Annotated in this window: 54 protein-coding genes (2 of these 54 running past the window's edge); 11 read left to right on the forward strand and 43 right to left on the reverse strand. The window is 63.3% G+C overall.

Annotation, left to right across the window (positions count from 1 at the left end; genetic code table 11):
* The 6 genes in view from tgt to coaD are tightly spaced (at most 25 nt apart) and all read right to left on the reverse strand, a layout consistent with a single transcriptional unit that may run on beyond the window.
* On the reverse strand, nt 1-968 hold the 5' portion of the coding sequence (gene tgt / locus PCJ21_RS00540; protein WP_269929429.1) for a tRNA guanosine(34) transglycosylase Tgt. The gene continues 172 nt to the left of window position 1, outside the view; only the first 968 of its 1,140 coding nucleotides appear in the window; its start codon is at nt 966-968; its stop codon lies off the left edge, out of view.
* Entirely contained in the window at nt 965-2,041 is a 1,077-nt protein-coding gene (gene queA, locus PCJ21_RS00545; RefSeq protein WP_269929430.1) for a tRNA preQ1(34) S-adenosylmethionine ribosyltransferase-isomerase QueA, read from the reverse strand. Before queA ends, tgt begins: the two co-directional genes overlap by 4 nt.
* Entirely contained in the window at nt 2,041-2,490 is a 450-nt protein-coding gene (locus PCJ21_RS00550) for a DMT family transporter (RefSeq protein ID WP_269929431.1), read from the reverse strand. The genes queA and PCJ21_RS00550 overlap by 1 nt, the downstream gene beginning before the upstream one ends.
* Nucleotides 2,491-2,496: 6 nt before the next feature.
* A complete protein-coding gene (locus PCJ21_RS00555) occupies nt 2,497-3,012 on the reverse strand; it encodes a peptidylprolyl isomerase (RefSeq protein WP_269929432.1) in 516 nt (171 codons plus the stop codon).
* Nucleotides 3,013-3,037: 25 nt separating this feature from the next.
* Nucleotides 3,038-3,625 carry a peptidylprolyl isomerase gene (locus PCJ21_RS00560; protein WP_269929433.1) on the reverse strand — a complete coding sequence of 196 codons (588 nt, stop codon included), beginning with the start codon at nt 3,623-3,625 and terminating at the stop codon, nt 3,038-3,040.
* A gap of 17 nt (nt 3,626-3,642) precedes the next feature.
* The gene (gene coaD, locus PCJ21_RS00565) at nt 3,643-4,143 is read right to left on the reverse strand and encodes a pantetheine-phosphate adenylyltransferase (protein ID WP_269929434.1); all 501 of its coding nucleotides are present in this window, start codon (nt 4,141-4,143) and stop codon (nt 3,643-3,645) included.
* A 198-nt stretch (nt 4,144-4,341) separates the two neighbouring features.
* On the opposite strand from coaD, the gene PCJ21_RS00570 reads away from it, so the two are divergent.
* A complete protein-coding gene (locus PCJ21_RS00570) occupies nt 4,342-4,494 on the forward strand; it encodes a hypothetical protein (RefSeq protein ID WP_269929435.1) in 153 nt (50 codons plus the stop codon).
* Between the two features lie 118 nt (nt 4,495-4,612).
* Here PCJ21_RS00570 and gyrA read toward each other — a convergent pair whose 3' ends face one another.
* Nucleotides 4,613-7,390 (reverse strand): DNA gyrase subunit A, encoded by a 2,778-nt coding sequence (gyrA, locus tag PCJ21_RS00575; protein WP_269929436.1) that lies wholly within the window; start codon nt 7,388-7,390, stop codon nt 4,613-4,615.
* Nucleotides 7,391-7,640: 250 nt separating this feature from the next.
* Between gyrA and PCJ21_RS00580 the strand changes: the two genes are divergently transcribed.
* Nucleotides 7,641-8,270, forward strand: coding sequence for a MarC family protein (locus PCJ21_RS00580; RefSeq protein WP_269929437.1), 630 nt, complete (start codon nt 7,641-7,643; stop codon nt 8,268-8,270).
* 48 nt (nt 8,271-8,318) lie between these two features.
* Here the strand turns inward: PCJ21_RS00580 and PCJ21_RS00585 are convergent, their stop codons facing one another.
* Nucleotides 8,319-8,741 carry an OsmC family protein gene (locus tag PCJ21_RS00585; RefSeq protein ID WP_269929438.1) on the reverse strand — a complete coding sequence of 141 codons (423 nt, stop codon included), beginning with the start codon at nt 8,739-8,741 and terminating at the stop codon, nt 8,319-8,321.
* A gap of 365 nt (nt 8,742-9,106) precedes the next feature.
* Between PCJ21_RS00585 and PCJ21_RS00590 the strand changes: the two genes are divergently transcribed.
* Nucleotides 9,107-9,403, forward strand: a complete 297-nt coding sequence (locus tag PCJ21_RS00590; RefSeq protein WP_269929439.1) for a hypothetical protein — start codon at nt 9,107-9,109, stop codon at nt 9,401-9,403.
* Nucleotides 9,404-9,466: 63 nt separating this feature from the next.
* Here PCJ21_RS00590 and ssb read toward each other — a convergent pair whose 3' ends face one another.
* The 3 genes from ssb to PCJ21_RS00605 form a co-directional block, all read right to left on the reverse strand.
* Nucleotides 9,467-10,051: a single-stranded DNA-binding protein gene (ssb, locus tag PCJ21_RS00595; protein WP_269929440.1), complete on the reverse strand. Its 585-nt coding sequence runs from the start codon at nt 10,049-10,051 to the stop codon at nt 9,467-9,469.
* A 277-nt stretch (nt 10,052-10,328) separates the two neighbouring features.
* Nucleotides 10,329-10,769, reverse strand: coding sequence for a DUF1801 domain-containing protein (locus PCJ21_RS00600; RefSeq protein WP_269929441.1), 441 nt, complete (start codon nt 10,767-10,769; stop codon nt 10,329-10,331).
* 10 nt (nt 10,770-10,779) lie between these two features.
* Nucleotides 10,780-11,508, reverse strand: a complete 729-nt coding sequence (locus PCJ21_RS00605) for an aspartate/glutamate racemase family protein (protein WP_269929442.1) — start codon at nt 11,506-11,508, stop codon at nt 10,780-10,782.
* Between the two features lie 831 nt (nt 11,509-12,339).
* Here PCJ21_RS00605 and uvrA point away from each other — a divergent pair.
* Nucleotides 12,340-15,261, forward strand: coding sequence for an excinuclease ABC subunit UvrA (gene uvrA, locus PCJ21_RS00610; protein ID WP_269929443.1), 2,922 nt, complete (start codon nt 12,340-12,342; stop codon nt 15,259-15,261).
* 222 nt (nt 15,262-15,483) lie between these two features.
* On the forward strand, nt 15,484-16,293 hold the full coding sequence (locus PCJ21_RS00615; protein WP_269929444.1) for a DUF72 domain-containing protein: 810 nt from the start codon (nt 15,484-15,486) through the stop codon (nt 16,291-16,293).
* Here PCJ21_RS00615 and PCJ21_RS00620 read toward each other — a convergent pair.
* Entirely contained in the window at nt 16,280-17,785 is a 1,506-nt protein-coding gene (locus PCJ21_RS00620; protein WP_269929445.1) for an NAD(P)H-hydrate dehydratase, read from the reverse strand. The genes PCJ21_RS00615 and PCJ21_RS00620 overlap by 14 nt on opposite strands.
* 326 nt (nt 17,786-18,111) lie before the next feature.
* Between PCJ21_RS00620 and PCJ21_RS00625 the strand changes: the two genes are divergently transcribed.
* The 3 genes from PCJ21_RS00625 to PCJ21_RS00635 all read left to right on the forward strand — a co-directional run bounded on the left by PCJ21_RS00625 (nt 18,112) and on the right by PCJ21_RS00635 (nt 20,895).
* Nucleotides 18,112-18,450, forward strand: a complete 339-nt coding sequence (locus PCJ21_RS00625) for a P-II family nitrogen regulator (RefSeq protein WP_055976860.1) — start codon at nt 18,112-18,114, stop codon at nt 18,448-18,450.
* 46 nt (nt 18,451-18,496) lie between these two features.
* Nucleotides 18,497-19,906 carry a type I glutamate--ammonia ligase gene (glnA, locus tag PCJ21_RS00630; RefSeq protein ID WP_269929446.1) on the forward strand — a complete coding sequence of 470 codons (1,410 nt, stop codon included), beginning with the start codon at nt 18,497-18,499 and terminating at the stop codon, nt 19,904-19,906.
* Between the two features lie 275 nt (nt 19,907-20,181).
* The gene (locus PCJ21_RS00635; RefSeq protein WP_269929447.1) at nt 20,182-20,895 is read left to right on the forward strand and encodes a methyltransferase domain-containing protein; all 714 of its coding nucleotides are present in this window, start codon (nt 20,182-20,184) and stop codon (nt 20,893-20,895) included.
* A 108-nt stretch (nt 20,896-21,003) separates the two neighbouring features.
* Here the strand turns inward: PCJ21_RS00635 and PCJ21_RS00640 are convergent, their stop codons facing one another.
* From PCJ21_RS00640 to crcB, 5 genes are all read right to left on the reverse strand, one after another.
* Complete coding sequence (locus tag PCJ21_RS00640; RefSeq protein ID WP_269929448.1) at nt 21,004-22,044, reverse strand: glutamine synthetase beta-grasp domain-containing protein; 1,041 nt, start codon at nt 22,042-22,044, stop codon at nt 21,004-21,006.
* A 417-nt stretch (nt 22,045-22,461) separates the two neighbouring features.
* Complete coding sequence (locus PCJ21_RS00645; RefSeq protein WP_269929449.1) at nt 22,462-23,253, reverse strand: ATP12 family chaperone protein; 792 nt, start codon at nt 23,251-23,253, stop codon at nt 22,462-22,464.
* A gap of 12 nt (nt 23,254-23,265) precedes the next feature.
* The gene (locus PCJ21_RS00650) at nt 23,266-23,916 is read right to left on the reverse strand and encodes an HAD-IA family hydrolase (protein WP_269929806.1); all 651 of its coding nucleotides are present in this window, start codon (nt 23,914-23,916) and stop codon (nt 23,266-23,268) included.
* 35 nt (nt 23,917-23,951) lie between these two features.
* Nucleotides 23,952-24,935 (reverse strand): RluA family pseudouridine synthase, encoded by a 984-nt coding sequence (locus PCJ21_RS00655; protein WP_269929450.1) that lies wholly within the window; start codon nt 24,933-24,935, stop codon nt 23,952-23,954.
* A gap of 36 nt (nt 24,936-24,971) precedes the next feature.
* The gene (gene crcB / locus PCJ21_RS00660) at nt 24,972-25,349 is read right to left on the reverse strand and encodes a fluoride efflux transporter CrcB (protein ID WP_269929451.1); all 378 of its coding nucleotides are present in this window, start codon (nt 25,347-25,349) and stop codon (nt 24,972-24,974) included.
* Between the two features lie 151 nt (nt 25,350-25,500).
* Here crcB and mazG point away from each other — a divergent pair, with 151 nt between their 5' ends.
* Complete coding sequence (gene mazG / locus PCJ21_RS00665) at nt 25,501-26,325, forward strand: nucleoside triphosphate pyrophosphohydrolase (protein ID WP_269929452.1); 825 nt, start codon at nt 25,501-25,503, stop codon at nt 26,323-26,325.
* Between the two features lie 6 nt (nt 26,326-26,331).
* Here the strand turns inward: mazG and hflX are convergent, their stop codons facing one another.
* From hflX to dusB, 9 genes are all read right to left on the reverse strand, one after another.
* Complete coding sequence (gene hflX / locus PCJ21_RS00670; protein WP_269929453.1) at nt 26,332-27,723, reverse strand: GTPase HflX; 1,392 nt, start codon at nt 27,721-27,723, stop codon at nt 26,332-26,334.
* Nucleotides 27,724-27,969: an RNA chaperone Hfq gene (gene hfq, locus PCJ21_RS00675; protein WP_018428055.1), complete on the reverse strand. Its 246-nt coding sequence runs from the start codon at nt 27,967-27,969 to the stop codon at nt 27,724-27,726. It lies immediately after the preceding gene.
* Nucleotides 27,970-28,107: 138 nt separating this feature from the next.
* Nucleotides 28,108-28,971, reverse strand: coding sequence for a D-amino-acid transaminase (locus tag PCJ21_RS00680; RefSeq protein ID WP_269929454.1), 864 nt, complete (start codon nt 28,969-28,971; stop codon nt 28,108-28,110).
* 70 nt (nt 28,972-29,041) lie between these two features.
* Nucleotides 29,042-30,418, reverse strand: a complete 1,377-nt coding sequence (gene trkA, locus PCJ21_RS00685; protein ID WP_269929455.1) for a Trk system potassium transporter TrkA — start codon at nt 30,416-30,418, stop codon at nt 29,042-29,044.
* A gap of 31 nt (nt 30,419-30,449) precedes the next feature.
* The gene (ntrX, locus tag PCJ21_RS00690) at nt 30,450-31,811 is read right to left on the reverse strand and encodes a nitrogen assimilation response regulator NtrX (protein WP_269929456.1); all 1,362 of its coding nucleotides are present in this window, start codon (nt 31,809-31,811) and stop codon (nt 30,450-30,452) included.
* Nucleotides 31,801-34,131, reverse strand: a complete 2,331-nt coding sequence (locus tag PCJ21_RS00695) for an ATP-binding protein (protein ID WP_442865935.1) — start codon at nt 34,129-34,131, stop codon at nt 31,801-31,803. Before PCJ21_RS00695 ends, ntrX begins: the two co-directional genes overlap by 11 nt.
* Nucleotides 34,132-34,213: 82 nt before the next feature.
* Nucleotides 34,214-35,671: a nitrogen regulation protein NR(I) gene (ntrC, locus tag PCJ21_RS00700; protein ID WP_269929458.1), complete on the reverse strand. Its 1,458-nt coding sequence runs from the start codon at nt 35,669-35,671 to the stop codon at nt 34,214-34,216.
* Nucleotides 35,668-36,804, reverse strand: a complete 1,137-nt coding sequence (locus tag PCJ21_RS00705; RefSeq protein WP_269929459.1) for a two-component system sensor histidine kinase NtrB — start codon at nt 36,802-36,804, stop codon at nt 35,668-35,670. Before PCJ21_RS00705 ends, ntrC begins: the two co-directional genes overlap by 4 nt.
* Nucleotides 36,801-37,829: a tRNA dihydrouridine synthase DusB gene (gene dusB / locus PCJ21_RS00710; RefSeq protein ID WP_269929460.1), complete on the reverse strand. Its 1,029-nt coding sequence runs from the start codon at nt 37,827-37,829 to the stop codon at nt 36,801-36,803. Before dusB ends, PCJ21_RS00705 begins: the two co-directional genes overlap by 4 nt.
* A 140-nt stretch (nt 37,830-37,969) precedes the next feature.
* Between dusB and PCJ21_RS00715 the strand changes: the two genes are divergently transcribed.
* Nucleotides 37,970-39,190 (forward strand): bifunctional 2-C-methyl-D-erythritol 4-phosphate cytidylyltransferase/2-C-methyl-D-erythritol 2,4-cyclodiphosphate synthase, encoded by a 1,221-nt coding sequence (locus PCJ21_RS00715; protein ID WP_269929461.1) that lies wholly within the window; start codon nt 37,970-37,972, stop codon nt 39,188-39,190.
* Entirely contained in the window at nt 39,187-39,693 is a 507-nt protein-coding gene (locus PCJ21_RS00720; protein ID WP_269929462.1) for a CinA family protein, read from the forward strand. Before PCJ21_RS00715 ends, PCJ21_RS00720 begins: the two co-directional genes overlap by 4 nt.
* Here the strand turns inward: PCJ21_RS00720 and PCJ21_RS00725 are convergent.
* From PCJ21_RS00725 to tpiA, 17 genes are all read right to left on the reverse strand, one after another.
* Nucleotides 39,669-40,130, reverse strand: coding sequence for a type II toxin-antitoxin system RatA family toxin (locus PCJ21_RS00725; RefSeq protein ID WP_269929463.1), 462 nt, complete (start codon nt 40,128-40,130; stop codon nt 39,669-39,671). The genes PCJ21_RS00720 and PCJ21_RS00725 overlap by 25 nt on opposite strands.
* Before the next feature lie 17 nt (nt 40,131-40,147).
* On the reverse strand, nt 40,148-41,110 hold the full coding sequence (lipA, locus tag PCJ21_RS00730; protein ID WP_269929464.1) for a lipoyl synthase: 963 nt from the start codon (nt 41,108-41,110) through the stop codon (nt 40,148-40,150).
* A 202-nt stretch (nt 41,111-41,312) separates the two neighbouring features.
* Nucleotides 41,313-42,758 (reverse strand): dihydrolipoyl dehydrogenase, encoded by a 1,446-nt coding sequence (gene lpdA, locus PCJ21_RS00735; protein ID WP_269929465.1) that lies wholly within the window; start codon nt 42,756-42,758, stop codon nt 41,313-41,315.
* 15 nt (nt 42,759-42,773) lie between these two features.
* Entirely contained in the window at nt 42,774-43,412 is a 639-nt protein-coding gene (locus PCJ21_RS00740; RefSeq protein WP_269929466.1) for an SGNH/GDSL hydrolase family protein, read from the reverse strand.
* 76 nt (nt 43,413-43,488) lie between these two features.
* Nucleotides 43,489-44,847: a pyruvate dehydrogenase complex dihydrolipoamide acetyltransferase gene (locus PCJ21_RS00745; RefSeq protein ID WP_269929467.1), complete on the reverse strand. Its 1,359-nt coding sequence runs from the start codon at nt 44,845-44,847 to the stop codon at nt 43,489-43,491.
* Nucleotides 44,848-44,865: 18 nt separating this feature from the next.
* Complete coding sequence (locus PCJ21_RS00750; protein ID WP_269929468.1) at nt 44,866-46,254, reverse strand: pyruvate dehydrogenase complex E1 component subunit beta; 1,389 nt, start codon at nt 46,252-46,254, stop codon at nt 44,866-44,868.
* A gap of 14 nt (nt 46,255-46,268) precedes the next feature.
* The gene (gene pdhA / locus PCJ21_RS00755) at nt 46,269-47,306 is read right to left on the reverse strand and encodes a pyruvate dehydrogenase (acetyl-transferring) E1 component subunit alpha (protein WP_269929469.1); all 1,038 of its coding nucleotides are present in this window, start codon (nt 47,304-47,306) and stop codon (nt 46,269-46,271) included.
* Nucleotides 47,307-47,484: 178 nt separating this feature from the next.
* Complete coding sequence (locus PCJ21_RS00760) at nt 47,485-47,811, reverse strand: FtsB family cell division protein (RefSeq protein WP_269929470.1); 327 nt, start codon at nt 47,809-47,811, stop codon at nt 47,485-47,487.
* Nucleotides 47,812-47,946: 135 nt separating this feature from the next.
* Complete coding sequence (gene eno, locus PCJ21_RS00765) at nt 47,947-49,221, reverse strand: phosphopyruvate hydratase (protein ID WP_269929471.1); 1,275 nt, start codon at nt 49,219-49,221, stop codon at nt 47,947-47,949.
* Nucleotides 49,222-49,707: 486 nt separating this feature from the next.
* Nucleotides 49,708-49,911 (reverse strand): dodecin family protein, encoded by a 204-nt coding sequence (locus tag PCJ21_RS00770; protein WP_269929472.1) that lies wholly within the window; start codon nt 49,909-49,911, stop codon nt 49,708-49,710.
* A gap of 96 nt (nt 49,912-50,007) precedes the next feature.
* Nucleotides 50,008-50,841, reverse strand: coding sequence for a 3-deoxy-8-phosphooctulonate synthase (kdsA, locus tag PCJ21_RS00775; protein WP_269929473.1), 834 nt, complete (start codon nt 50,839-50,841; stop codon nt 50,008-50,010).
* Nucleotides 50,838-51,704, reverse strand: a complete 867-nt coding sequence (locus PCJ21_RS00780; protein WP_269929474.1) for a VOC family protein — start codon at nt 51,702-51,704, stop codon at nt 50,838-50,840. Before PCJ21_RS00780 ends, kdsA begins: the two co-directional genes overlap by 4 nt.
* Nucleotides 51,705-51,752: 48 nt before the next feature.
* Entirely contained in the window at nt 51,753-52,295 is a 543-nt protein-coding gene (locus PCJ21_RS00785; protein WP_269929475.1) for a DUF1697 domain-containing protein, read from the reverse strand.
* A gap of 62 nt (nt 52,296-52,357) precedes the next feature.
* On the reverse strand, nt 52,358-53,995 hold the full coding sequence (locus tag PCJ21_RS00790) for a CTP synthase (RefSeq protein WP_269929476.1): 1,638 nt from the start codon (nt 53,993-53,995) through the stop codon (nt 52,358-52,360).
* 150 nt (nt 53,996-54,145) lie between these two features.
* Nucleotides 54,146-55,243: a L,D-transpeptidase gene (locus PCJ21_RS00795; RefSeq protein WP_269929477.1), complete on the reverse strand. Its 1,098-nt coding sequence runs from the start codon at nt 55,241-55,243 to the stop codon at nt 54,146-54,148.
* 282 nt (nt 55,244-55,525) lie between these two features.
* Nucleotides 55,526-55,981 carry a preprotein translocase subunit SecG gene (secG, locus tag PCJ21_RS00800; RefSeq protein ID WP_269929478.1) on the reverse strand — a complete coding sequence of 152 codons (456 nt, stop codon included), beginning with the start codon at nt 55,979-55,981 and terminating at the stop codon, nt 55,526-55,528.
* A 156-nt stretch (nt 55,982-56,137) separates the two neighbouring features.
* A protein-coding gene (tpiA, locus tag PCJ21_RS00805) for a triose-phosphate isomerase (protein WP_269929479.1) crosses the window boundary here: on the reverse strand, nt 56,138-56,335 show its 3' portion. 567 nt of this gene lie beyond the right edge of the window; 198 of the gene's 765 nt are visible here — the last part of the coding sequence; its start codon lies off the right edge, out of view — the gene reads right to left on this strand; its stop codon occupies nt 56,138-56,140.

The raw sequence follows: 56,335 nt of genomic DNA on the forward strand, positions 1-56,335 counted from the left end.
TTGACCAGGTGATGCAGATAGGCCCGGCTGTAGTCGCGCGCTGCCGGGCAATCGCTCTCCTCGTCGAGCGGGCGCGGATCGTCGGCGTGGCGCGCGTTGCGCAGGTTGACCTTGCCGCGCCTTGTGTAGGCGAGGCCGTGGCGGCCGGCGCGTGTAGGCATCACGCAGTCGAACATGTCGATGCCGCGCGCCACCGACTTGATGATGTCGTCGGGCGTGCCGACGCCCATCAGGTAGCGCGGCTTTTCCTCGGGCAGTTCCGGACAGGTGATGTCGAGCATGTCGAGCATCACCTCCTGCGGCTCGCCGACGGCCAGGCCGCCCACAGCATAGCCCTTGAGGTCGAGCCCCTTCAGCGCCTGCGCCGAACGCACCCGCATGTCGGGGATGTCGCCGCCCTGGACGATTCCGAACATCGCCTTGCCCGGCTGGTCGCCAAACGCCGTCTTGCAGCGCTCGGCCCAGCGCAGCGACAACTCCATGGCGCGCTGAATCTCCTTCGGCGTCGACGGCAACGCCGTGCATTCGTCGAGCTGCATCTGGATATCGGAATCGAGCAGGCCCTGGATCTCGATCGAACGCTCCGGCGACATTTCGTAGGCAGCGCCATCGATATGCGAGCGGAAGGTCACGCCTTTTTCGCTGAGCTTGCGCAGCTTCGACAGCGACATCACCTGGAAACCGCCTGAGTCGGTCAGGATCGGGTGCGGCCAGCGCGCGAATTCATGCAGGCCGCCGAGCCGCGCCACGCGTTCGGCGCCGGGGCGCAGCATCAGATGATAGGTGTTGCCCAGGATGATGTCGGCGCCGACGCCGCGCACCTGGTCCATATACATCGCCTTGACAGTGCCACCGGTGCCCACGGGCATGAAGGCCGGCGTGCGGATCGTGCCGCGCGGCATGGTGATCTCGCCGCGCCGCGCTTTGCCCTGCGTGGCCAACACCTTGAACTTGAACTCTGTGCTCATTGGTCGTCCCTGAACAGCAGGCTGGCGTCGCCGTATGAATAGAAGCGGTAGCCGCTGGCGATGGCGTGCGCATAGACTTCGTGCATGCGCTCCAGCCCGGCAAAAGCCGAAACCAGCATGAACAGCGTCGAGCGCGGCAGGTGGAAATTGGTCATCAGCGCGTCGACGAACTTGAAGCGATAGCCCGGCGTGATGAAGATGTCGGTAGGGCCTGACCAGGCGGCCAGGGTGCCGTCGGCGCGCGCCGCACTTTCCATCAGCCGCAGCGAGGTCGTGCCGACGGCAACCACCTTGTTGCCGCGCGCCCTTGCAGCGTTCAGCACGGCCGCCGTCTCGGCCGAAACGTGGCCGATCTCCGAGTGCATCTTGTGGTCGGCCGTGTCGTCGGCCTTGACCGGCAGGAACGTGCCGGCGCCGACATGCAGCGTCACGAACTGCTTCTCGACCCCGCGCGCCTCGAGCGCCGCAAACAGCTCCGGCGTGAAATGCAGGCCGGCGGTAGGGGCAGCGACAGCGCCCTCTTCCCGGGCATAGACGGTCTGGTAGTCCTTGCGGTCGCGCTCGTCGTCGGCGCGCTTGGAAGCGATGTAGGGCGGCAGCGGAATGTGGCCGACGGCATGCAGCGCCTCGTCCAGCGCCGGTCCGGCGAGATCGAAGGCCAAAAGCGCCTCGCCGCCCTCGCCCTTCTCCAGCACCGTGGCGTCGAGCTGGCCGAGCATGCAGGCTTCGGCATCGTGGCCGAACTGGATGCGGTCGCCGACCGCCACCCGCTTGCCGGGCCGCATGAAGGCGAGCCAGCGGTCGGGTGCCGTGCGCATATGCAACGTCGCGTCGACATGGGCGACGGCCTCGCCGCGCACCCGGCGACCCTTGAGCTGTGCGGGGATGACACGCGTGTCGTTGAGGACCAGCACATCACCATGGTTCAGCAGCGACGGCAGGTCGCCGACGCTCATATCGGCAAGCGTTTCACCGGACCGCACCACCAGCATGCGCGCGGAATCGCGCGGTTCGGCCGGACGCAGCGCGATGCGTTCCTCAGGCAGTTCGAAATCGAAAAGGTCAACGCGCATCAGTAGATACGGATCATCAGTGCTCCGACGAGCAGCAACATGGCGCCGGCGATGCGGCCCATGGAAATTTCACGAACGGCGACGCCGAGGTAACCAGCCTTGTCGATCAGCATTCCCGCGAGCAACTGCCCCGCCACCAGGAACGCCATCAGCGCTGCGGCGCCGATGCGCGGCGTGAGCAGCACAGAGCTCGTCACATAGACCGCACCAAGCGCACCGCCGGCCATGAACAGCCAGGGCGCCGGCGCTTTCCAGTCGATGACCAGGCCTTGGGTGCGGGTGGTGAGGAAGGTGATCGCGCCAAGCACGATCGCGCCCGACAGGAACGAGATCGCAGCCGCCGCGACGGGCACGCCAAGCCCGCGCGCCAGCTGCGCATTTATGGGAGCCTGTATGGCAATGAAGGCGCCCGCCAGAACGCCGAGCAGCGACCAGAGAACGCCAGCCATTGTCAGTTATTCCGCAACGTCGGCCGCGACCTTGAGCGACACGATCTTGTCGGGATCCTGCACCGGCTCGCCGCGCTTGATCTTGTCGACATTGTCCATGCCTTCGATGACCTGGCCCCAGACGGTGTACTGGCGGTTCAGGAATCCAGCGTCCTCGAAGCAGATGAAGAACTGCGAGTTGGCCGAGTTCGGGTTCTGTGAACGGGCCATCGAGCAGGTGCCGCGGCCGTGGTTCATGTTGGAAAATTCGGCCTTCAGGTCCGGCTTGTCCGAACCGCCCATGCCCGCACGCGACGGGTTGAAGTCCTTGCCGCCCGACTTGCCGAACTTGACGTCGCCGGTCTGGGCCATGAAGCCGTCGATGACGCGGTGGAACACAACGCCGTCATAAGCGCCTTCACGCGCCAGTTCCTTGATCCGGCCGACATGGCCAGGCGCCAGGTCGGGGAACAGTTCGATGACCACGTTGCCCTTGGTGGTTTCCATGATCAGCGCGTTTTCGCGGTCCTTGATCTCGGCCATGGTGAAAATCCTTCCTTGCTTCAGGTTACTTCTTGTCCGCGGCGATGCGGACCTTGATCATGCGGTCGGGGTCGCTGACGACGCCGTTCTGGGCCGCATCGCCCTTCTTGATCGCGTCGACATGTTCCATGCCGCTCTCGACATCGCCAACGATCGTGTACTGGCCGTCGAGCGACGGCGAGGCGTCAAACATGATGAAGAACTGCGAGTTCGCCGAGTTCGGATCCTGCGAGCGGGCCATGCCGACAACGCCGCGCTTGAAGTTCTCCTGCGAGAACTCGGCCGGCAGGTCGTCCAGCTTCGAGCCGCCGGTGCCGGCGCGGGCGGCATTGTAGCCGTCCTTCATGTCGCCGAATTCGACGTCGCCGGTCTGGGCCATGAAGCCGCCGATGACACGGTGGAATGCAACGTTGTCATAGGCGCCTTCGCGCACCAGTTCCTTGATCTGCGCCACATGCTTGGGTGCGAGATCGGGACGCAGCGCGATCGTGACGTCGCCGTCCTTGAGCGTGATGACCATGGTGTCTTCCGGTGCGGCGGCAAATGCTGCAACCGATCCGGCAAGCAGGCCGGTGAGGACGACGAACGACGAGGCGAGCTTCCTGAGCTGCATTTTTCGATACTCCGGGATTATTTCGCGAACTTGGCCTTGAGTGCGCCGGCGACTGCCGCCGGAACAAACGGGCGAATGTCACCGCCCATGGCCGCTATCTGGCGGACAAGTGTGGCGGTAATCGTGCGAACCGAGGGGCTGGCCGGCAGGAAAACAGTCTGCAGTTCCGGCGCCATGGTCTCGTTCATGCCGGCCATCTGCATCTCGTAATCGAGGTCTGTGCCGTCGCGCAGGCCGCGGATCATGATCGAAGCGCCCTGCTTGCGCGCCGCGTCGATCACCAGCCCGTCGAAGGCAACGACCTTGATGCGGCCGCCATCCTTGCCGAACTCGGATCTGCTCGCCTCCTCGATCAGCGCCACGCGCTCCTCAAAGGAAAACAGCGGCTGCTTGCCGGGATGGATGCCAATTGCGGCATAGACGAGGTCGGCCACAGCCAGCGATGCCTTGAGCACGTCGAGATGGCCGTTGGTGAGTGGGTCGAACGACCCGGCGTAAATGGCGATACGATCAGTCATGGCCTGCTTCTAGAACATCGGCGTCGAAGGTGGAAGCGCACTTTGCCGCGAACTTCAGCGGCTTGGCGTGGTTCACGAAATGAATGCGCGATGAACGGCAATCTCAGCATCCGTTCAAGCGGATGTGAATAAACCATCTTTATGGTCTGTGAAACCAAAAGCCCGTTCGACCGTTATTTGCAGCAGGAGAACAGCGCCATGATGATCTACGTGCTCGCCGCGGCCATGACTCTGGCCATGCTCGTTGCAACTGCCTTCAGCCTCCACCACGAGGCTCACCGCGCCCGCACCAAGATGCAGACGGCGCGCATACAGTTGCCGGGCTGGAGCAATCCGCGCGCCCCGCGCTGAACAATTTCTGCCCCTCCAGGCAAAAGCGGCGCCCGAAGGCGCCGCTTATTTTCTTCAACTCTCAGCCACAATCCTAGGAACAAGCACGCTTTTTTCCGAAAGCGATATTCACGGGATGCTAGCCTTCCTCGTTGACTGGCTCGTCCCCGTTCGGCGCTTCGTCGCCTTCGTCCTCGCCCTGCGGCTCGGAGATGCGTTCGACCGAGACGACCTTCTCGCCCTCCGCCGTATTGAAGATCGTCACGCCCTTGGTGGCGCGGCTGGCCACGCGAATGCCATCCACCGGCACGCGAATGACCTGTCCGCCGTCGGACACCAGCATGATCTGGTCTTCGTTGCCGACCGGGAAGGTCGCCACCAGCTTGCCGATTTCCGTCGCCTTTGAGACATCGGTGGCGCGGATGCCCTTGCCGCCGCGATTGGTCAGGCGGAAATCGTAGGACGACGACCGCTTGCCATAGCCATATTCGGTGACCGTCAGCACGAATTGCTCGTGCTGACCCAGGAACTGGTAGCGCTCCTCGGAAATGTCGGCTTCTTCGCCAACGTCCTCATTGGTCAGCGCGATATCCTCGTCCTCGCCGGCGGCAATGCCCGCTGCCAGCCGCCGTTCGGCGACGGAGCGCTTGAGATAGGCGGCCCGCTCGGCCGGGCTTGCCTCGACATGCTCGATGATCGCCATCGAGATGACACGGTCGCCATCGGCCATGCTGATGCCGCGCACGCCGACTGAATTGCGGCTCTGGAACACGCGCACGTCATCGACGCGGAAGCGTATGCACTGGCCGGAATTGGCGGTCAAAAGCACGTCATCGTTGTCGGTGCAGGTTTCCACGCCGAGGATCTCGTCGCCTTCCTCCTCGAGCTTCATCGCGATCTTGCCGTTGCGGTTGACCTGCACGAAGTCGCTGAGCTTGTTGCGGCGCACGGTGCCGCGTGTCGTGGCAAACATCACGTCGAGTTCGCCCCAGCTTGTTTCGTCCTCGGGCAGCGGCATGATCGTGGTGATGCGCTCGCCCTGTTCGAGCGGCAGCAGGTTGATCAGCGCCTTGCCACGCGACTGCGGATTGCCGATCGGCAGGCGCCAGACCTTTTCCTTGTAGACGATGCCACGCGATGAGAAGAACAGAACCGGCGTGTGCGTGTTGACCACGAACAGGCGGGTGACGAAATCCTCGTCCTTCGTCGACATGCCGGAGCGGCCCTTGCCGCCGCGGCGCTGCGCCCGGTACAGCGACAGCGGCACGCGCTTGATGTAGCCGGAATGGCTGACGGTGACGACCATGTCCTCGCGCGGGATCAGGTCCTCGTCTTCCATGTCGGAGCCGGCATCGGTGATCTCGGTCCGGCGCGGAACGCCGAATTCGTCACGCACCGCGACCAGTTCGTCCTTGACGATCTGCTGGATGCGGGCACGTGACGACAGGATCCCGAGATAGTCGGTGATCTCGGCGCCGATCTTGTTGAGTTCGTCGGCGATTTCGTCGCGTCCGAGCGCTGTCAGGCGCTGCAGGCGCAGCTCGAGGATGGCGCGCGCCTGCTCTTCCGACAGGTTGTAGGTGCCATCGTCGTTGATGCGATGGCGCGGGTCATCGATCAACTGGATCAATGACTCGACGTCCGATGCCGGCCAGCGCCGCGTCATCAATTGCTCGCGCGCCGTCTGCGGATCGGGCGCAGTGCGGATCAGCTTGATGACTTCGTCGATGTTGGCGACAGCGATCGCCAGACCGACCAAGACATGCGCGCGGTCGCGCACCTTCCTGAGCAGGAACTTGGTGCGCCGGCTGATCACCTCTTCGCGGAACGCGACGAAGGCCCTCAGCATGTCGAGCAGCGTCAGCACTTCCGGCTTGCCGCCGTTGAGCGCCACCATGTTGGCACCGAACGAGGTCTGCAGCGGCGTGAAGCGATAGAGCTGATTGAGGATCACCTCGGCATTGGCGTCGCGCTTCAGCTCGATGACGACGCGGTAGCCCTGACGGTCGGACTCGTCGCGAATGTCGGAGATGCCCTCGATGCGCTTGTCGCGCACGAGTTCCGCCATCTTCTCGATCATCGAGGCCTTGTTCACCTGGAACGGCACTTCGGTGATGATGATCGCTTCGCGGTCGCCGCGGCTTTGCTCGATATTGACCTTGCCGCGCATGACGACCGAACCGCGCCCGGTCGAATAGGCGTTGTAGATGCCCGAACGTCCGAGGATCAGGCCGCCGGTCGGAAAATCCGGACCGGGAATGATCTCCATCAGGTCGGGCAGTTCGATACCAGGGTTTTCCATGACGGCGATGGCGCCGTTGCAGATTTCGACGAGATTGTGCGGCGGAATGTTGGTCGCCATGCCGACGGCGATGCCGCCGGCGCCGTTGACCAGCAGCGCCGGGAAACGCGCCGGCAGGACGCGCGGTTCCTGGCCGGAAGCATCGTAGGTGTCCTGGAAATCGACGGTGTCCTTGTCGATGTCCTCGAGCAGTTCGTGCGCAACCTTGGTCAGGCGGGCTTCGGTGTAGCGCATCGCCGCGGGCGGATCGCCGTCGATCGAGCCGAAATTGCCCTGCCCGTCGATCAGCGGCACGCTCATCGACCAGTCCTGGGCCATGCGCACCAAGGCATCGTAGATCGAGGCATCGCCGTGCGGGTGATACTTACCCATCACGTCGGCGACTGGGCGGGCCGACTTCACATATTTGCGGTTCCAGTGGTAGCCGCTCTCATGCGAGGCGAACAGAATGCGGCGATGAACCGGCTTCATGCCGTCGCGCACATCGGGCAGCGCACGGCTCACGATCACGCTCATCGCGTAGTCGAGATAGGAGCGCTGCATCTCCTCGATGATGGAAATCGGCTCGATGCCGGAAGGACCGTCAGGTCCGCGCGGTGATTTCTGGTCGGTCAACTCGGATCACGCATGTTGGGAATCATTTACCCTTTATATAGGAACGGTTGCCGAATGACCAATTTTGGACGCGCTTTTCCAGCGTTGTTTTCATACGGAATATCAATTAGATAGCTGGTGCGTCCCGGTCCGCGACAGTCTGTCCGGTCGGTCGCCGGGCCGAGAAACGGCCGCGCGCGGCAATTGCACGCAAGAGCTCTGGCGTCGCAGGGGCTCTCGGGTTAGCCTGCGCGCGACGGAGGGATGCCGCATGCCGCTTTTCGACACTGTGTTCAACGCCTTCGTCACCATTCTCGTTACCATCGACCCCCCCGGCCTGGCGCCATTGTTCCTGGCCGTCACGCGCGGCATGAACCGTCAGCAGCGCCAGCAGGTGTCGGTGCGGGCGAGCATCATCGCCTTCGCCGTCCTTGCGCTTTTCGCCATTGCCGGCGCGGCGATCCTGACCGTGTTCGGCATCACCCTGCCCGCCTTCCGCGTCGCCGGAGGCTTCCTGCTGTTCTTCATCGCCTTCGAAATGGTCTTCGAAAAGCGGCAGGACCGGAAGGAAAAGATTTCGGATGTCGCGATCACCCGCGACCACATCCACAACATCGCCGCCTTCCCGCTCGCCATTCCGCTGATTGCCGGCCCGGGCGCGATCTCGGCGACGGTTCTGCTGTCCGGTTCGTTTCAGGGCTGGGCCGGCCAGGCAGCGCTGGTGCTGATCATCCTGTCGTGCCTGGCGTTGACCTACCTGGTCTTCGTGCTAGCCGAACGCATCGACCGTTTCCTGGGTCAGACCGGACGGTCGATCCTGACGCGACTGCTCGGCGTCATTCTGGCGGCTCTCGCCGTGCAGTTCGTCGCCGACGGCATCAAGGAACTTGCAGCGATGTAGGGCGCCGGGGGCAGACGAGGCGCGGCGCCCACCTACCCCTGACCAAGGTCAGATCGACGTGTCAACGACCTCGAAGTCGTGGGTGATGGTGGCGGTCTTCGCCATCATCGCGGACGCCGAGCAGTACTTCTCGATCGACAGGTCGATGGCGCGCTTGACCTTGTCGTGCGACAGCGCGCGGCCCTTGACCACGAAATGCATGTGGATGCGGGTGAACACCTTGGGCTCGGTGTCGGCACGATCCGCATCGAGCTCGACCGACACATCTTCGACAGCCTCGCGGCCCTTTTCAAGGATGTGGACGACATCGTAGGCCGAGCAGCCGCCGGTGCCGATCAGCATCAGTTCCATCGGGCTCGGCCCGGGCGTCTTGCCTTCGGCGCCGGAAGCAGTGCCCAGAACCAGCTTGTGACCGCTGCCGGATTCACCGACGAAGGTGCGGTCCTCGACCCATTTCACGCGTGCTTTCACGACAAGACTGTCCTTCCAGTTTCAAATCGAACAAACCCGCAGACATCCCGCAGGCGCAGAATGTCAGCTAGCGCGGCTGCACGCCATGTGCAAGGCGCTGGGTCCTCTGGCCACACGCCGACTGTCCGCGCCTGGCTGAGTGCGGGCATGGCTCATTGCAGTGTCTGCTTTGCCACCAAGGGCCGCCGACAACGAAAGTCTCCTCGTTCGCCTCCTGCGGTGGCCGTGAAACCCTTTACGTTTCGACGGCCTGGGGCTCCGCCACACATCTGCCGCGCAGCGTCCGGGGCATGATCCGGTTAGGAAGCAAGTACCAACATCTCAGCCATGGCGCCGGCTGCGCCTGCCACAGCCCCGAACTCCTCATGGCGACGAGACGGCTGGAAAACATCAGCCGCCGCGGCGTGCCCGCCGGACTCGCTGCCACCCTCTTTGCGGCAGCCGCGCCATCGTCGGCGACGGCACGGGTTGTTTGCCGTATCTACCGAGGTAATCGTGTTGCCTTCCACCAGGACCTGCGCACCGGCCTGGAGCGTGTTGGACGTTCCACCGAACAGCCGCGCCTGCCAGAACAGCACGCGATCGCTCTTGCCGCCGCCAAACGGCGCGCCATCGTGATTGATTGCGGCGACCGTACGCTCAGCAAATGCCTCGGACGATAGCGCAAAGAAAAAAGGCACTGCAAAGCAGCGCCTTTTTTCATCGATCCGAAGTTTCGAGACGGCTTAGAACGGGATTTCGTCGTCGAGGTCGCGCGAACCGCCGCCACCCATGCCGCCGCCGCCCTGGCCGCCACGACCACCGCCGCCGTAACCGCCACCGCGATTGCCGCCGCCATAGCTGTCGGTCGGGCTCGACTGGCCAAAATCGGAACGGCCGCCGCCGCCATAACCACCGCCCTGGCCGCCACCATAACCGACCTGGCCACCGCCGCCGCTATAGCCGGCGTCGCCGCCCTGGCCACGCGCGTCGAGCATCTGCAACTCGCCGCGGAACTTCTGCAGCACGATTTCAGTAGTGTAGCGCTCGATGCCGTCCTTTTCCCATTTGCGGGTCTGCAACTGGCCTTCGATATAAACCTTCATGCCCTTCTTGAGGTACTGCTCGGCGACCTTGGCAAGGTTGTCGTTGAAAATGACGACCTGGTGCCACTCGGTCTTTTCCTTGCGTTCGCCCGAATTCTTGTCGCGCCAGCTTTCGGAGGTCGCGATCCTCAGATTGACGACAGGTTCGCCCGAATTGAGACGGCGAATTTCAGGATCCGCACCCAGATTGCCGACCAGAATGACCTTGTTGACGCTACCTGCCATGACACCGCTCCGCGCTCGTCCGAAACCAAATTCCAAGAAATTACAAGGGCGCACACTAGCCCAAAGCACCGTCCGCCCGCGCCCCCTGCCGGCGGAAAACCTCGTGCAGTCCACAAGTCATTTTTGTTCTCATTTTGTTCTATCGTCAATTACGGCGATTTGCAAGAGGTCTTGTACTGGCGCAAACGCCCGCCCTGCCACCAAGGCGGGACTGCGCGTCCATGAGGCGACCGCGTGCCGGAGAGCCGGGGTGAGCGATGTTCGCTTTCGCTGACGTCTAACGCGGCCGGTCTGTGCGCGGGCCGGCGCCCTTCCGCTGGTGATAGGTAAGAGCCGAACGCAGGCAGAACGCCAGGGCAGCCTCGGGAATGGCCGCGTCCGCGGGTAAGATCACTGCCCTGTTGCCTTCGAACTCAAGCTCGCCGCCGAGATGCGAGCGGAAGGTCTCGACCAGCGTGGTGTTGCAGGTGAAGAACACGGCGCACCTGTCGGGAAAGGATCTGGTCGCGCCCAACCTCACCGTCGAGCCGCTGCCGCTCGCTTGCGTCAGGTAGGCCGGTTCGCCCCATTTGAGCGTTTCGGTCAAAGGGCCGACGCCATCGACTTCCGCCGCGACCTCGAAGATCAATCCGCGGATGTCGAGCAGACGCGTCCGTACCTGCTCGGGATGACGCGAAAGCGCGTCCAGGATCGGTCGCGGTACGAGCGGCGTTGCCATCTCCGCGCCCTCAGCCTTGTTGCTCCGCGCCGACGAGCGCCAGTTCGACCGCCGCCTCGGCATGCAGTTTGACCACGTCATAGGCCGATATCGGATAGTCCTCCATGGCCAGAACCAGCGGCAGCTCAGTGCAGGCGAGCATGATCGCTTCCGCTCCGCGTGCCCGCAAGCCGTTCGCCAGGCGCAGCAGCAGCGATTTCGCCTCCGGCCTGACGATGCCGAGCGTCAGTTCATCGATGATGAGGCGATGCAACACGGTGCGGTCATCCTCTGGAGGCACGAGCAGCTCGATGCCGAATTTCCGCTGCAGCCGCTCGGCCAGGAAGCCCAGCTCCATCGTGTAGCGCGTGCCGAGCAGCCCCACCCGCTTGTGCCCGGCCGCCTGCAACACCTTGCCCGTCGGATCGGCGATATGCAGCAGCGGGATGCTGATGGCGGCGGCGACGGTGTCGGCGACGTAATGCGCAGTCACCGCCGTCAGCATGGCGAAGGCAGCACCGCCGGCCTCCAGATGCCGCGCCGCCTTGGTTATCACCTCGGCCACCCGATCCCAATCGCCCTTGGCGGCGAGATCGTTCAGTTCGTCGAAGTCGAGCGAATACATCAGCGAGCGTGCATTGTGGTGCCCGCCCAGCCTGTCATGTGCCGCCTGATTGATGAGGCGATAATAGAGCGCGCTGGATTCCCAGCTCATGCCCCCAAGCAATCCGATCAACTGCGTCTGGCGTCCCGACACCACCGCTCCCCTCGCCTCGTTGCACTGTTATTCTGCACGAACGGCCCGTTCCACCTGCTCCCTGTTTGGCGAAATCCAGGGTCACAAGGCAACTGGCAAAAACCATGTCTGCAAACAATGGCCAACTCGGGACCCGCCAGAAGCGAACCTGCACAACGACAACAGATGGCCCCGCCGCTCCCAGGAGCGCACGGGGCCTTGTGTCGGGTTATACCCTTGACTGCCGGGAGTGGTTTACCGGCTTGCTCTCTCGGATGCTGCGTGGCTTACAGCCAACGATCCGACCAATGGTTTCAAATTGTCGGGGGATCAACAGGTCGGGGTTTGCGAGAGGCTTTTCACAAAGGGAAAGCCGGGCACCTGCGCCTGCTGCGGTTCCGTCCTGTTAGCGGAACCCTTTGGGACTGTCCGGTGGAGTCATGCCTAGCTCCTTCGTCAGTTGCGCCATCTGTCCGCCTGCTGCTCAACTCGCGTGTCTGCGGCGTCTCGCAGACCGACCGTAGCATGGTGAGGAGCCCTCAAGGGAGGCTCGGCCTCAGGCGACACCAGCACTTTGCATCCCTGATTCGGCCACGTCAACCACAACATTGTTAGAGGGAAAAAATGTGATCGAAGGCCGGATTCGAGGCCTCGGAATCATCCAATGCTCCTGCCATGACGTTGTCAGGAGCGCGTTCGGCCTTTGTTCTTTCCACTTGCCCCTGCGCGCCAAAGGCGCTTAAACGCATCTGGTTGTGACGCCTCTCGATCAGGCGTCGAAAGTACCTACATGAGGGGATGGTCGGGCTAGCCCGCCACTCCAAGCAATTCCAGATTTGAGGCGGCGGCGCGGCAATGGCCGATCACAAGTACATTTCCATTCGCGGTGCGCGTGAGCACAATCTCAAGAACGTCGATCTCGACCTGCCGCGCGACAAGCTGATTGTCATGACCGGCCTCTCGGGCTCGGGCAAGTCGTCGCTCGCCTTCGACACCATCTACGCCGAGGGCCAGCGCCGCTACGTCGAGAGCCTGTCGGCCTATGCCCGCCAGTTCCTCGAGATGATGCAGAAGCCCGACGTCGACCAGATCGACGGTCTGTCGCCCGCGATCTCCATCGAGCAGAAGACGACATCGAAGAACCCGCGCTCGACGGTCGGCACCGTCACCGAAATCTACGACTACATGCGCCTTTTGTTCGCCCGCGTCGGCGTGCCCTATTCGCCTGCTACCGGCCTGCCGATCGAGAGCCAGACGGTGTCGCAGATGGTCGACCGCGTGCTGGCGCTGGACGAAGGCACGCGCCTGTTCATCCTGGCGCCCATCGTCCGCGGCCGTAAGGGCGAGTACAAGAAGGAACTGGCCGAACTCCAGAAGAAGGGGTTCCAGCGCGTCAAGATCGACGGCGCCTTCTACGAGATCGGCGAAGCGCCCGTTCTCGACAAGAAGTACAAGCACGACATCGATGTTGTCGTCGACCGCATCGTCGTCCGCCCCGACCTCTCCACGCGTCTCGCCGACTCGATGGAAACCGCGCTCAAGCTGGCCGAGGGCCTGGCCGTCGCCGAGTTCGCAGACAAGCCGCTCGATGCCAGCCAAACCGGCGCGGATTCTGTCAACAAATCCGCGAACGAAACCCACGAACGCATTCTTTTCTCCGAGAAATTCGCCTGTCCGGTGTCGGGTTTCACCATCCCCGAGATCGAACCACGGCTGTTTTCGTTCAACAACCCGTTCGGCGCATGCCCGGCCTGCGATGGCCTCGGCAACCAGCGTGCAATCGACCCCCAACTGATCGTTCCAGAAGACCACGTCTCGCTGCGCGAGGGAGCGGTTGCGCCCTGGGCCAAGTCGACCTCGCCCTACTACACCCAGACGCTGGAAGCGCTCGGCAAGGTCTACGGCTTCAAGATCGGCGACCGCTGGCGCGACCTTTCGACAGAGGCGCAGGACGCCATCCTGCGCGGCACGGGCGCCAAGGAAATCACCTTCAACTATGACGACGGCCTGCGCTCCTACAAGACCACCAAGACCTTCGAGGGTGTGATCCCCAATCTCGAGCGCCGCTGGAAGGAGACCGAATCCGCCTGGATGCGCGAGGAGATCGAGCGCTTCATGTCGGCCACGCCCTGCCCGGCCTGTTCAGGCTACCGCCTCAAGCCCGAGGCGCTGGCGGTCAAGGTCGGCGGCAGGCACATCGGTGAAGTCACCGAGCAGTCGATCCGCAAGGCCAATGCCTGGTTCGAGGAGCTACCGGCGCAGCTCAACGACAAGCAGAACGAGATCGCCGTCCGCGTGCTCAAGGAGATCCGCGAGCGCCTGCGCTTCCTCAACGACGTCGGCCTCGAATATCTGACGCTGTCGCGCAATTCAGGCACGCTATCGGGCGGCGAGAGCCAGCGCATCCGCCTGGCGTCGCAGATCGGATCGGGGCTGACAGGCGTGCTCTACGTGCTCGACGAGCCCTCCATCGGCCTGCACCAGCGCGACAATGCCCGCCTGCTCGACACGTTGCGCCACCTCAGGGACATCGGCAACACCGTCATCGTCGTCGAGCACGACGAGGACGCGGTGCTGACCGCCGACTATGTCGTCGACATGGGCCCTGCCGCCGGCATCCATGGCGGCCAGATCATCGCCGAAGGCACGCCGCAGCAGGTCATGGCAAATCCCAACTCGATCACCGGCAAGTACCTGTCGGGCGAGCTCGAGATCGCGATCCCCGCCCAGCGCCGCGAGCTGAAGAAGAACAAGCGCATCAAGGTTCTGGGCGCCCGCGGCAACAACCTCAAGGACGTCACCGCCGAGATCCCCTTGGGCACCTTCACCGCCGTGACCGGCGTGTCGGGCGGCGGCAAGTCGACCTTCCTGATCGAGACGCTTTTCAAGGCGGCGTCGCGCCGTATCATGGGCTCGCGCGAGCATCCGGCAGATCACGACCGCATCGAGGGCCTCGAGTTCCTCGACAAGGTCATCGACATCGACCAGTCGCCCATCGGCCGTACCCCGCGCTCCAACCCGGCCACCTACACCGGCGCCTTCACGCCGATCCGCGACTGGTTCGCCGGCCTGCCGGAGGCCAAGGCGCGCGGCTACCAGCCGGGCCGCTTCTCCTTCAACGTCAAGGGCGGCCGCTGCGAGGCCTGCCAGGGCGACGGCGTCATCAAGATCGAGATGCACTTCCTGCCCGACGTCTACGTCACCTGCGACGTCTGCCACGGCAAGCGCTACAACCGCGAGACCCTTGACGTGCTGTTCAAGGGCAAGTCGATCGCCGACGTGCTCGACATGACGGTCGAGGAAGGTGTCGAGTTCTTTGCCGCCGTTCCGGTGGTGCGCGACAAGCTGATGACGCTCAACCAGGTCGGCCTGGGCTACATCCATATCGGCCAGCAGGCCAACACGCTCTCCGGCGGCGAAGCCCAGCGCATCAAGCTCGCCAAGGAGCTGTCGCGCAAGGCGACCGGCAAGACGCTCTACATCTTGGACGAGCCGACCACCGGCCTGCATTTCCACGATGTCGCCAAGCTGCTCGAAGTGCTGCACGAGCTCGTCGACCAGGGCAACACGGTGATCGTCATCGAGCACAACCTCGAGGTGATCAAGACCGCCGACTGGGTGCTCGACCTCGGCCCCGAAGGCGGCGACGGCGGCGGCGAACTTGTCGCCTCCGGCCGTCCCGAAGACATCGTCGCCGAAACGCGCAGCTACACCGGCAAGTTTCTCAAGGAGCTTTTGGAACGCCGTCCAGGCGGCAAGCGCGAGGCGGCTGAATAGGTTGCCTCACTCAGTCGGCGTGTCGTGAGTTGCGTCGGCTGGCGCGGGTTTCCGACTGGCCCGGCATCTGCGGGAATGCGGAAACTCACTCGCATCGCCGCAGGCCTCGATGGCTGACCGCAAAAGGACGCGTTCATCCGAGGCTGGTTTTCGGATGGCGGACTTTTCGGCTGGTGGGTAGGCCGGCCAACGCAGCGGAAATAAATCAAAGGGGACGAGCGAATGACCAAGTCGGGAACAATCCGCGCAGGCATGGGCGGCTGGACGTTCGAGCCATGGGACACCTCGTTCTACCCGGACAAGCTGGCCAAGGCCAAGCAGTTGCAATTCGCCAGCCGCCAGGTGCCGACGATCGAGGTCAACGGTACTTATTATTCCGGGTTCAAGGAACCGACGTTTCTGAAGTGGGCAAGCGAAGCCCCGGACGGGTTTGTCTTTTCGCTGAAGGGCAACCGCTTCGTCACCAACCGCCGCGTTCTGGCCGAGGCCGGCGAGTCGGTCACGCGGTTCGTCACGCAGGGCATTATGGCGCTGGGCGAGAAGCTCGGTCCGATCCTTTGGCAATTTGCGCCGACGAAGAGGTTCGACCACGACGATTTCGAGGCGTTTCTCCGGCTGCTGCCCGAAAGGCAGGATGGCGTCATCTTGCGCCACGCCGTCGAAGTCCGTCACGATTCCTTCGTCGTGCCTGAATTCGTGGCCCTTGCGCGCAAGTACAACGCCGCCATCGTTTACGCCGACCACGCCAAATATCCTGCCATCGCCGACATCAGCGGCGATTTCGTCTACGCGCGGCTGCAAACGGGCAGCGACGACAATGCCGACTGCTACACGCCCAAAGGGCTGGATGAATGGGCCGTCCGCGCAACGACATGGGCCGAGGGCGGCGTGCCCGCTGACCTGCCGCGCGCCGATCCTTCCAGCGACGCGCCGGTCAAGGCGCGCGACGTGTTTGTCTACTTCATCACGGAGGGCAAGGTCCGCGCGCCGTTCGGCGCCCTGGCCTTGATGAAGCGCGTCACTGGCGGCTGACGAGCTCGGATAGCACCGCGCGCAGCGCAAAAGGCAGGTCTTCGGCAATTAGGCCGGGACCAAATCGCTGCGCTGCCTCGGCGTGCAGCCAGACGGCAGCGCATGCAGCTTCGAACGGCGGCATGGCTTGCGCGATCAGGGCTGCGACGATGCCCGTAAGCACGTCGCCCGAACCGGCTGTGGCGAGCAGCGGCGTGCCATTGGCGTTGATCGCCGCGCGCCCGTCCGGCGACGCGATCACCGTGTCCGGCCCCTTGTAGATCACCGTGGCGTTGGCCCTGGTGGCGGCGGCTCTGGCGCGCTCGACCTTCGACAAGGCCGCGTCAGCAGCAATGTCGGGGAACAGCCGGCCGAATTCGCCATGATGCGGTGTCAGCACCAGCGTTGGTGCGCGAACTCTCCCGGCTGCATCGAAGAAAAGCTGTCGCTGCTGCGCCAGCGAAGTGATGCCGTCGGCATCGATGACCAGCGCGCCAAAGCGGCCGTCGGCATTGGACATCAGGTCGATGGCAAAGCGCCCGACCTCCGGTTCAGGCCCAAGCCCCGGGCCGTAGACCAGAACCTCTGGCTTGCGCGCCGCAAGAAACCCCAGCGTGTCCTCGAACGTGTCGTTGCGCCTGAGAATGATCGAGGTGAGGTGTGCGGCGTTCGCTGCAAGCGCGGCAGCCGGCGAAAGCACTGTCACCGCACCGGCGCCGGCGCGCGCCGCAGCCATCGCCGACAGCCGCGCTGCCCCCGTGGCGGCGATGCAGCCCGAAAACACACCGACATGGCCGCGACTGTATTTGTGGGCGTCGTTCGCCGGCGACGGAAAAAGCGCAAGCCACCAGACCGGGTCGTTTTGCAGGCAGCGAGCGCCGGTGGCCGCGATGGCATCGGCGGAAATGCCGATGTCGGCGACAACCACTTCGCCGCACAGCGCCCTGCCCGGCTGCAACAGATGTCCCGGTTTCTTGCGTGCGAACGTCACCGTGACTGCAGCCGCAAAAGCGCCGCCGAGGATCGCACCGCTGTCGCCGGAGACACCCGAAGGCAGGTCGACGGCGACGACCGGCGCACCGCAAGCCCTGGTCCGCTCGATCGCTGCCATCGTCTCGCCGGCCAATGGCCTGGTCAGGCCGGCGCCAAACAGGGCATCGACGATGACGGCCCCGGCCGCCGGCTGGAACGCCGCCAGCGGCTCGACCGCGCCCGGCCATTCGGCGGCGGCAAGGGCGGCGTCGCCCCCCGTTCGCGGTGTACCGGCGGCATAAAGCCTGACGGATAAACCCCGCTTGCTCAGCACGCGCGCGGCGACGTAGCCGTCGCCGCCATTGTTGCCCGGTCCGCACAGGACATGAACGACCGTCGCCGCCGGAAACCGCGACATGACACAATCGGCAACCGCGCCGCCCGCCCGCCGCATCAGGTCGATGCCGGCTGCCGGACCGGCCGCTATCGCCAGCCGGTCGGCCTCTGCCATCTCGACGGGAGTCAGCAATTCAAACGCCATGTCGCTTCCGATATTTCCGCGAGGGACGGCCCTAGCGTTAGCATGCGGTGGCCGCAGCCGAAACGGTCAAGACTGCCGCTAGGGCTGCGCAATTCTTGCGCAGATTGCCGCATTATCAGGCACAGGCATGGCTAATCCGGCGATGAAACTTTATGCGATGTCTGCCAGAACGGGTTGGAAAAGCCGGCAAATGCCGGTTCTCGATGGATTGCGCAAACATCGGGACCAACTTCGTCGCAGGCAGTGCAACTGGCACACTTCGTGCTAGATAGAGATGCAAGTGGGTGCATTAACCCCGCAGTTTCGGCATTGGAGGCCAAATTCGCATGAAGAAGATCGAAGCGATCATCAAGCCGTTCAAGCTCGACGAGGTCAAGGAAGCGCTCCAGGAAGCCGGCCTGCAAGGCATCACCGTCACTGAAGCCAAGGGATTCGGCCGCCAGAAAGGCCACACCGAACTCTACCGTGGCGCCGAATATGTCGTCGACTTCCTGCCCAAGGTGAAGATCGAAGTCGTGCTTGGCGACGAGTCGGTCGAGGCGGCGATCGAGGCGATCCGCAAGGCGGCCCAGACCGGACGCATCGGCGACGGCAAGATCTTTGTTTCCAACATCGAAGAAGTGGTGCGCATCCGCACCGGCGAGACCGGCGTCGACGCCATCTGACCCCTCCTCCAATCAAGCTCCTTCCAAACTCACACAGGGAAAAAACATGACGACGGCCAAAGACGTAATGAAGCAGATCAAGGACAACGACGTGAAGTTCGTTGACCTGCGCTTCACCGACCCCAAGGGCAAACTTCAGCATGTCACCATGGACATCGCCGAGGTCGAGGAAGAAATGTTTGCCGACGGCGTCATGTTCGATGGCTCGTCGATCGCCGGCTGGAAGGCCATCAACGAATCCGACATGGTGCTGATGCCCGACCTGGACACGGTTCACATGGATCCGTTCTTCGCGCAGTCGACCATGGTCATCCTGTGCGACATTCTCGATCCGGTCTCGGGCGAGGCCTACAATCGCGACCCGCGCGGCATCGCCAAGAAGGCCGAGGCCTATCTGAAGTCGGAAGGCTTCGGCGATACCGTCTACGTCGGCCCGGAAGCCGAATTCTTCGTCTTCGACGACGTCAAGTACAAGGCCGACCCCTACAACACCGGATTCAAGCTCGACTCCACCGAACTGCCGTCGAACGACGACACCGACTACGAGACCGGCAACCTTGGCCACCGTCCGCGCGTCAAGGGCGGCTATTTCCCGGTTCCGCCGATCGACAGCTGCCAGGACATGCGCTCGGAAATGCTGACCGTGCTGTCCGAAATGGGCGTGCGCGTCGAAAAGCACCACCACGAAGTGGCGGCCGCCCAGCACGAGCTCGGCATCAAGTTCGACACGCTGGTCCGCAACGCCGACAAGATGCTGATCTACAAGTATGTCGTGCACCAGGTCGCCAACGCCTATGGCAAGACGGCCACCTTCATGCCGAAGCCGATCTTCGGCGACAACGGCTCGGGCATGCACGTCCATATCTCGATCTGGAAGGGCGGCAAGCCGACCTTCGCCGGCAACGAATATGCCGGCCTGTCGGAAAGCTGCCTCTATTTCATTGGCGGCGTCATCAAGCACGCCAAGGCGATCAACGCCTTCACCAACCCGCTGACCAACTCCTACAAGCGTCTGGTCCCGGGCTATGAGGCCCCCGTCCTGCTCGCCTATTCGGCGCGCAACCGCTCGGCGTCCTGCCGCATTCCGTTCGGCAACTCGCCGAAGGCCAAGCGCGTCGAGGTCCGCTTCCCCGATCCGGGCGCGAACCCCTATCTCGGCTTCGCCGCTCTGCTGATGGCAGGCCTCGACGGCATCAAGAACAAGATCCACCCGGGACAGCCGATGGACAAGGATCTCTACGACCTGCCGGCCAAGGAACTGAAGAAGATCCCGACCGTCTGCGGCAGCTTGCGCGAAGCACTCCAGAGCCTCGACAAGGACCGCGGCTTCCTGAAGGCCGGCGGCGTGTTCGACGACGACCAGATCGACTCGTTCATCGAGCTCAAGATGGCCGAGGTGATGCGCTTCGAAATGACCCCGCATCCGGTCGAATACGACATGTACTACTCGGTCTGATCTGTCTCGGACCCGAAGAAAAACCCGGATCGCTTGAACTGACCCCCGAAAGTTGGACACAACCTTCGGGGGTTTTGCATGTCCAAGCACAGTGCGCGCTTGAAGCGCTCGGTTGTCGACAAAGCTACGCGAGTGCGGCGTCGAAGGGTGGGATTGACGCCGCGACGGTCCGCAAATGGGTTGGGTTTGTACCAAGCGCATGGCGATGGCGGTCTGTCGGGCAAGTACGGACGCTACAAGGCTATCTTGCCTACCATGAGGGAACGCAACAGCAAATGATTGCCTGCAATTGCGCGGTGTGCGGCAAGACTGAATTCCGTGACCAGAAAGTACTGTGGCCAGAACTGATATCCGAATGGGAACTGGCATCGCATGAAGTTGAATACATAGACCGGCAACAGGGAACTTGTTGCATTGGCTGCGGAGCTCAGCTTCGTGCCAACGCACTCGCCAAAGCAATAGGGCGCGTCCTGCAGACGAACCAAACTCTACGAGAGATTGTTGTCGATCGCCGATATCAAGAATTGCGCATTCTCGACCTCAATGGCTGCCTGGCTGTATCGGAAACGCTCGCCGCTCTTCCAGGCTATGTGAGGGCCGACTATCCAAGCGTAGACATGATGGCCATGCACTATCCGGATTCGACTTTTGACTTGGTCGTCCACTCGGACACGCTTGAACACATCCCGGATCCAGTCCGTGCCTTGAGAGAGTGCCTAAGAGTGGTCTCCGAAGCGGGCGCGGTTTGCTACACCATACCCATCATCGTCGAACGACTATCGCGAAGTCGAGCGGGAATGCCCAAGAGCTTCCACGGCAAGGTCGGGAGCGATGCGGAAGACTTCATCGTCCATACCGAATTTGGTTCCGATTTCTGGACTTATCCGCTTAAGGCCGGCGCACATTCTGTTGAGATCTGCACTGCAGAGTTTCCCGCCGCACAGGCGATAACTCTGCGCAGGTCAGGCGCATGGAACAATCCAGAATAGTCCGGCAAGCACTTGGGCCCAACCTGAACTGCGGCAAAGCAAGACAAAAAACAAAAAACCCGGGGATACGCGCCCCGGGTTTTTTGCTGTTCTTGCGCCGCCTGAAGATTACGCAGCGGCGCGCGTCTCGACGCTGGTCGGCACGGAGTTGATCGTCTTCAGGATCTGCGAAGCGATCTGGTAGGGATCGCCCTGCGAGTTCGGGCGGCGATCCTCGAGATAGCCGCGATAGTCGTTGCGCACGAAGCTGTGCGGCACGCGCACCGACGCGCCTCGGTCGGCAACGCCCCAGGTGAAGACGTCGATCGAAGCGGTCTCGTGCTTGCCCGTCAGGCGCAGGTGGTTGTCGGGACCGTAGACTGCGATGTGATCTTCACGTGCCTCAGCAAAGGCATCCATCAGAGCTTCGAAATAGGCCTTGCCGCCGACTTCACGCAGATGGGTGGTCGAAAAGTTGGCGTGCATGCCCGAGCCGTTCCAGTCGGTGTCGCCCAGCGGCTTGCAGTGATACTCGATGTCGATGCCGTACTTTTCGGTCAGGCGCTGCAACAGGTAGCGAGCCAGCCACATCTCGTCGGCGGCCTTCTTCGAGCCCTTGCCGAAAATCTGGAATTCCCACTGGCCCTTTGCCACCTCGGCGTTGATGCCTTCATGGTTCAGGCCCGCGTCCAGGCACAGGTCAAGATGTTCCTCGACGATCTGGCGCGCGATGTCGCCGACGTTCTGGTAGCCGACGCCGGTGTAGTAAGGCCCCTGCGGCGCCGGAAAGCCGTTTTCCGGGAAGCCGAGCGGGCGGCCGTCCTTGTAGAGGAAATATTCCTGCTCGAAGCCGAACCAGGCGCCGTCGTCATCGACAACTGTCGCGCGGGTGTTGGAGGCATGCGGCGTGATGCCATCGGGCATCATCACTTCGCACATCACCAGCACGCCGTTCCTGCGGGCCGGATCGGGATAGACTGCGACCGGCTTCAGCACGCAATCGGAGCTCTTGCCTTCGGCCTGCTTGGTCGAGCTGCCATCGAAGCCCCACAGCGGCAGCTGCTCGAGCTTCGGAAACTGGGCGAACTCCTTGACCTGCGTCTTGCCGCGGAGATTGGGCGACGGCGTGTAGCCATCCAGCCAAATGTACTCGAGCTTGTACTTCATCATGCTAGCCTCTCAGTGCAGTGCTTATCGGCCGTTGGCGACCGCTTCGCAAAGACAGAAGCAAGGGTCGTGCCAATTTGAAAAATCCACCTACCGGGCCAAACCGCAGACTCGAGAAACATTGCGCGCACAAAAAATAGGCACGCTAAGGCAGCAGCACTGACATTCTGCCCAATGTTCGCGCATTGGACTTGATTTCTGCCTGGCATGCGCCGCCGGCGAACCGGGCATTGGACATCGCATGATCGCCAACGCCATCGGGCCGCGCATGCTCATCCGCACGCAACTGCCGTCATCGCATCATATCTTTGCTTGCGTTAGAGCGCCGTGCGTCCGAATGGACGCACAAAGGACGCTCTGACTTACTGAGTTGGTGCATCGTGCTTTCCGAAAATCGGGTCCGATTTTCGGGCCGATGCGTTAGCCTCTCAGCGCCTCGAGCAAGGCAACGGCCGCGAGCATGTCACCTTTGCGCGCGGAGCGGCGCGCAATTGCCTCGGAATCCTGGCCCCACTGCTCGACCTGCCAGTCCTCGTCGACATGGGCGGCATTCCAGGCTTCTTCGGCATGCAGTTCGCCGGCATCCACCGCGAGCGCCAGCAGGGCCGATCCGGTGAGCGTGGTCATCAGGTGCAACGCCGCAAGGCGCATCGGCTCCCTGCGTTGCGACAGATGGATGCCGAGTGCGGCAATGGCCTCGCGCGGCTGCTCCACATGCATGACGCCTTCGGCAAGGACGAAGCGCGCGCTGAGCGCGCTCTGCGCCCAATCGAGCACCGGATCCCAGGCCTTGGACTGCCGTTCGACCAGCCGCTCCGGACCATCGGCGCGATAACAGAGCAGATCGGACGACGAAAAGCGCAAGATGTCCTCGAGCACCGCCTGCGGGTCGGTCGCCACGCCGTCAATGGCCGTGTTGACCAGCCGCAGCACCGGCATGGTGGTCGGGTCGATGAACTCGGCCTGGGCCGCGAATTCGTCGGCGACGAGCTGGGCTGCCTTTTCCGTAGGCAAAGCGAGCAACGTCCTGCCCGGCGTGCGCACGGCCTTGCCGTCGAGTTGCACCGCGTAGCTGCCGTCCACCTCGGCAACCGCGGCTGCTTCATAGAAGCGCTTCGGCAGCGGCCGGCGCATCGAGCTTTGCGCACGGCGGATCGGATCGGGATCGGACAAAACGTCGCCGGTTTCGAGGTCGCTCAGGATATCGCGCATGAGTTGATCCAATCAGTCGATGAGGGCAAGCAGATCGCCCGGCCGGCCCAGCACTGCGCTGGCGCCCGTCGCAATCAGGGCGTCACGGGCGCCGTAGCCCCAGGACACACCGATGGCCTTGGCGCCGGCGCTGGTGGCCATCTGCATGTCATAGATGGCGTCGCCGACCACGAAAGTCGAGGCCGGATCGATGCCTGTCTCGCCGCAGCATTCCAGCACCATGGCGGGGTGCGGTTTCGACGGGCAGTCGTCGGCGGTGCGGATGGTCACGAAATGCCGTTCGAAACCGTAGGTCTCGAGCACTCGGCGCACCCCGCGCTGCGACTTGCCGGTGACCATGCCGATGAGGATATCGTCGCGTTTAGCGAGAGTTTCGATAAGCTCGGCTATGCCTTCGTAGAGTGGTTCCTGGAAACTCGGCAGATGACGCGACGCAAGGAAATGCTCCTTGTAGCGCGCCGCCAGGTGACCGCACTCCGCGTCAAGCGGGCGATTGAGCAGCGTGGCGATGGCAAGATCAAGCGTAAGTCCTATGATGCTCTTGGTCGCCTCCGGCGTCGGCTCGACGAAACCCGCCTCGCGAAACGTCGCGACCATCGATGCATGGATGATGTCGGCGCTGTCGACCAACGTGCCGTCGCAATCGAACAGCACCAGTTTCAGCCCGTCGCTTGCGCCTGGGCACATGGCCGCCGATGTCACGCCGGCTCCCCGCTTTCATCGTCAAAGCCGATCAGGTTCCAGCTCTGGCGCATATGCGGCGGCATCGGCGCGGTGACGTCGATCACGCCATGGTCGGGATGCGGGATGACGATGCGGCGGGCATGCAGATGCAGCTTGTTTTGAATGCCCCCGGGGAATTCCCAGTTGGTGTCGTGTTCGAAATACTTGGGATCGCCCATGATCGGGCAGCCGATATAGGCAGCGTGAACGCGCAGCTGATGCGTACGGCCCGTGTAGGGCTCCATTTCCAGCCAGGTCAGCGCCTGGGCGGCCTGTTCGAGCACGCGATAGTAGGAAACGGCGTGGTCGGCGCCCTTTTCGCCATGCTTGGCCACGCGCATGCGGTCGCCGTCGGGCGTCTGCTCCTTGATCAGCCAGGTCGAGATCTTGTCCTCGCGCTTGGGCGGTGCGCCCTTCACCAGGGCCCAGTAGGTCTTCTTGGTTTCACGCGCGCGAAACGACTCCGCAAGCTTCATCGCCGCCAGGCGCGTGCGCGCCACGACCAGAACGCCGGACGTGTCGCGGTCGAGGCGATGCACCAGGCGCGGCTTCTCGCCCTTCTTGTTGCGCCAGGCCTCCAGCATGTCGTCGACGTGGCGAACGACGCCGGATCCGCCTTGCACGGCAAGCCCGGCAGGCTTGTTGAAGACGAAGACCTTGGAATCCTCGTAAAGCAGCATCTGCTGCAACACGTCGCCGTCGTCCTGGTTGCGCATGGTGCGCGCGGTCAGCGGACCGTCGCTTTTCTTGTCGACTTCCAAAGGCGGGATGCGGATCACCTGGCCGGGCTCGACACGGGTGTCGGCTTTTGCCCGACCGCCATCGACACGGATCTGGCCCGAACGCAGCAGCTTTTGCAGGTGACCGAAGCCGAGCCCCGGAAAATGGGACTTGAACCAGCGATCGAGCCTCATGCCCGTTTCGCCAGCTTCCACCGTGATCTGTTCAACGCCAGCCATATTTTCAATCGTCCTTTGCGAAGCGGCCCAATAGCATCAGCCGATGTTTCTTGCGAGCCACAATCCCAGGAACAGCGCCAGAATGGCTGTTATGACGCTGGCAAATGCGTATCCGAAGGCCGGAAGCGTCGATCCGCGCTCCCACAAGGAGGCGAAATCCAGGGAAAATGCCGAAAACGTGGTGAAGCCGCCGAGGATGCCGGTGGCGACGAACAGTTTGACTTCGTTCGACACTCCGAGCTTGCGCACCAGGTAGCCGACGAACAGCCCCATGGCCAGCGAGCCGACGACATTGATGATCAGCGTCCCCCACGGGAACACGGTTCCGAACAGGCGTGCGGCGGCGATGTTGGCAAGATGGCGCAACGAAGCGCCGAACGCGCCGCCAACCGCGACAAGGGTGAGATTGAGCATGTGGTTGTCCTGCCTGCGCTCCATGCACCGGTCAACGCAAGAATATGTGCCGGTGCAGGCTCCGCAAGGGCGGCGCAACTTGATTGTGGACAAGCTCGCCCCGGCCAATGCCTCTGTTGGGCTGCCGCCAATGGGGCTATAGCATCGCCCCATGCAACCTTCCAAAGACATTTCCCGCCTGATCGAGATCATGGCTGCCCTGCGCGAGCCGGAAACCGGCTGCCCCTGGGACATCGAGCAGGACTTCGCGACGATCGCGCCCTACACGATCGAGGAGGCCTACGAAGTCGCCGATGCGATCGCCCGCAACGACATAGACCATCTGCGCGAAGAACTCGGCGACCTGCTGCTGCAAGTCGTCTACCACGCGCAAATGGCTGAAGAGGCAGGCGAATTTGCCTTCGGTGACGTGGTGCAGGGCATCACCGCCAAGATGATCCGGCGTCATCCGCACGTCTTTGGCGACGCCACGGCGCGCGAGGCGCGTTCGGCCAAGGGCATGTGGGAAAAGATCAAGGCCGAGGAGAAGGCCGAGAGGCGCGCCGCACGGATTGCCCGCGGCCTGGATCCCGAAGACCACGGCAACGGTTTCCTCGACAGCGTCCCGGTGGCGCTACCGGCGCTCACCCGCGCCCTGAAGCTGCAGGAGAAGGCCGCCCGCGTCGGCTTCGACTGGGGTGATGCCGCGCCGATCCTCGACAAGATCGAAGAAGAGATCGGCGAACTGCGTGAAGCGCTTGCCACGGGCGACCGGGACGCGGTCAAGGACGAGTTCGGCGACATGCTGTTTGCGCTGGTCAATCTCGGGCGGCACCTGCAACTCGACTCCGAAGCGGCGCTGTCGGGCACCAACGACAAGTTCCGCACCCGCTTTCACTATGTCGAGCAGTCGCTCAACGACGCAGGCAGCAGCCTGCAAGCCGCGACGCTCGATGAAATGGAAGCCCTCTGGCAGCAGGCAAAGACTGCGAAGTAACGCAGCCTAGCCCTTGTTTTTTCGAAAGATTTTGGCCGCGATCTCGTCACGTGCCGAAGCTGTCGCCTTGATCGTCAGCGACACGCTGCCATCTTCATTGTCAGTACGCGCGGCAACATCGCCATTGCGGTAGAGCCAGTCGATCTGGCCCAATTGGCTCGGCTGCAGAACGACATCGATTGACTCCAGCTCGCCCGAAACGCGCTGCTCGATCAGGCTCGTCAGGGAGGGAATGCCCTCGCCCGTGACCGCCGAAATGGCGATCGGCGGCGTCTTGCTGTCGTCTGCGCTATCGGCCAGCAGCCGCTCGCGATTGCCTTCGTCGAGCTGGTCGATCTTGTTCCAGACCTCGACGACGCGTTCGGTATCGGCGGCATCGACGCCCAGATCGGCAAGAATCTGCTCGACATCAGCGGCCTGGGCTGCGGTATCCGGATCCGAAATGTCGCGCAGGTGAATTACCAGATCGGCTTCTACGACCTCTTCCAGCGTAGCCCGGAAGGCTGCGATCAGATGCGTCGGCAGATCGGAGATGAAGCCGACGGTGTCGGACAGGATGATCGGCGTGCCATGCGGCAGGCGCACCCGGCGCAAGGTCGGATCGAGCGTCGCAAACAGCATGTCTTCGGCCAGGACCCCTGCGCCCGTCAGCCGGTTGAACAGCGTCGACTTGCCGGCATTGGTGTAGCCGACGATGGCGATGACAGGGAACGGCACCTTGCGCCGCTTGGCGCGGTGCAGGTCGCGGGTGCGCCGAACCGTCTCGAGCTCTTTCTTGAGCTTGATGATCTTTTCCTGCAGGGCGCGCCGGTCGGATTCGATCTGGGTTTCGCCGGGGCCGCCGAGGAAACCGGCGCCGCCGCGCTGGCGTTCGAGGTGGGTCCAACTGCGAACCAGCCGGCCCTTCTGGTAGTTGAGATGGGCAAGCTCGACCTGAAGCGTGCCTTCCTTGGTGCGGGCACGGCGTCCGAAAATCTCGAGGATCAGCCCGGTGCGGTCGAGCACCTTGGCGTTGAATTCCTTTTCGAGATTGCGTTGCTGCACCGGTGTCAGCGGATGGTCGACGATGACCAGCTCCGCGCCGCGCTCCTTCACGATTGCCGCGAATTCCTCGACTTTGCCGCTGCCCAGCAGCGTCGCCGGCCGCGGGTCGTTGACGGTCACGATGGCCGTGTGCACCGGTTCGAGATCGATGGCGCGGGTCAGCCCGACGGCCTCGTCGTGGCGCGCCTCGGACGAGCGCGTCAGCCGTGGGCGCGCGCTGTCTTCATCAACCTTGGGCTGGCGCGTGAGCACCGGCACGAGGACGACCGCGCGTGTGGGGGCGCCTTCGCCCCCTGCCGATTCGGATCCATTGTTGTCACCGGCCTTTGCGCCGGCGTTCTTGTCGCGTGCCAATCAGCCGCCCTGGCTTTCCTCGCCATCGAACATCTGAACCGGCTGGCTCGGCATGATCGTGGAGATGGCATGCTTGTAGACGAGCTGCGAATGCCCGTCACGGCGCAACAAAACACAGAAATTGTCGAAGGAGGTCACTACTCCAGTCAATTTCACGCCGTTGATAAGGAAAATGGTAAGTGGGTTTTTGCTCTTGCGAACTGAATTCAGGAACAGGTCCTGAAGATTTTGCGATCGTTCCGCCATTGTTTTTTGTCTTTCGCCGATCCCTGTCTGCTGCCAATGCGCCAAATTACTCGACTCATGTCAAGCGAGCAAACACCCCCGCCGCGCCTGACGGCAAGCTGAACGAGAATAATTTAACCATTAGCGTCCAAGCGGTTATCAGGCTTGGATTTTTTCCGCAACGTCAAAAAAGGCATCGCGCAGCGAAAGTGCAACCGAGCCGGGATGTCCGTTGGCGACAGGCTGACCGTCGATTGCAACAATCGGCATGACGATTGTCGTTGCGGCGGTAATGAAAGCCTCGCGCGCGCCCTTGGCTTCATCGACGGTGAAACCGCGCTCCTCGACCTTGAGGCCGAGATTTTCAGCCACTTCCATCAGCGTCGTGCGGGTAACGCCACGCAGAATGCCATGGTCCGCCGGGCGGGTGACAAGCACGCCATCCTTGGTAACGATCCACGCATTGGTAGCCGCACCTTCCTTGACCGTTCCGTCGGGGTCAACGAACCACGCCTCCTGCGCGCCGGCCTCCTTGGCCTGCTGGCGCGCCAGGACATTGGGCAAAAGCCCCACAGACTTGATGTCGACACGCTCCCAGCGGTTCTCCGGCACGGTGATGACCTTGAGACCGGCCGCGGCCTTCCTGGCGGCGGCCGCCGGGTCGGTGCGCTTGGCGGTGACGACCAGCGACGAATGCGTGCCGGCTGCTGGGAAGACATGGTCGCGTGGCGCAACTCCGCGGGTCACCTGCAGGTAGACGAGGCCGTTCTTGACCCGATTGCGCACCACCACCTCGCGCATGATCAGTTCGAGAACGGCGCGGTTGACCGGCCAGTCGATACGCAGTTCCGACAGCGAGCGCCCCAACCGATCAAGGTGGCGGGTCATGTCGACGATGTAGCCGCGAGCCACTTCGCACACCTCATAGACGCCGTCGGCGAACTGATAGCCGCGGTCCTCGATGTGCACGGCTGCGCCGGCATGAGCGACATAGCGACCGTTGACATAGGCAATGCGCGGCATGGTTCGATCTACCTTCGAAGATTGGTTGGCTTGCGTCTGCGCCCATTGCGCAAGATTGGGAATTTCCGGATCAGAAGAATTCGAGGCTAACGCGGAACATCTGCTCGACCTGCTTGACGGCCTTGTCGAGCGCGAAGATGACGACGCGGTCCTTCGGCTTGATCTTGACCGTGCCGCTCGGCTTGATGACATGGCCGTCGCGGTAGATCGCGCCGATGCGCATGCCCTCCGGCAACTCCAGGTCGCTGAGCTGCGCGCCGACCAGCGGCGAGGTTTCGAGCGCCTCGGCCTCGATGATTTCGGCCGCCCCCCTCTGGATCGAATGAACCTGCCGGATACGGCCGCGGCGCACATGCTGCAGCACGCGCGAGATCGTCACCGCACTTGGATTGACGTGCGCATCGATGCCCAGCGACTTGGTCAGGTCGTGGTAGGACGGGTTGTTGATCAGCGCCAGGTTGCCCTTGCAGCCGAGCCTCTTGGCCATGACGCTCGACAGGATGTTGACCTGGTCGTTGTTGGTCAACGCGACCATCAGGTCGGCGTCCTGAATGTCGGCTTCCAGCAGAAGCTTGTGGTCTAGCGCGCTGCCGTTGAGCACGACGGTGCGCCGCAACTCGTCGGCGACCTTGACCGCGCGCTCGCGGCTAGCCTCGATGATCTTGATCTTGGTGCGGCTTTGCCGCTGCTCCAGCGTACGCGCGACGAACAGGCCGATATTGCCGCCACCCGCGACGACGATGCGGGTCGCCTCCTGCTCGTCGTGACCGAAAAGACCGAGCGTGCGGCGCACCTGATCCTTGGTGGTGACGACATAGGCCAGGTCGCCAGCGACGAGCTGGTCGGCCGAACGCGGGATGAAAAGCCGGTCGTTTCGGCTGACGCCGACCACGGTCGAGGGCAGATCGGGGAAAAGTTCGCTCAACTGCGCCAGCGGCGTGTTGATGACCGGGCAGTCCTCCAGGCACTCGATCGCCACCATGATGATGCGGTTCTCGGCAAAACGCACGACGTCGGTGGCACCCGGAAGCGAGATGCGGCGCAGCACCATTTCGCCGACTTCCAGCTCGGGAGAAATGATGACGTCGATGGGCAGGTGCTCGCGGGCGAACAGGTCCTGGTAGTGCGGCTGCAGATAGGATTGCGCGCGGATGCGGGCGATCTTCATCGGAACGTTGAACAGCGCATGCGCCACCTCGCAGGCGACGATGTTGACCTCGTCGAACAAGGTCACCGCGATGATCATGTCCGCTTCCTGCGCGCCGGCGGCCTCCAGCACCTCGGGATGCGAGCCGTGCCCGACAAAGCCCCGCACGTCGAGCTGGTCGCGCACCGCCTGGATCAGCTCAGGCGCCGTGTCTATGATCGAAACATCGTTCTTTTCGGCGGCGAGCCGCTCGGCGATGCCGTAGCCGACCTGCCCTGCCCCGCAAATGATTACGCGCATGTTGGATATCTATCCTGGCAAATGAGCGCGCTCAAACGCCCAGCGACTTCAGCTTGCGGTGAAGTGCCGAACGCTCCATGCCGATGAACTCGGCGGTCTTGGAGATATTGCCGCCGAAACGGTTGATCTGGGCGATCAGATACTCCTTCTCGAACATCTCGCGCGCCTCGCGCAGCGGCAACGCCATGATGTGCTGGTCCGACTGGCTCGGCGCGCGCGGCATCACGTCGCCGATCTCGGATGGCAACAGGTCCGCGGTGATCGGCTGCTCGGGATTGTCGCCGCGCGCGAGGATCAGCAGGCGCTCGACATTGTTGCGCAGCTGGCGGACATTGCCCGGCCAGTTGTGCGCCTGCAGCACCGCCAACGCGTCGTCGCCGATGCGGCGCGGCTTGATCCCCGCCTGCTTGGCCATCTGCTTCATGAAGTTGTCGACCAGATAGGGAATGTCCTCACGACGCTCCGCCAGCCCCGGCACCATGACGGGGACGACCGCGAGCCGGTGATAAAGATCCTCGCGGAAACGCCCCTCGGCGATCATCGCCTCGAGGTTCTGCGCGGTCGACGAGATGATGCGCACATCGACCTTGACCCTTTTGGTGCCGCCGACACGCTCGAACTGCTGGTCGACCAGCACGCGCAAGATCTTGTTTTGCGTCTCGCGCGGCATGTCTGCCACTTCATCGAGGTAGAGAATGCCCTGGTGCGCCTCTTCCAGCGCGCCGACCTTGCGTTCGCCGCCATTGGATTCGGTGCCGAACAGCTCGATCTCCATCCGCTCGGGCGTGATGGTGGCGGCATTCAGCGTGACGAACGGACCGGCCTTGCGTGACGACAACGCATGGATCGCACGGGCCGCCATCTCCTTGCCGGAGCCGGAGGGGCCGATGATCATGATGCGGCTGTTGGTCGGCGCGACGCGATCGATGGTCTGCCTGAGCTGGCTCATCGCCGACGACATGCCGATCAGGTCATGCGTCTCGCCGCTGCGCATCTTGAGTTCGGACACCTCGCGCTTGAGCTTCGACGTTTCCAGCGCCCGCTCGGCGATCAGGATCAGCCGGTCCGCCTTGAACGGTTTCTCGATGAAATCATAGGCGCCGCGGCGGATGGCCGAAACGGCCGTTTCGATGTTGCCATGGCCGGAGATCATCACGACCGGGAGGTTCGGGTGCAGCGTCTTGATCTCGTCGAGCAGCGCCAGGCCGTCGAGCCGCGATCCCTGCAACCAGATGTCGAGGAAGATCAGGCGCGGCGCTCGGTCGGCGATCGCCGCAAGCGCGCTGTCGGCATCGAATGCCGTGCGGGTCTCGTGGCCCTCATCGCTCAGGATACCTGCGACCAGTTCGCGGATGTCTTCTTCGTCGTCAACGATAAGAATATCAGACGCCATTTCCGACCTTTTCGGTTTGTCGTTCCTGCATCGCATCGCCCTTGGGAAGCGCGGCCTCTTCGGCCGCCGCGGGCAGGATCATGCTGACCATCGCGCCGCGCCCACCATGGAAATCTGTCGGGGCGTCGTGAAGTTCCAATACTCCGCCGTGGTCCTCGACAATTTTCTTGACGATCGCGAGGCCAAGCCCGGTGCCTTTCTCGCGCGTCGTCATATAGGGCTCGAGCAGCCGCTGACGGTTTTCACGCGGCAGCCCCTTGCCATTGTCGATGACATCGATGCGGATCGAATTGCCGTCACGCCGCGCCCGGATCTTGATGACCCCGGCCTCGCCGGTCTGGCGTTCCGCCGCCTCGATCGCTTCGGCGGCATTCTTGATGATGTTGCCGAAGGCCTGGGCCATCAGACGGCTGTCGAAGGTGCCCTTGAGCGGCCCCGGCGTTATCTCGCGCTCGAAGGCGATATCGGACCGGCTGACCTCGACCAGGAACGACGCCTCGCGCAACGGCTCGCGAACGTCGATGACCTTCATTTCCGGCTTCGGCATGCGCGCAAAGGCCGAGAACTCGTCGACCATGCGCCCGATGTCGCCAACTTGCCGGATGATCGTATCGGTGCACTGGTCGAAGACTTCGCGATCTTCGGTAATGACCTTGCCGTAGCGCCTGCGGATGCGCTCGGCCGACAGCTGGATCGGCGTCAACGGGTTCTTGATCTCATGGGCAATGCGCCGCGCGACGTCGGCCCAGGCCGATGTGCGCTGGGCCGATACCAGGTCGGTGATGTCGTCGATGGTGACGACATAGGACTTGTCGCCGACTTCGCTTTCGCTCTCCTCGACCGTCACCTGAACGTTGAAGGTGCGTTCGGCCCCGGTGCGATAGAACGTGACCTGCTCGCGATAGACCGGGCGCCCGGACTTGCGGCCAATCTCGAACACGCGGCCGACATGCGGGAGCAGGATCGAAAGGTTCTGGCCAAGCGATTCTTCTGCCGACAGGCCGAGCATCGTCTCGGCCGAGCGGTTGACGATGGTGATGCTGCCGTAGGGATCGACGCCGATGACGCCGGCGGTGACGCCCGACAGGACCGCTTCGGAGAAACGGCGACGCTCGTCGATCACGTCCTTGGCAGTCAGGATCTCGTTCCGCTGCGACTTCAGTTCGAGCAGCATGTTGTTGAACGTGTGGCTCAGCGCGCCGACATCGCCGTCGGACAGGCGCACCGGCACCGAGACGTCGAGATTGCCGGTGGCCACCTCGTCAGCGGCGCCGATCAACTGCCGGATCGGGCGGACCAGGCGATCGGCAACCGCAATGCCTGTCCAGATGGCGGAAAGAACGACGATCAGAGTCAGTCCGAGATAAAGCAGAGCAAAGGCAATCTGGGTCGTCCGCCTGTTGGCCCCGAGGTCGCGGTATTCGTCGGTGTTGGCGGTAACGATCTGGCGCGCCTTGATGACCTCCGGGTCGACCAGCCGGATGGTGTAGAGATACAGCCCCTCGATCTCGCGCAGCTTGACGATCGCGCCGACGATATTGCGCGTCTTGGGCTCGATCAGCACCGGCTTGCCGTCGGCAGCCGCCTCGACTGCCGTGGGAGGCGGCTCGGGCATGGCAAAATCGGCGCCGGTCCTGGCGCTCATCACGAAAGAGCCGTCGGGCTTGATCAGCGCCGCGTGCGCCAGCGCCCTGAACGACGCCTGCCTGCTCATGAAGTCGAGGAAGCCGCTGCGGTCGAGCCCGTAGAGCGTACGCGCATTGTCGAGGTCATTGGCCATCGACAAGGTAGTGCTCTGCAGGTTGCGCGCGTTCTCCTGGACGTAGGCCTCGGCGATCGACAGCGACGAGTTGACAATCGTCTTGGTGCGGATCTCGAACCAGCGGTCGAGGCCGATGTCGAGCGTGATCGAGGCGACGATGGCGACGAGCAGCGCCGGCAACGCGGCGACCAGCGCGAACATGGTGACGATGCGGACATGCAGCCGCGACGCCGCCTTGCCGTGGCGCCGCGCCATGACGATGCGGTGAACCTCGATCGCGATCAGCCCGACCAGAACGAGGATGAACACCGCATTGATGCCGATCAGCGTCAGTGTCGTGGTCGAATCAGGAGTGATCGGGGTGACGCCGACGAGGATCGCAAACGAGACCGCGGCAGACACCAGGGCAGCGACAATCGCCAGCACGCCGGGAAGCGCCAGAAGACGCCGGCCGTCCTGCCGCCCCTTGCCCGGGAAAAGCGGTTCGTTCAGAGGTTGTGCCTGAATCGCCATACTGCCGTGTTGAGACATCAATTGCGGCGCATCTATGCAACGCATTGTGGCGATTATGCAACATTTTCGCCGCGAACGAAAATGTTTCGACAGGCTTTCGACAGATATGCGTTTGGCGTTCGCCTGTTCAGACCGGGCGCGCCGATTTGTAGACGTTGACGCCAAGCTCGCGGATCTTCTTGCGCAGCGTGTTGCGATTGAGGCCGAGCAGCTCCGCAGCCTTGATCTGGTTGCCGCGTGTCGCCGTCATCGACGCCAGCACCAGCGGGTATTCAACCTCGGCAAGGATGCGCTGATACAGGCCGGGAGGCGGCAGGTCGCCGGCGAACATGGCGAAATAGCGCTGCAGGAAATGCTCGACGGCCTGGCCGACCGACAGGTCGTCCGGGATGAGATTGCCGCCAGGCACCACCGGCTGCTCGCCGGTCTTCAGTTCGGCTTCGATGATGTCGGCCGAAATCTCGTCCTGCGGATAGAGTGCCGCCAGCCGACGGACAAGGTTTTCCAGTTCGCGCACATTGCCGGGCCACGGATAGCGCTTCATCAGCTCGACGCCGCCTGGCGAGATGCGTTTGGCCTGCAGCCCTTCGTTGACGCCCTGCTTGAAGAAATGGCGGACAAGGTCCGGGACGTCTTCGGACCGCTCGCGCAGCGCCGGCAGCCGCAACGGAACGACGTTGAGGCGATAGAACAGGTCCTCGCGGAACAGGCCCTGGTTGATCAGGGCGCGCAAATCCTTGTTGGTGGCGGCGACGATGCGGACATCGGTCTTGATCGGCGTGCGGCCGCCGACCGTCGTGTACTCGCCCTGCTGCAGCACACGCAGAAGCCGCGTTTGCGCCTCCATCGGCATGTCGCCGATCTCGTCGAGGAACAGGGTGCCGCCCTCGGCCTGCTCGAAGCGCCCCGTCGAACGGTTCTGCGCCCCGGTGAAGGCGCCCTTTTCGTGGCCGAACAGTTCCGATTCGATGAGATCTCGCGGAATAGCCGCCATGTTGATGGCGATGAACGGACCGTTGCGGCGGCGGCCATACTCATGCAGTGCACGCGCCACCAGCTCCTTGCCGGTACCGGACTCGCCCGAGATCATCACCGTCAGATCGGTCTGCATCATGCGGGCCAGCATGCGGTAGATGTCCTGCATCGCCGCGGACCGGCCGACCAGCGGCATCGCCTCGAGCTGGTCTTCGTGCCGGGCCTCGACCTTCGGCCGCTTGGGTTCGGTCAGCGCACGATTGACGATGCTGAGCAGTTCGGTCAGGTCGAACGGCTTGGGCAGATACTCGTAGGCGCCGGTCTCGGAGGCGCGGATCGCCGTCATGAAGGTGTTTTGCGCGCTCATGACGATGACCGGCAGCTCGGGACGGGCCTTCTTGATGCGCGGCAGCATGTCGAACGCGTTTTCGTCGGGCATGACGACGTCGGTGATGACGAGATCGCCCTCGCCGGCCGCGACCCAGCGCCACAGCGTCGCGGCGTTGGAGGTGACGCGCACGTCGTGCCCCATGCGCGACAGCGCCTGGTTGAGGACGGTGCGGATGGCGGCATCATCATCGGCGACCAGGATGTTTCCGCGCACGCTCATCGATGATCTCCTTGGCTTTCGTCTTGCTGGTGCAGGGGCAGTTCCTTCCATGCCGGCATCAACACGCGGAACGTCGTGCCACGTGGTGTCGAATCGCATTCGATGACGCCGCCATGGTCGCCGACGATCTTGGCGACCAGCGCCAGGCCGAGGCCCGAGCCATTGGGCTTGGTGGTGATGAACGGGTCGAACAGGATCGGCAAGATGTCTTCCGACACGCCCGGCCCATTGTCGTGGACGCAAAATTCGAGCGGCAGCGACACGCGGTCCTGCGAGCCCGGCATGGACATGCGGATGCCGGGACGAAACGCCGTCGACAGGGTGATTTCGCCATGCGGATCGTGGCCGATTGCCTCGGCCGCGTTCTTCACCAGATTGAGGAAAATCTGCACCAGCTGGTCACGATTGGCGAAAACCGGAGGCAACGATGGATCATAGTCCTCCAGAAATTTGATTCCATTGGCAAAACCGTTCTTCGCCACGGCCTTCACATGGTCGAGCACCACGTGGATGTTGACCGGATAGCGATCGATCGGCCGCTCGTCCGAAAATACCTCCATGCGATCGACCAGCGAGACGATGCGGTCGGTCTCGTCGGTAATCAGCCGCGTCAGCGCCCTGTCCTCGTCGGATGCCGAGAGCTCCAAAAGCTGTGCCGCACCACGAATGCCTGACAGCGGGTTCTTGATTTCGTGCGCCAGCATGGCTGCAAGCCCGGTGACGGAGCGCGCCGCGCCCCGGTGCGTCATCTGGCGGTCGATCTTGTCGGCCATCGAACGCTCCTGGAACATGATCACCACCGAGCCCGGCAGTTCGGAAGCGGGCGCGACGTAGAGGTCGACCATCTTTTCGATGCCGAGCCGTGGCGACGACACGTCGACGCGGTATTCGTTGACCGCCGTGTTGCGCTCGCGCACCTGCTCGACCAGCGTCAGGATGGGGCTGCCGAAAGGCACGAACCGCGACAGTTCGCTGCGCGCCAGCACCGCTGCACTTGAGCGGAAGAAATCCTCGGCGTCGGCGTTTGCAAAGCTGATGAAGTTGTCGGGGCCGATCATGATGACCGGCCGCCGGATCGTGTTCAGCACGATCTGCGCCGCATCCACTGGCGTTGAAACCGGGGGGATGCTCATGCGGCGTTCCTTTCGAAAGAAGGTGCGCCGAAGGCCGTAAGTGCTTCACGAAGCGCTGAAATGACTTGTTGCGGCTCGAACGACGTCAGCGCCGCACGCCGGAGTTCATCGGGAAGGTCCGCGCTATGCCGGTCGAGATACCAGCCGAGGTGCTTGCGCGCCTGGCGCAGGCCGCTTTCGACGCCGTAGAGCGCCAGCATGTCCTCGTAGTGGGCGACGACATAGTCGACCATCTCTGCACCGCCCTGTGGCACGCCGGACGCCGCAGTGCCTGATGCAAGCGCGGCGATGACGCCGGCGGTCCACGGCGCACCATAGTGCGACCGTCCGGCCATCACGGCGTCGGCGCCGGACTGTTCGAGAATGTCAGCCGCATCCTGGGGCGTGGCAACATCGCCATTGGCAACCACGGGAATGCCCACGGCCTGCTTGACCCGGGCAATCGCGCGCCAATCGGCCTTGCCCTGATAGAACTGACAGCGCGTACGCCCATGGATCGTCACCATCCTGACGCCGGCCTGCTCGGCCCGGCTGGCAAGCTCCGGCGCGTTCAACACGTCGTCATCCCAGCCGAGCCGCATCTTGACCGTCACGGGAACATCGACCGCGCCGACGACTGCGTCGATCAGGGTCAGCGCAAAGTCGAGATCGCGCATCAGCGCCGAGCCGGCATAGCCGCCTGTCACCTTCTTCGCCGGGCACCCCATGTTGATATCGATTACATCGGCGCCTTCGCCGGCGGCGATGCGCGCGCCCTCGGCCATATGGGCGGCCTCGCGGCCGGCCAGTTGCACCATGTGAACAGGCAGGCCCGAATGACGGATGCGAAAGCCGCTCGAGCCGCGACCTTTGGCAAGTTCCCCGCTGGCGACCATCTCGGAAACGACGAGACCCGCGCCGTGCGCATAAGCGCGCCTGCGGAACGCGTCGTCGGTGACGCCCGACATTGGCGCGAGAAACACGCGATTGCGGATCGTCACATCGCCGATCGACAGCGGCTCGCCGAGTTTCTTGATATCAGTCATGCACAAAAACAAAGCACCAATCGTCTCTGCACAATGAGTAACCACACTCCGGTCATAGTGCAACTGCGAAATGACAGCCGATTGCGGCGCTTTCGGGATTCTTCTGGCCTTCCGCGGCACACCCGACTAAGCCTCGACGCATGACTGATCCGTTTGAAAACCGTCCTGAAAACTCCGTTGCCGTGGTGATCGTTGCCGCAGGCCGCGGCGAACGCGCCGGCCAGGGCGATGGCCCGAAGCAGTATCGCAAGGTCGGCGGCAAGGCTGTGATCTGGCACACGCTGAAGGCATTCCTCGATCACCCCGGCATCGGCCCGGTGGCGGTGGCAATCCACGCCGACGACGGCGACCTGTTCCGCACGGCGGCCGCCGAGTTCGCCCCGCGCGTCAAGACCGTCGTGGGCGGCGCGACGCGGCAGGAATCGACCCGCCTTGCCCTGCGCGCGCTGGAACTGGACAAACCGGCTGCCGTACTCATTCATGATGGCGTGCGTCCCTTCGTCGCCGCCGACGTCATCGACCGCACCATCGCCGGCATCGATGCGACGCACGGCTCGCTGCCGTCGTTGCCTGTTTCCGACACGCTGAAGAAGGAAACGGTAGGCCAGATCGTCGGCGAGACCATCCCCCGCGCCGGACTGCACGCGGCACAAACGCCGCAGGGCTTTCCGTTCGGCCCGATACTCGCCGCGCACCAGCGCGCCTTCGAGGCCGGGCGCAACGACTTCACCGACGACTCCGCCATCGCCGAGTGGGCCGGCGTCCCTGTCAGGCTGGTGCTTGGTTCCCCCGACAACGTCAAACTTACCTGGGCTAAGGACATCGCCATGGCCGACCAGCGCCTTTCCGGCCAGACAATGAGCTTTCCCGACGTCCGCACCGGCAATGGCTACGATGTGCATTCCTTCGAGGAAGGCGACCATGTCTGGCTCTGCGGCGTCAAAATCCCCCACACCAAAAAGCTCAATGGCCATTCGGATGCCGACGTCGGCCTGCATGCGCTCACCGACGCGCTGCTCGCCACCTGCGGCGCCGGCGACATCGGCACGCATTTCCCCCCCTCCGATCCGCAGTGGAAGGGTGCTGCCTCGCGCATCTTCGTTGAACATGCAGCGTCGGTCGTGCGGTCGCGTGGCGGCCGTATCGCCAATGCCGATATCACGCTGATCAGCGAGGCGCCCCGCGTCGGCCCGCATCGCGCAGCCATGACGGCGGCACTTTCCGACATGCTGCGGATTTCGCCCGAACGCATCTCGATCAAGGCGACGACCAACGAAAAGCTGGGTTTTGTCGGCCGCGAGGAAGGCATCGCGGCAATCGCCACCGCAAGCGTCGTCTACCCCGGGGAACTGCCCGAATGAGCGACATAGGCGCCCTCGCCTCAGCCCTGCTTGAAGCCTGCGAGGCGCATGGCGTGATGGTCGCCACCGCCGAAAGCTGCACCGGCGGCATGATCGTCGCTGCCCTGACCGACATCGCCGGCTCGTCGGCGGTCGTCGACCGCGGCTTCATCACCTATTCCAACGAAGCCAAGAGGGAAATGCTCGGCGTCTCCGAGGCGACACTCAAGGCGCATGGCGCGGTCTCCCGCGAAACGGCGCTGGAGATGGCGGCAGGCGCGCTGGCCCACTCCCGCGCCAGCCTGGCGCTGGCGGTGACCGGTGTCGCCGGCCCGGGCGGCGGCTCGGCAGAAAAGCCCGTCGGCCTGGTCTGGTTCGGTGTCGCCAGGGCAGGCAGGCCCGTCGAGGCGGAATTCCGTCTGTTCGAGAACAAGGGCCGCGACTTCATCCGCCGCGAGACGGTCAGGACGGCGCTCGGGCTGGGCTTGCGGGCTGTCGATCAGGCCAGTTTCGCCGGCCCATAGATCGCGTCCGCCCGCTTTTCGAAGGCTTCGGCGAACATGCGGAAGGCGCGATCGAACATCGTGCCCATCAGTGCGCCGAGAATGCGGCTCTTGAATTCGTAGTCGATGAAGAACTCGACGCTTGAACCGCCGCCGGCGGCCGGCACGAATTTCCACTCATTGGTCAGGTAGCGGAAAGGCCCGTCGAGATACTTGACGTCGATGGTGTTTTCCTGCGGCGTGAGCAGAACCTGGGTGGTGAAGGTCTCGCGGATCGCCTTGTAGCCGATCGTCATGTCGGCGACGAGGATTTCGCGGCCGTCGCGCTCGCGCCGGGTGCGTACCGCAAGCGCTTCGCAAAGCGGCAGGAACTCAGGATACTTCTCGACATCTGCGACCAGGGCGAACATCTGCTCCGGCGGATGGTCGACATGGCGCGTGGTTTCGAATTTCGGCATGCTGTGCCTGGGACGCGTCAGGCCGACTTGGCCAGACGCGCCTCGCGCGCGGCGCGCAGCTTGGCGAAGTCGTCGCCGGCATGGTGCGACGAGCGCGTCAGCGGGCTGGAGGCGACGAGCAAGAAGCCCTTGGTCTTGCCGACGGTGGCATAGGAAGCGAACTCATCTGGCGTCACGAACTGCTTGACCGGATGGTGCTTCTTCGACGGCTGCAGGTACTGGCCGATGGTCATGAAATCAACATTGGCGGTGCGCAGGTCGTCCATGAGCTGGAGCACCTCGTTCCGCTCCTCGCCAAGGCCGACCATGATGCCGGACTTGGTGAAGATGCTGGGATCCAGCTCCTTGACCCGCTGCAGCAGGCGTATCGAGTGGAAGTAGCGCGCACCGGGACGAACGGTCAGGTAGTTCGACGGCACGGTCTCAAGATTGTGATTGAAAACGTCGGGACGCGCGGCGACGACGATCTCAAGCGCGCCTTCCTTGCGCAGGAAGTCGGGTGTCAGGATCTCGATGGTCGTCTGCGGCGTCAGCCTACGGATCGCGTGGATGACTTCGGCGAAATGCTGAGCGCCGCCGTCAGCGAGGTCGTCGCGGTCGACCGAGGTGATGACGACGTGGGTCAGGCCCATCTGCGCCACCGCCTTGGCCACGCTCTCCGGTTCGTTCGGGTCGAGCGGAGTCGGGATGCCGGTCGCGACATTGCAGAAGGCGCAGGCGCGCGTGCAGATCTCGCCCATGATCATGAAGGTGGCGTGCTTCTTTTCCCAGCACTCGCCTATGTTGGGACAGCCGGCTTCTTCGCAGACCGTGACCAGCTTGTGCGACTTCACGATTTCGCGCGTTTCCTGGTAGCCGCGCGAAACCGGCGCCTTGACGCGGATCCAGTCGGGCTTGCGCAGCACCTCCTGGTCGGGCCGATGCGCCTTTTCCGGGTGCCGCGTGCGCGGACGGTCATTGAGATCGAGTACGGTGACCATCAGATATTCCCATCAGGGCCGCGAAAACCGCGACCGACACTCCAATGCACGACGCCGACACAGCGGCCGACCGATTTCCCCGACACCTCATAGTGGAACCGGGGCATGCTCGCCAGTCTGCCGGTCCGACCGGCTCAGGCATCATTCCAAAGCCATATAGTGGCATCGGGCGCGTCGCGAAAGACGCGCCCGCGCGCGACACTTATGCGTTGAGCGCACGCCCATAGGCGTCAAGCACGCTTTCCTTCATCGTTTCCGAGATCGTCGGATGCGGGAAGATGGTGTGCATCAGCTCTTCCTCCGTCGTTTCCAGGTTCATGGCGACCACAAAACCCTGGATCAGCTCAGTAACTTCGGCGCCGACAAGGTGCGCGCCGAGCAGTTGGCCGGTCTTCTTGTCAAAGATGGTCTTGACCATGCCCTGGTCTTCGCCGAGCGCGATCGCCTTGCCGTTGGCGACGAAGGGGAAGCGGCCGACGCGAATGTCCTTGCCTTCCGCCTTGGCCCTGGCTTCGGTCAGGCCGACGGATGCGACCTGCGGGTTGCAGTAGGTGCAGCCAGGGATCTTGAGCTTGTCCATCGGATGCACGTTGGGCAGGCCGGCGATCTTCTCGACGCAGATGACGGCCTCGTGCTCGGCCTTGTGCGCCAGCATGGGGGGACCTGCGACATCGCCGATGGCGTAGATGCCCGGCACATTGGTCTTGCCGTAACCGTCGATGACGATGCAGCCGCGATCGGTCTTGATGCCGAGCGCCTCAAGGCCGAGATTTTCGATATTGCCCTGCACGCCCACCGCTGAGATCATGCGGTCGGCGGTGATCTTTTCGACCTTGCCGTCCTTCATCTCGACATGGGCGATGACCGAATTGGCGCCCTTCTCGACCTTGGTGACCTTGGCCTCGAGATGGATCTTCATGCCCTGCTTTTCGAACTGCTTCTTGGCGAAGGCGGAGATTTCGGCGTCTTCCACCGGCATGACGGCGGGCATGACCTCGACGACGGTCACCTCGACGCCCATCGTGCGGTAGAACGAGGCGAACTCGATGCCGATCGCGCCCGAGCCCATGACCAGCAGCGACTTCGGCATCTCCGGCGGTACCATCGCCTCAAAGTAGGTCCAGATCAGCTTGCCATCGGGCTCGATTCCGGGCAGCGCGCGCGGTCGGGCGCCGGTGGCGACAATGATGTGCTTGGCGCTGTAGGTACCCTCGCCCAGCGTGTTCTTGGGCAGCGGCGCCTGCGGCTCCATCGGCTTCTTCGACGACTTGGAGACGACGATCTGGCCGGGCTTGGTCAGCTTCGCCTCGCCCCAGATGACGTCGACCTTGTTTTTCTTCATAAGGAAGCCGACGCCGCCATTCATGCGCTGGGCGATGCCGCGCGACCGCTCGACGATGGCCTTGAGGTCGGGCGAGATCGAGCCCTCGAGCTTCAGGCCGTAGTTCTTGGCGTGCTCGGCCAGATGCAGCACCTCGGCCGACCGCAGCAGCGCCTTGGTCGGGATGCAGCCCCAGTTGGAGCAGATGCCGGCCAGGTGCTCGCGCTCGACGACAGCAGTCTTGAGACCAAGCTGGGCGGCACGGATCGCCGCGATGTAGCCGCCCGGACCCGAGCCGATAATGATGACGTCGTAATTCTCAGCCAAGGCGTTTCTCCAGTCCTAGAGCTCAAGCATCACGCGCACGATGGGCGCAAGAGCACGGCCGATGTTGCGGGTGTTTTCGGCATCGAGATGAACGCCGTCGATGGACGTGGTGACGGCGACCGAGCCGGCGTCGAAGAAGCCGCAGCCGACCTCGTCGGCAAGCGCGGCATAGAGCGGCGCGAGCCGCCGGGAGGCATCGACGCCACCGGAAAATGCCTCCGCGACATCAGCGTTCTCCGTCTGGCTGACGAGCGGAGGCGAGACCAGCAGGACCTGAGGTTCGGGATAATCCATGCCATGGTCATAGGCGCGCACGATCGACACCAGCCGCGCCATGCCGTGCCTGGCCGCCAGCGGGCTGCCATGGATCCACGACTTCATGTCGTTGGCGCCGAGCATGATGATGACGAGGTCGAGCGGCGCATGCGTGCCGAGAATCGTCGGCAACAGCCGCACGCCATTGCGATCGACGCTGGCAAAATGGTCGTCGAAGGCCGTTGTGCGGCCGTTGAGGCCTTCGGCGATGACATGGACGCCGCCGCCCAGCTCCGCCTGCAGCACGTTTGGCCAGCGGTCTTCGAAGGCATGACGATCGGGGCCTGCGGCATCGTAGCCCCAGGTCAGCGAGTCGCCGTAGCAAAGCACTGTCTTCATCAAGGGGTCCTCACTCCTCACCCAGCAAGCGCAACAGGCAATCGCCCTTCCCGCGAACGGGAAGGGCCAAGCTGGATCACACCAGCATGCCCATCGGGTTTTCGATGAGGCGCTTGAAGGCGGCGAGCAGTTCGGCGCCGAGCGCGCCATCGACGGCGCGGTGGTCGGTCGACAGCGTCACCGACATCACGTTGGCGATCTTGATCTCGCCGCCCTTGACCACTGGCCGCTGTTCGCCCGCGCCGACTGCCAGGATGGTCGCGTGCGGCGGGTTGATGACGGCGGCGAAGTCCTTGATGCCGAACATGCCGAGGTTCGAGACCGCGCTCGTGCCGCCCTGGTATTCCTCGGGCTTGAGCTTGCGGTTGCGGGCCCTGCCGGCAAGATCCTTCATTTCATTGGAAATGACCGACAGCGTCTTGATGTCGGCCTGGCGGATGATCGGCGTGATCAGGCCGCCCGGGATCGACACGGCGACGCCGACGTCGGCGTGCTTGTGCTTGACCATGGCCTGGTCGGTCCACGACACATTGGCGTCCGGCACGGCCTTGAGAGCAAGCGCCATGGCCTTGATGATCATGTCGTTGACCGACAGCTTGTAGGCAGGAACCTCGCCCTTCTCGGTCTTGACCACGGGCGCGGCGGCGTTGAGCTGGGCGCGCAACGCCAGCAGCGCATCGATGTCGCAGTCGAGTGTCAGGTAGAAGTGCGGAATGGTGCTCTTCGCCTCGACCAGACGGCGCGCAATGGTCTTGCGCATGTTGTCGTGCGGGATGAGCTCGTAGCTGCCTTCCTCGAACAGCTTCAGCACCTGGTCGTCCGACATGCCCTTGGCCGCCGGTGCGGCAGCCGGAGCGGACGCAGGCGCCTTGGCGGCGGGAGCAGCCTTTGCGCCACCGCCCGAGATCGCAGCCTCAACGTCAGCCCTGACGACACGGCCATGCGGCCCGGTGCCGGCAACGGCCGAGATATCCACGCCGGCATCCTTGGCGATGCGGCGGGCAAGCGGCGATGCAAACGAACGGCCCTCGCCCGACGCTGCAGCGCCGTTGGTGGCCGCGGGCTTGGCCGCCGGTGCGGCCGTAGCGGCGGGCGCCGGTGCTGCGGGAGCAGCCTCTGCCTTCGGCGCTTCACCCTTGGAAGTTGCCGCCGGCACGCCATTGCCGCCCTTGGCGGCGACTGAAGCGTCCTCGCCTTCAGCCGCGAGGATCGCGATCAGCGAATTGACCTTGACGCCTTCCGTACCTGCCGGGACGACGATCCTGGCGACAGTGCCTTCATCGACGGATTCGACTTCCATCGTCGCCTTGTCGGTCTCGATCTCGGCGATCACGTCGCCGGGCGAAACCTTGTCGCCTTCCTTGACCAGCCATTTCGAGAGGTTGCCCTCTTCCATGGTTGGCGACAGGGCGGGCATGGTGATGTTTATCGGCATGATGTCCTCCCGCCCGTGTCAGCGATACGTGACTGCTTTGACCGCCTCGATCACTTCGCCGATGTTCGGCAGAGCGAGTTTTTCGAGGTTGGCGGCATAAGGCATCGGCACGTCCTTGCCGGCGATGGTGATGACCGGCGCATCGAGATGGTCGAAGGCGCGCTGCGACACCTGGTTGGCGATGAAATCGCCGACCGACGACTGCGGGAAGCCTTCTTCCACCACGACCAGCCTGTTGGTCTTCTTGACCGAGGCGACGATGGTGTCGAGATCGATCGGACGGATCGTGCGCAGATCGATGATTTCGGCATCGATGCCCATGCCGCGCAACTCGGTTTCAGCCTTGACCGCATAGGTCATGCCGATGCCGAAGGAGACGATCGTCACGTCCTTGCCCGGCTTGTGGATGCGCGCCTTGCCGATAGGCAGCACGAAATCGTCAAGCTTCGGCACGTCGAAGTGCTGGCCGTAGAGAATCTCGTTTTCGAGGAAGATGACCGGATTCGGATCGCGGATCGCGGCCTTGAGCAGGCCCTTGGCGTCGGCTGCCGTGTAGGGCATCACCACCTTGAGGCCCGGAATGTGGCTGTACCAGGCGGCGTAGCACTGCGAGTGCTGCGCGCCGACGCGGGCCGCGGCGCCATTCGGGCCACGGAAGACGATCGGCGCGCCCATCTGGCCGCCCGACATATACAGCGTCTTCGCCGCCGAGTTGACGATCTGGTCGATCGCCTGCATGGCGAAGTTGAAGGTCATGAACTCGACGATCGGCTTGAGCCCAGCCATCGCAGCGCCAACGCCGACGCCGGCAAAGCCGTGCTCGGTGATCGGGGTGTCGACCACGCGGCGCGGGCCGAACTCCTGCAGCAGGCCTTGCGTGATCTTGTAGGCGCCCTGGTACTCGGCAACTTCCTCGCCCATGATGAAGACGTCGCCGTCACGGCGCATCTCTTCAGCCATGGCGTCGCGCAGCGCTTCACGCACGGTCGTCGAAACCATCTCGGTTCCGGCCGGAATGTCCGGGTCGGCGGCAACTTCGGTCCTGGGCGCGGCGGCGACGGGAGCGGATGCCTCGCTCTTGGCCGGTGCAGCCGCCACGGGAGCGGGAACTGCCGGCGTGACTTCTTCCTCGCCGACGCCTTCGCCGGCCTTGTCGATATCTTCGCCGTCGACCGCGAGAACCGCGATCAGCGCATTGACCTTGACGCCTTCGGTGCCGGCGGGAACGACGATCCTGGCAAGCACGCCCTCATCGACCGCTTCCACTTCCATGGTCGCCTTGTCGGTCTCGATCTCGGCGATCACGTCGCCGGCGGCGACCTTGTCGCCTTCCTTCTTCAACCACTTGGAAAGATTGCCCTCTTCCATCGTAGGAGAGAGAGCGGGCATGAGAATTTCGATCGGCATGTTTGCGCCCTCCCTTAGATCACGATGTCGGTCCAGAGCTCGGAAACATCCGGCTCGGGATCGGTTTGCGCAAACTCGGCAGCGTCGGCCACGATGTCGCGAACGTCCTTGTCGACGGCCTTGAGCTCGTCTTCGTTCGCCCACTTCTTGGCGAGGAGGCGCGCCTTCACCTGCTCGATCGGATCATGCTCGGAGCGCATCTTTTGCACTTCGTCCTTGGAGCGGTACTTCGCCGGATCGGACATCGAGTGACCGCGATAGCGATAGGTCTGCATCTCGAGGATAATCGGACCGTTGCCCGAACGGCACCATTCGGTAGCGAGATCGCCGGCGGCCTTGACCGCGCGAACGTCCATGCCGTCGACCTGGATGCCAGGGATCTTGAACGACAAGCCGCGCTGCGAGAAATCGGTCTCGGCCGAGGCGCGCGAAACGGCGGTACCCATGGCGTAGCGGTTGTTTTCGATGACGTAGATCACCGGCAGCTTCCACAGCGAGGCCATGTTGAAGCTTTCATAGACCTGGCCCTGGTTGGCCGCGCCATCGCCGAAATAGGTCAGGCTGACATTGGGGTTTTCGCGATAGCGGTTGGCGAAGGCCAGACCGGTGCCGAGCGACACCTGGGCGCCGACGATGCCGTGGCCGCCATAGAAATGCTTTTCCTTGGAGAACATGTGCATGGAGCCGCCCTTGCCTTTCGACAAGCCGCCCCGACGCCCGGTCAGTTCCGCCATCACGCCGCGCGCCGACAGGCCCATGGCCAGCATGTGGCCGTGATCGCGATAGGCGGTGATCATCTGGTCGCCTTCGATCAGCGACATCTGCAGGCCGGTAACAACCGCTTCCTGGCCGATATAAAGATGGCAGAAGCCGCCGATGAAGCCCATGCCGTAAAGCTGGCCGGCCTTTTCCTCGAAGCGGCGGATGAGCAGCATCTCGCGGTAGGCGGAGAGATCCTGCTCCTTGGTGAAATCAATCGGCTTGGGTGTTACCGGACCGGACTTTGTATCGGATTTCGATTTGGCGGGCGCTTTTTTAGCGGCGGTGGCCATGCATCACTCCCTGTTGGCGTCTCTTTGCGGACATTGAGGAGATCGTGCATTGCCTCTCCTCTCCATGATCAAAACGCTAGCATGGAGAGTGACGCCGCGCCATGCGGAAAAACGCATAGCAGGCATGCAGTTAAGCGACTAAAAATACACAGCTTCTTGCCGCTTAACTGAAGTTCAGTTAATTGGCGATTGCCATGGGACGCATGATGGTCAGCTCGTCGGCATGCGAGATATTGAGCGCGTTGCGCGCCTGTTCGTCAAGCATGTCCTTCTCCAGCGACCCGTCATGCAGCATGTGCACCCGCCGCTCGATCTCGAGACGATGGCCGCGAATGGTGTCGAGCCTGGCCTGAAGCTCCACCGCCCGCGCCTCGAGCCGGTACTTGGAATAGATGCCGAATTCGCCGTGATAGGCATGGAAGCCGAAATAGGAGAGGAACATCACAGCCAGCGCCGGAACGATCAGCCGGCCGGTCTTTGTTTGCTTGTGATGGCGTGTCCACATGGTCAGAACCCTCTCTCAGGCTCTTGTCGCTCCATTGTGCTTAATGGAGGGTTACGCCGCCCCCGGGCGGAGGGCTGCGCAAAACAAAAAAGGCGGGAAACATCCCGCCTTCTTCGAAATCCTGGAAGTGGCTGATCAGCCGCGCAGGATGGACCTGCCGGCAAAACGCGCCTGGGTGCCCAGTTCTTCCTCGATGCGGATGAGCTGGTTGTACTTCGCGGTACGGTCGGAACGAGCCAGCGAGCCGGTCTTGATCTGGCCGCAGTTGGTGGCGACCGCAAGATCGGCGATGGTCGAGTCCTCGGTCTCGCCCGAACGGTGCGACATGACCGCCGTGTAGCGCGCCTTGTGAGCGGTCTCGACGGCGTCCAGCGTCTCGCTCAACGTGCCGATCTGGTTGACCTTGACCAGGATCGAGTTGGCGACGCCCATCTTGATGCCGTCGCGCAGGCGGGCCGAATTGGTGACGAACAGATCGTCGCCGACCAGCTGCACCTTGTCGCCGCAGATGTCGGTCAGGTACTTCCAACCCTCCCAGTCGTCTTCGGACATGCCGTCTTCGATCGAGATGATCGGATAGTCGGCAGCCAGCTTGGCCAGGTACTTGGCCTGCGCCTTGGGATCGCGGGTCTTCTTTTCGCCTTCGTAGACGTAGGCGCCATCCTTGAAGAACTCGGTCGCTGCGCAGTCGAGTGCCAGCGCCACGTCCTCGCCCGGCTTGAAGCCGGCCTTTTCGATCGAGGCCATGACGAAGTCGAGAGCCGCCTGGGCGCTCTTCAGGTTCGGCGCAAAGCCGCCCTCGTCGCCGACATTGGTGTTGTGGCCGGCTTCCTTCAGACCCTTCTTCAGGGTGTGGAAGATTTCCGATCCCCAACGCACCGCGTCGCGCAGGCTGGGCGCGCCGATCGGCATGATCATGAATTCCTGGAAGTCGATCGGATTGTCGGCATGCGCGCCGCCATTGATGATGTTCATCATCGGCACCGGCAGGATGCGGGCATTGGGGCCGCCGACATAGCGGTAGAGCGGCAGCCCGGAGGCTTCGGCCGCAGCCTTGGCCACCGCCAGAGACACGCCGAGGATGGCGTTGGCGCCGAGGCGGCTCTTGTTGGGCGTGCCGTCCAGCTCGATCATCGTCTGGTCGATGTGGATCTGGTTTTCGGCTTCCATGCCGCCGATCGCCTCGAACAGCTCGCCGTTGACCGCTTCGACGGCGCGCTCGACACCCTTGCCAAGATAGCGCGGGCCGCCATCGCGCAGTTCCATCGCCTCATGGGCGCCGGTCGAGGCGCCCGAAGGCACCGCTGCGCGGCCCATCGAGCCGTCTTCAAGAACCACGTCGACCTCGACGGTGGGATTGCCGCGGCTGTCGAGAATCTCGCGGCCGATAATGTCGATGATTGCTGTCATGTGAGGCATCCCCGGGAGCTGATCGCAAAGAAGGATCGGTTGGATTTCCGCGCCCGTCTTAGCCAAAGCGAAAAAAAAGGCAATCACGAGCGCCGAAATATCACGCTGCGGCAGCCTGCGATTCACATTCGGCGATGCCCTGTCATCATAATTCATCCAAGCGGGCAGGCGCATCCCAACACTTTCGGGTAAGTTCGGTGCGCGCGGGGCGAAACAGAGGGAGTTTCGCCATGTCCGAGTTGAGTGGTATCGTGAGTTTGTTCTTCATTGCAGCCGCCTTTCTAACCTCCTGCAACAGCCAGCCGCCTCCACAGGGTGCCTCGCAGGTGCGGATGATGCCGACACAGAGGTAGTCGCGCGCGGCAGCGCCGAACAAGGAAAAGCCCCGCAACGCGGGGCTTTTCTCATCCTTGTGTTGTGCATGCAAACACAACGGCTCCCCGAAGGGGAGTTTCCAAAATTTCAGCTGATGGAAGCTGGCGAAGCTCAGTCGGTGAGGATGAAGGTCACCTTCATGTTGACGCGGTAGGCAACGATCTTGCCGTTCTCGACAACGACCTTCTGGTCCTGGATCCAGGCGCCTTCGACATTTTTCAGCGTCATCGACGCGCGGGATATTCCCTGCTCGATCGCATCCTGAAAGCTCTTGGTCGACGACGAGGTGATTTCCGTAACGCGGGCAACAGACATAGGATTCCTCCAGCTGATACACTCAGTCACGGAGCAAGCCTACGCCGGGCCGGAGCCGGGCTCAAGCTGGAGTTGCAGGCGGCTGCTGCTCGCCGGTCAGCCCTTGGCGATACGGTCGAAGGCCATCAGGCGTTCAAGCAGGGCCGGCATGTCCTTGAACGGCACCATGTTGGGGCCGTCCGACGAGGTCGAATTGTCGGGATCCTCATGCGTCTCGATGAACACGCCGGCGACACCGACGGCAACGGCTGCGCGCGCCAGCGTCTCGACGAAGCGGCGCTCGCCGCCCGAGGTGGCGCCCTGCCCGCCCGGCTGCTGCACCGAATGCGTGGCATCGAAGATCACAGGCGCGCCGATGTCGGCCATGACAGGCAGGCCGCGCATGTCGGAGACCAGTGTGTTGTAGCCGAACGACGTGCCGCGCTCGGTCACCAGCACGTTCGGGTTGCCCGAGCCGGTTACCTTGGCGACCACGTTCTTCATGTCCCAGGGCGCCAGGAACTGGCCCTTCTTGACGTTGACGACCTTGCCGGTCTTGGCGGCAGCGATGAGCAGGTCGGTCTGGCGGCTGAGGAAGGCCGGGATCTGCAGCACGTCGACCACTTCGGCGACGACAGCGCACTGCTCTTCATTGTGAACGTCGGTGATGACGGTGACGCCAAGCTCCTTGCGCAGGTCGGCGAAGACGGGCAGCGCCGCGTCGAGGCCGGCACCGCGCGTGCTCGACAGCGAACTGCGGTTGGCCTTGTCGAAGCTCGACTTGTAGACGAAGCCGATGCCGAGCCTCTGGGTCAGCTCCTTCAGCTTGCCGGCCATGTCGAAGGCATGCTGGCGCGATTCGAACTGGCACGGGCCGGCGATCAGCGACAGCGGTGCGGTGTTGGAAAACAGCGTCTTGCCAACAGTCACATTTGCATTCGGCTTGCTCATTTCAGTTCCTCGAAAATAAAGGTCGCACCTTGCCCCGGGGCCGGCGGAACCACCAGTCTTTGGCCGCTTAGATCGTGCTCGACGCCCCGCTCCGCAAGAAGTGTTCGCAGCGAATCGACATCGTCGACGGCGAAGACGATGGCGTCGAGCTGGATGTTGTCGCTCCCGGGAGCCGCATGAACGACGAGATCCGCATTTACCAGAGGCACCTTTGCGGTGCCGGCTGCGACCTCTGCGCTGCTGTGCGCAATGGTCGACAGAAAGGTCGCGGCAGCCCCTGCATTGCCGGACCTGGCCTCGATCGCCACCACGCGGCGCGCGCCATTGGCGTGTACCTGCAGCGCACCACGGTCGACCTTCGGCGCATTGGCGCGCTCGCAGGCAAAGAAGAAGGCCTCGTCGGCATTTGCCGGTTCGGCCGCAAACGCCAGCCTGAACGACGCCACGTCGGCCCGGCCACTGCCATCGACGAAGGGTCGCGAAAAATCGAGGCGCGGCCCCGCCGAGACGTTTACCTCGACATAGCAGCGGTGGTCGGCGTCTGCGTCATCGGAAGCAAAGACAACCGCTGAGAAGCCCTCGTCGCCATGGGTTGAGCGGAAAGCACGGTCGCGCGCGACAAAGACATTGCGTCCAGCCACGGCGTCGTCGGCGGTTGCAGGATCGCCCACTGCCAAAGGCTCGAGAAAGGTGCCGTCGGCTAGATAGATGCAACAATTGACGGTACCGAAGGGATGGACACCGTCTGGCGAAACCGTGAACCCGAGCGCCGACAGCCGTTCACGCGCGACGGCAAGGCTTGCGGTCGGCAAGACCACGTGATCGAGGGCGCGCGGCCCATTTTTTTGGATCGTTTCAATCATCGGCCAGCGCTGTGCCTCAAATCCACGTCCTTCGCAAGGCAGGGCAGATCAACGCCCTGCCACCATTTCGCCCAGCCGCCGAACCGTGTTCCAGTTGCGCGACGTGCCGACACCGCCTGAACGCTTCGGCGTCAGCGCGCCAAGCAGCCGTGACGTGCCGACGCTGCGAGAGAAATAGAACCAGATGTCGCCGTCCACGGCGGCCAGCTTCTCATCAGGCGCCACATAGGAACGGAGGCGCTCGATGACGTCAGGGGCCACCGGCTCGCGCATCACCCGCACCGCCACCTGGTCGGGTTCGCATTCAGCCTCGTCGGGAAACGGATTGGCAGCGACAAGCTTCCGCCAGCCGGCCGCATCCCTGACGATGATGTCGACATGCTTGCCGAATTGTTGCGCAAAGGATGCTTCGAGCAGGCGTTCGAGCTCCGGGACGGAGCTATCCGCTTCGAAAACCAGGTTTCCGGTCGCAACCAGCGTGCGTGGATTGGTAAGTCCGAGATCGCTTGCCATGTCGCGCAGGCCGGACATGACGACGCGCCGGCCAGGGCCGAGGACGATACTGTAGAGAAGCGCGACATAGGTGGTCATGCGCGGCACAGCCACTGGGAGGAAATGCGCGCCGGCGCGTTCACGTCGGCGCGCATGAGAGATCAGACCAGCCGGCTCTGTTCAACGGCGGCTTCGATGAAGCTCGCAAACAGCGGGTGCGGCTCCAGCGGACGGCTCTTCAGCTCCGGATGGTACTGGACGCCGATGAACCAGGGATGGTCGGGATATTCGACCGTCTCGGGCAGCACGCCGTCGGGCGACATGCCGGCAAAGACCAGGCCACACTCTTCGAGGCGATCCTTGTAGTCGATGTTGACCTCGTAGCGGTGGCGGTGACGCTCGGAGATGTCGGTGTCGCCGTAAATCTCGGCGATCTTCGAGCCCTCGGTCAGCTTCGCTTCGAATGCGCCGAGACGCATCGTACCGCCGAGATCGCCGGATGCCCGGCGTTTCTCGAGCATATTGCCCTTGAGCCATTCGGTCATCAGGCCGACGACCGGCTCCTTGGTGGCCCCGAATTCGGTCGACGAGGCATTTTCGATGCCGGCCAGCGAACGGGCCGCCTCGATACAGGCCATCTGCATGCCGAAGCAGATGCCGAAATACGGCACCTTGCGCTCGCGCGCGAACTTGGCCGCCAGGATCTTGCCTTCCGAGCCACGCTCGCCGAAGCCGCCGGGAACCAGGATGCCGTGGACCTTTTCGAGGAACGGTGCCGGGTCTTCCTTCTCGAAGACCTCGCTCTCGATCCAGTCGAGCTTGACCTTGACGTTGTTGGCGAGGCCGCCATGCGACAGCGCCTCGATCAGCGATTTGTAGGCATCCTTGAGGCCGGTGTACTTGCCGACGACGGCAATCGTCACTTCGCCTTCCGGATTGTGGATCAACTGGGAGACGTTCTGCCAGGGATCGAGGCGCGGCTTGGGCGCCGGATCGATGCCGAAGGCGGCCAGCACTTCCGAATCCAGGCCTTCCTTGTGATAGGCCAAGGGCACATCGTAGATGTGGCCGACGTCGAGCGCCTGAATGACCGCCGACTCCCTGACATTGCAGAACAGCGACAGCTTGCGGCGCTCTTCCTTTGGGATATCACGGTCGGCGCGCACCAGAAGGATGTCGGGTGCGATGCCGATGGAGCGCAGCTCCTTGACCGAATGCTGCGTCGGCTTGGTCTTGAGTTCGCCGGCCGTCGGAATGTACGGCATCAAGGTCAGATGCACGTAGACCGCATTGTTGCGCGGCAGGTCGTTGCCGAGCTGGCGGATCGCCTCGAGGAACGGCATCGCTTCGATGTCGCCGACGGTGCCGCCGATCTCGCAGAGCACGAAGTCGTACTCGTCATTGCCGTCGAGGATGAAGTTCTTGATCTCGTCGGTAACGTGCGGAATGACCTGCACGGTTGCACCGAGATAATCGCCGCGCCGCTCGCGTTCGATGATGTTCTTGTAGATGCGACCGGTGGTGATGTTGTCGCTCTGGTTCGCCGAGCGTCCGGTGAACCGTTCGTAATGTCCGAGGTCGAGATCCGTTTCCGCGCCGTCATCGGTCACGAACACCTCACCATGCTGGTAAGGCGACATCGTTCCGGGATCGACGTTGAGATATGGATCGAGCTTGCGGATGCGCACGCGATATCCGCGTGCTTGCAGGAGGGCCCCAAGGGCTGCTGCGGCTATGCCTTTTCCAAGGGAAGAGACCACGCCGCCGGTAATAAAAACATATCGCGCCATGGGATTCATCGCTTAACGCGGCCAAATCGATTCCGCCAGTGAAAAATCCGCCGCGTCGGACTTTTCCCTATATGGCTGTTCAACATTGCTGCCTGGCAGGCCGCGCAAACAAAAAGGCCGGCGTGACCGCCGGCCCGCTATCAGCGTTGTGAAAACGCCTTACATGACGATAACTTCAGAGCCCATCTTCACGCGATTGTAGAGATCCATGACATGGTCATTGACCATGCGGAAGCAACCGTTGGAAGAATTTGTGCCGATCGTCTGCGGCTGATTGGTGCCGTGGATACGTATATGGGTATCCTTCTTGCCCTGGTAAAGGTAGATGGCGCGCGCACCGAGCGGGTTTTCCGGCCCGCCATTCATGCCGTCCTTGTACTGGCCGTACTTCTTGGGCTCGCGCTCCTGCATGTCCTTGGTCGGAATCCAGCGCGGCCATTCCTGCTTGTCGCCGATGGTCGCCTTGCCCTTGAATTCGAGCCCTTCGCGACCGACCGCGATGGCATAGCGACGCGCTGTCGACGGCGACTCGATCAGATAGAGGTAACGCGAACCGGTATCGACGACGATCTGGCCACGTTCGTAGCCGGGGAACGACACTTCCTGCGGCTCGAAATCGGACTTTACCTTGAACTGCTTCTTGGCCTGCTTGGCCTGCAGTACGGCGTCGAGCGCCCGGGTCTGCGGAAGCATCGACTGCTGCGGCGCGGTCCCGCCAAATATGCCGGCCAGCAAACCGCTCTGGCGCGGGCGATCCTGGCCCTCGCTGCGCAACTCGCCGCTGTTGCCCGACGAGGCAACTTCCAGCGCGTCGGGGACGAGCGGCTCGATCGGCTTCATCACCTCGAGCGGCTGCAGATTGCGCTTCGGCGCGGGCGCGGCAACGCCTGCGACCTGGGTCGTCGCCTTCTCCGCCTTCTTCAGCCGCGCCAGTTCGCGCGCCTGGTCAGCCTTCTGCTTGGCGGCCTCGCGCATCGCCATTTTCTTGGCTTCGAGCATCTTGAGGCGGGCGGATTCCTTGTCCGCCTTGATCTTGGCTTCCAACTGCTTGATTCGGGCCAGATCCTCGTCGGTCGGCTTCTTCTTTTTCTTCAGCTGCTTGAGTTCTGCCGCGTCCGACTTTGCGGCAACGGCAATGACGTCGCTTGCAACTCCGGGTTGCGGAGTCTCAACCCGGCCGGCGGGAGTTGCGGCATAGGCCGTTGAGCCCAGGAGGGAGGCACAAAGACCAGCTAGAAGGATGCGGCGGAGCTGCATGGCGAAGGATCCCGAAATCTACGCAAATGGTTGCGCGGCGACGCATGGTGGCCCCTGCCCCTCAGCCTGCCGCGAGTCAGCTATAGTCGATTAGCCGGAGAAGCCTCAAGGGAGCCGGCCGTGGCGACGTGATCGAATTTTCGTGATTGTGCAGCATTTGCCGCGACTGTGTTCAAACAACAACAGGTTGCGGCGCTGAAGCCCGCTTTGGGGCCGGCGCGCCCGCAAAGGCGCGCCAAGTCGTATTCAGATCGACATTGCGGTCGAAATCGAACCGCTGGGTCAGTTCGGAACCTGCGGTGCGGCGGGAGCCGGTGCTGCCGCCGGCTGTTCCGGAGCGGCAGGTGCGGCCGCCGGTTCGCCCGCTGCGGGAGCGGCAGGCGCCGCATCCGTTGCCGGTGCGGCAGGCGTGGCGGGGGCCGGCGCGGAACCGCCGAGCTGGTCGAGGACGCCCTTGCCGCCGGTGGTCGAGCCGCCCTGCGTGGTCGGGGCGCGGTCGAGCACGTCGATATCCCTTGGTGCGTAGCGGGCGATGACCGAGAGCATCAGCGAGGTGACGAAGAATGCCGTCGCAAGGATCGCGGTTGCGCGCGTCAGCGCGTTGGCGGCGCCGCGGGCGCTCATGAAGCCGGAACCGCCGCCGATGCCGAGGCCACCACCTTCGGAACGCTGCAGGAGCACAACGCCCACGAGGGCGAGCACGACCATCAGATGGATGACGATGATGACGGTTTCCATTGCGCTTCCTGGGATCTTTCCTGAAGGGGTCTAGCCGGAACGATGAAACAACCTAGGTTCCGGAGGCGGCTCAATACAATGCTTTGTCAGCATTTCCAAGCCCGCCGCCCGAATATGGGGAAGCGCGCAGCCATTGCAACGGCTGCGCGCTGCAACTCAGAACTTGCGATAGGCCTCGGCGATGCCGAGGAAGTCCGCCGCCTTGAGGCTCGCGCCGCCGACGAGCGCCCCATCGACATTGGCGACAGCCAGCAGTTCGTTGGCATTCGAGGGCTTCACCGAGCCGCCATAGAGAATGCGCATCTTCGAAGCGGCCTCGCCCAGCTTTTCAGCGAGGCGGGCGCGGATATGGGC

The organism is Aminobacter sp. HY435 (genome assembly GCF_027568395.1).
GTDB lineage: Bacteria > Pseudomonadota > Alphaproteobacteria > Rhizobiales > Rhizobiaceae > Aminobacter.

Excerpts from the sequence above, each read along its gene's own strand:
- ntrC (WP_269929458.1), bottom strand. The coding sequence starts at position 35,671 with ATGAGCGTGCGCGGAAACATCCTGGTCGCCGATGATGATGCCGCCATC.
- dusB (WP_269929460.1), bottom strand. The coding sequence starts at position 37,829 with ATGACTGATATCAAGAAACTCGGCGAGCCGCTGTCGATCGGCGATGTG.
- glnA (WP_269929446.1), top strand. The coding sequence starts at position 18,497 with ATGACGACGGCCAAAGACGTAATGAAGCAGATCAAGGACAACGACGTG.
- PCJ21_RS00695 (WP_442865935.1), bottom strand. The coding sequence starts at position 34,131 with ATGCGTTGCATAGATGCGCCGCAATTGATGTCTCAACACGGCAGTATG.
- PCJ21_RS00750 (WP_269929468.1), bottom strand. The coding sequence starts at position 46,254 with ATGCCGATCGAAATTCTCATGCCCGCTCTCTCTCCTACGATGGAAGAG.
- PCJ21_RS00780 (WP_269929474.1), bottom strand. The coding sequence starts at position 51,704 with ATGATTGAAACGATCCAAAAAAATGGGCCGCGCGCCCTCGATCACGTG.
- PCJ21_RS00580 (WP_269929437.1), top strand. The coding sequence starts at position 7,641 with ATGCCGCTTTTCGACACTGTGTTCAACGCCTTCGTCACCATTCTCGTT.
- PCJ21_RS00570 (WP_269929435.1), top strand. The coding sequence starts at position 4,342 with ATGATGATCTACGTGCTCGCCGCGGCCATGACTCTGGCCATGCTCGTT.
- PCJ21_RS00715 (WP_269929461.1), top strand. The coding sequence starts at position 37,970 with ATGACTGATCCGTTTGAAAACCGTCCTGAAAACTCCGTTGCCGTGGTG.
- PCJ21_RS00600 (WP_269929441.1), bottom strand. The coding sequence starts at position 10,769 with ATGGCAACGCCGCTCGTACCGCGACCGATCCTGGACGCGCTTTCGCGT.
- PCJ21_RS00740 (WP_269929466.1), bottom strand. The coding sequence starts at position 43,412 with ATGAAGACAGTGCTTTGCTACGGCGACTCGCTGACCTGGGGCTACGAT.
- PCJ21_RS00635 (WP_269929447.1), top strand. The coding sequence starts at position 20,182 with ATGATTGCCTGCAATTGCGCGGTGTGCGGCAAGACTGAATTCCGTGAC.
- PCJ21_RS00625 (WP_055976860.1), top strand. The coding sequence starts at position 18,112 with ATGAAGAAGATCGAAGCGATCATCAAGCCGTTCAAGCTCGACGAGGTC.
- PCJ21_RS00790 (WP_269929476.1), bottom strand. The coding sequence starts at position 53,995 with ATGAATCCCATGGCGCGATATGTTTTTATTACCGGCGGCGTGGTCTCT.
- PCJ21_RS00770 (WP_269929472.1), bottom strand. The coding sequence starts at position 49,911 with ATGTCTGTTGCCCGCGTTACGGAAATCACCTCGTCGTCGACCAAGAGC.
- PCJ21_RS00560 (WP_269929433.1), bottom strand. The coding sequence starts at position 3,625 with ATGCAGCTCAGGAAGCTCGCCTCGTCGTTCGTCGTCCTCACCGGCCTG.
- crcB (WP_269929451.1), bottom strand. The coding sequence starts at position 25,349 with ATGCTCAATCTCACCCTTGTCGCGGTTGGCGGCGCGTTCGGCGCTTCG.
- coaD (WP_269929434.1), bottom strand. The coding sequence starts at position 4,143 with ATGACTGATCGTATCGCCATTTACGCCGGGTCGTTCGACCCACTCACC.
- ssb (WP_269929440.1), bottom strand. The coding sequence starts at position 10,051 with ATGGCAGGTAGCGTCAACAAGGTCATTCTGGTCGGCAATCTGGGTGCG.
- PCJ21_RS00555 (WP_269929432.1), bottom strand. The coding sequence starts at position 3,012 with ATGGCCGAGATCAAGGACCGCGAAAACGCGCTGATCATGGAAACCACC.
- lipA (WP_269929464.1), bottom strand. The coding sequence starts at position 41,110 with ATGGTCACCGTACTCGATCTCAATGACCGTCCGCGCACGCGGCACCCG.
- PCJ21_RS00725 (WP_269929463.1), bottom strand. The coding sequence starts at position 40,130 with ATGCCGAAATTCGAAACCACGCGCCATGTCGACCATCCGCCGGAGCAG.
- kdsA (WP_269929473.1), bottom strand. The coding sequence starts at position 50,841 with ATGAGCAAGCCGAATGCAAATGTGACTGTTGGCAAGACGCTGTTTTCC.
- PCJ21_RS00615 (WP_269929444.1), top strand. The coding sequence starts at position 15,484 with ATGACCAAGTCGGGAACAATCCGCGCAGGCATGGGCGGCTGGACGTTC.
- PCJ21_RS00645 (WP_269929449.1), bottom strand. The coding sequence starts at position 23,253 with ATGCGCGATATCCTGAGCGACCTCGAAACCGGCGACGTTTTGTCCGAT.
- mazG (WP_269929452.1), top strand. The coding sequence starts at position 25,501 with ATGCAACCTTCCAAAGACATTTCCCGCCTGATCGAGATCATGGCTGCC.
- PCJ21_RS00680 (WP_269929454.1), bottom strand. The coding sequence starts at position 28,971 with ATGCCGCGCATTGCCTATGTCAACGGTCGCTATGTCGCTCATGCCGGC.
- PCJ21_RS00590 (WP_269929439.1), top strand. The coding sequence starts at position 9,107 with ATGGCGACGAGACGGCTGGAAAACATCAGCCGCCGCGGCGTGCCCGCC.
- uvrA (WP_269929443.1), top strand. The coding sequence starts at position 12,340 with ATGGCCGATCACAAGTACATTTCCATTCGCGGTGCGCGTGAGCACAAT.
- ntrX (WP_269929456.1), bottom strand. The coding sequence starts at position 31,811 with ATGGCGTCTGATATTCTTATCGTTGACGACGAAGAAGACATCCGCGAA.
- PCJ21_RS00550 (WP_269929431.1), bottom strand. The coding sequence starts at position 2,490 with ATGGCTGGCGTTCTCTGGTCGCTGCTCGGCGTTCTGGCGGGCGCCTTC.
- PCJ21_RS00795 (WP_269929477.1), bottom strand. The coding sequence starts at position 55,243 with ATGCAGCTCCGCCGCATCCTTCTAGCTGGTCTTTGTGCCTCCCTCCTG.
- secG (WP_269929478.1), bottom strand. The coding sequence starts at position 55,981 with ATGGAAACCGTCATCATCGTCATCCATCTGATGGTCGTGCTCGCCCTC.
- pdhA (WP_269929469.1), bottom strand. The coding sequence starts at position 47,306 with ATGGCCACCGCCGCTAAAAAAGCGCCCGCCAAATCGAAATCCGATACA.
- PCJ21_RS00760 (WP_269929470.1), bottom strand. The coding sequence starts at position 47,811 with ATGTGGACACGCCATCACAAGCAAACAAAGACCGGCCGGCTGATCGTT.
- eno (WP_269929471.1), bottom strand. The coding sequence starts at position 49,221 with ATGACAGCAATCATCGACATTATCGGCCGCGAGATTCTCGACAGCCGC.
- queA (WP_269929430.1), bottom strand. The coding sequence starts at position 2,041 with ATGCGCGTTGACCTTTTCGATTTCGAACTGCCTGAGGAACGCATCGCG.
- PCJ21_RS00620 (WP_269929445.1), bottom strand. The coding sequence starts at position 17,785 with ATGGCGTTTGAATTGCTGACTCCCGTCGAGATGGCAGAGGCCGACCGG.
- PCJ21_RS00640 (WP_269929448.1), bottom strand. The coding sequence starts at position 22,044 with ATGATGAAGTACAAGCTCGAGTACATTTGGCTGGATGGCTACACGCCG.
- PCJ21_RS00785 (WP_269929475.1), bottom strand. The coding sequence starts at position 52,295 with ATGACCACCTATGTCGCGCTTCTCTACAGTATCGTCCTCGGCCCTGGC.
- trkA (WP_269929455.1), bottom strand. The coding sequence starts at position 30,418 with ATGCGCGTAATCATTTGCGGGGCAGGGCAGGTCGGCTACGGCATCGCC.
- PCJ21_RS00720 (WP_269929462.1), top strand. The coding sequence starts at position 39,187 with ATGAGCGACATAGGCGCCCTCGCCTCAGCCCTGCTTGAAGCCTGCGAG.
- PCJ21_RS00745 (WP_269929467.1), bottom strand. The coding sequence starts at position 44,847 with ATGCCGATAAACATCACCATGCCCGCCCTGTCGCCAACCATGGAAGAG.
- PCJ21_RS00705 (WP_269929459.1), bottom strand. The coding sequence starts at position 36,804 with ATGAGCATCCCCCCGGTTTCAACGCCAGTGGATGCGGCGCAGATCGTG.
- hfq (WP_018428055.1), bottom strand. The coding sequence starts at position 27,969 with ATGGCGGAACGATCGCAAAATCTTCAGGACCTGTTCCTGAATTCAGTT.
- PCJ21_RS00655 (WP_269929450.1), bottom strand. The coding sequence starts at position 24,935 with ATGGCTGGCGTTGAACAGATCACGGTGGAAGCTGGCGAAACGGGCATG.